This window comes from Streptomyces sp. UG1 (assembly GCF_049974585.1).
Classification (GTDB): Bacteria; Actinomycetota; Actinomycetes; order Streptomycetales; family Streptomycetaceae; genus Streptomyces.
In genome coordinates this window covers 115,343-172,644 of record NZ_JBNGGG010000021.1, presented here as the reverse complement: position 1 = coordinate 172,644, position 57,302 = coordinate 115,343, and the positions used below count along the sequence as shown (strand labels likewise).

Annotated in this window: 49 protein-coding genes and 4 pseudogenes (2 of these 53 running past the window's edge); 26 read left to right on the top strand and 27 right to left on the bottom strand. The window is 69.7% G+C overall.

Annotated features, from left to right (window positions below; translation table 11 throughout):
• Nucleotides 1-74 carry the end of a hypothetical protein gene (locus ACP4J3_RS23935; protein ID WP_426537688.1) on the top strand. 553 nt of this gene lie to the left of the window's left edge, so 74 of the gene's 627 nt are visible here — the last part of the coding sequence; the start codon falls outside the window, past its left edge; its stop codon occupies nt 72-74.
• Nucleotides 75-364: 290 nt separating this feature from the next.
• Here the strand turns inward: ACP4J3_RS23935 and ACP4J3_RS23930 are convergent, their stop codons facing one another.
• The 5 genes from ACP4J3_RS23930 to ACP4J3_RS23910 all read right to left on the bottom strand — a co-directional run bounded on the left by ACP4J3_RS23930 (nt 365) and on the right by ACP4J3_RS23910 (nt 6,168).
• Complete coding sequence (locus ACP4J3_RS23930) at nt 365-1,630, bottom strand: serine/threonine-protein kinase (RefSeq protein ID WP_426537663.1); 1,266 nt, start codon at nt 1,628-1,630, stop codon at nt 365-367.
• A gap of 714 nt (nt 1,631-2,344) precedes the next feature.
• Nucleotides 2,345-3,082 carry a hypothetical protein gene (locus tag ACP4J3_RS23925; protein ID WP_426537661.1) on the bottom strand — a complete coding sequence of 246 codons (738 nt, stop codon included), beginning with the start codon at nt 3,080-3,082 and terminating at the stop codon, nt 2,345-2,347.
• 59 nt (nt 3,083-3,141) lie between these two features.
• A complete protein-coding gene (locus ACP4J3_RS23920; RefSeq protein ID WP_426537659.1) occupies nt 3,142-3,759 on the bottom strand; it encodes an RNA polymerase sigma factor in 618 nt (205 codons plus the stop codon).
• 395 nt (nt 3,760-4,154) lie between these two features.
• Nucleotides 4,155-4,364, bottom strand: a complete 210-nt coding sequence (locus ACP4J3_RS23915; RefSeq protein ID WP_426537657.1) for a hypothetical protein — start codon at nt 4,362-4,364, stop codon at nt 4,155-4,157.
• 784 nt (nt 4,365-5,148) lie between these two features.
• Nucleotides 5,149-6,168, bottom strand: coding sequence for an SCO1860 family LAETG-anchored protein (locus ACP4J3_RS23910; RefSeq protein WP_426537655.1), 1,020 nt, complete (start codon nt 6,166-6,168; stop codon nt 5,149-5,151).
• Nucleotides 6,169-6,911: 743 nt separating this feature from the next.
• Between ACP4J3_RS23910 and ACP4J3_RS23905 the strand changes: the two are divergent.
• Nucleotides 6,912-7,037: pseudogene (locus ACP4J3_RS23905) on the top strand (carbonic anhydrase); the annotation flags it as partial.
• A 7-nt stretch (nt 7,038-7,044) separates the two neighbouring features.
• Here ACP4J3_RS23905 and ACP4J3_RS23900 read toward each other — a convergent pair.
• Complete coding sequence (locus ACP4J3_RS23900; RefSeq protein WP_426537653.1) at nt 7,045-7,266, bottom strand: hypothetical protein; 222 nt, start codon at nt 7,264-7,266, stop codon at nt 7,045-7,047.
• A gap of 808 nt (nt 7,267-8,074) precedes the next feature.
• Here ACP4J3_RS23900 and ACP4J3_RS23895 point away from each other — a divergent pair.
• The gene (locus tag ACP4J3_RS23895) at nt 8,075-8,890 is read left to right on the top strand and encodes an SAM-dependent methyltransferase (protein WP_426537651.1); all 816 of its coding nucleotides are present in this window, start codon (nt 8,075-8,077) and stop codon (nt 8,888-8,890) included.
• Between the two features lie 522 nt (nt 8,891-9,412).
• Nucleotides 9,413-11,191, top strand: a complete 1,779-nt coding sequence (locus ACP4J3_RS23890) for a reverse transcriptase domain-containing protein (RefSeq protein WP_426537649.1) — start codon at nt 9,413-9,415, stop codon at nt 11,189-11,191.
• Nucleotides 11,192-12,082: 891 nt separating this feature from the next.
• Here the strand turns inward: ACP4J3_RS23890 and ACP4J3_RS23885 are convergent.
• Nucleotides 12,083-13,099: a DNA-directed RNA polymerase subunit alpha gene (locus ACP4J3_RS23885; RefSeq protein WP_426537647.1), complete on the bottom strand. Its 1,017-nt coding sequence runs from the start codon at nt 13,097-13,099 to the stop codon at nt 12,083-12,085.
• 280 nt (nt 13,100-13,379) lie between these two features.
• Here ACP4J3_RS23885 and ACP4J3_RS23880 point away from each other — a divergent pair, with 280 nt between their 5' ends.
• The gene (locus tag ACP4J3_RS23880) at nt 13,380-14,498 is read left to right on the top strand and encodes a hypothetical protein (protein ID WP_426537645.1); all 1,119 of its coding nucleotides are present in this window, start codon (nt 13,380-13,382) and stop codon (nt 14,496-14,498) included.
• A gap of 69 nt (nt 14,499-14,567) precedes the next feature.
• Nucleotides 14,568-15,385, top strand: a protein-coding gene (locus tag ACP4J3_RS23875) for an IS5 family transposase (RefSeq protein ID WP_426537643.1) whose coding sequence is annotated in 2 segments (ribosomal slippage) — nt 14,568-14,897 and nt 14,900-15,385 — 816 coding nt in all. Because the reading frame shifts where the segments join, the coding sequence is not laid out codon by codon here.
• A gap of 120 nt (nt 15,386-15,505) precedes the next feature.
• Here the strand turns inward: ACP4J3_RS23875 and ACP4J3_RS23870 are convergent.
• From ACP4J3_RS23870 to ACP4J3_RS23860, 3 genes are all read right to left on the bottom strand, one after another.
• A complete protein-coding gene (locus ACP4J3_RS23870) occupies nt 15,506-15,967 on the bottom strand; it encodes a hypothetical protein (RefSeq protein ID WP_426537641.1) in 462 nt (153 codons plus the stop codon).
• Nucleotides 15,964-16,401, bottom strand: coding sequence for a hypothetical protein (locus tag ACP4J3_RS23865; protein WP_426537639.1), 438 nt, complete (start codon nt 16,399-16,401; stop codon nt 15,964-15,966). Before ACP4J3_RS23865 ends, ACP4J3_RS23870 begins: the two co-directional genes overlap by 4 nt.
• An 853-nt stretch (nt 16,402-17,254) precedes the next feature.
• Nucleotides 17,255-17,803 carry a GIY-YIG nuclease family protein gene (locus ACP4J3_RS23860; RefSeq protein WP_426537637.1) on the bottom strand — a complete coding sequence of 183 codons (549 nt, stop codon included), beginning with the start codon at nt 17,801-17,803 and terminating at the stop codon, nt 17,255-17,257.
• A 611-nt stretch (nt 17,804-18,414) separates the two neighbouring features.
• Between ACP4J3_RS23860 and ACP4J3_RS23855 the strand changes: the two genes are divergently transcribed.
• From ACP4J3_RS23855 to ACP4J3_RS23840, 4 genes are all read left to right on the top strand, one after another.
• Nucleotides 18,415-18,618 (top strand): cold-shock protein, encoded by a 204-nt coding sequence (locus ACP4J3_RS23855; RefSeq protein ID WP_020120296.1) that lies wholly within the window; start codon nt 18,415-18,417, stop codon nt 18,616-18,618.
• Between the two features lie 1,219 nt (nt 18,619-19,837).
• Nucleotides 19,838-20,530, top strand: a complete 693-nt coding sequence (locus ACP4J3_RS23850) for a hypothetical protein (RefSeq protein ID WP_426537634.1) — start codon at nt 19,838-19,840, stop codon at nt 20,528-20,530.
• A gap of 120 nt (nt 20,531-20,650) precedes the next feature.
• Nucleotides 20,651-20,962: a helix-turn-helix domain-containing protein gene (locus ACP4J3_RS23845; protein WP_426537632.1), complete on the top strand. Its 312-nt coding sequence runs from the start codon at nt 20,651-20,653 to the stop codon at nt 20,960-20,962.
• Nucleotides 20,963-21,171: 209 nt separating this feature from the next.
• Nucleotides 21,172-21,996 carry a tyrosine-type recombinase/integrase gene (locus tag ACP4J3_RS23840; RefSeq protein WP_426537630.1) on the top strand — a complete coding sequence of 275 codons (825 nt, stop codon included), beginning with the start codon at nt 21,172-21,174 and terminating at the stop codon, nt 21,994-21,996.
• Between the two features lie 314 nt (nt 21,997-22,310).
• Here the strand turns inward: ACP4J3_RS23840 and ACP4J3_RS23835 are convergent, their stop codons facing one another.
• Entirely contained in the window at nt 22,311-23,471 is a 1,161-nt protein-coding gene (locus ACP4J3_RS23835) for a magnesium and cobalt transport protein CorA (protein WP_426537628.1), read from the bottom strand.
• Between the two features lie 214 nt (nt 23,472-23,685).
• Between ACP4J3_RS23835 and ACP4J3_RS23830 the strand changes: the two genes are divergently transcribed.
• Complete coding sequence (locus ACP4J3_RS23830) at nt 23,686-24,780, top strand: winged helix DNA-binding domain-containing protein (protein ID WP_426537679.1); 1,095 nt, start codon at nt 23,686-23,688, stop codon at nt 24,778-24,780.
• Between the two features lie 17 nt (nt 24,781-24,797).
• Here the strand turns inward: ACP4J3_RS23830 and ACP4J3_RS23825 are convergent, their stop codons facing one another.
• From ACP4J3_RS23825 to ACP4J3_RS23810, 4 genes are all read right to left on the bottom strand, one after another.
• Complete coding sequence (locus ACP4J3_RS23825) at nt 24,798-25,448, bottom strand: LysE family translocator (RefSeq protein ID WP_426537626.1); 651 nt, start codon at nt 25,446-25,448, stop codon at nt 24,798-24,800.
• Between the two features lie 146 nt (nt 25,449-25,594).
• Nucleotides 25,595-26,383, bottom strand: coding sequence for a S1 family peptidase (locus tag ACP4J3_RS23820; RefSeq protein ID WP_426537624.1), 789 nt, complete (start codon nt 26,381-26,383; stop codon nt 25,595-25,597).
• Between the two features lie 220 nt (nt 26,384-26,603).
• Nucleotides 26,604-29,435 (bottom strand): AAA family ATPase, encoded by a 2,832-nt coding sequence (locus ACP4J3_RS23815; protein WP_426537622.1) that lies wholly within the window; start codon nt 29,433-29,435, stop codon nt 26,604-26,606.
• A 562-nt stretch (nt 29,436-29,997) separates the two neighbouring features.
• Nucleotides 29,998-30,828 carry a response regulator transcription factor gene (locus ACP4J3_RS23810; protein ID WP_426537620.1) on the bottom strand — a complete coding sequence of 277 codons (831 nt, stop codon included), beginning with the start codon at nt 30,826-30,828 and terminating at the stop codon, nt 29,998-30,000.
• A gap of 123 nt (nt 30,829-30,951) precedes the next feature.
• Here ACP4J3_RS23810 and ACP4J3_RS23805 point away from each other — a divergent pair, with 123 nt between their 5' ends.
• Entirely contained in the window at nt 30,952-32,625 is a 1,674-nt protein-coding gene (locus ACP4J3_RS23805) for an AMP-binding protein (protein ID WP_426537618.1), read from the top strand.
• Nucleotides 32,626-32,627: 2 nt separating this feature from the next.
• Entirely contained in the window at nt 32,628-34,217 is a 1,590-nt protein-coding gene (locus tag ACP4J3_RS23800) for an AMP-binding protein (RefSeq protein ID WP_426537677.1), read from the top strand.
• Here the strand turns inward: ACP4J3_RS23800 and ACP4J3_RS23795 are convergent.
• A pseudogene (locus tag ACP4J3_RS23795) lies at nt 34,214-34,495 on the bottom strand (GNAT family N-acetyltransferase); the annotation flags it as partial. The gene ACP4J3_RS23800 and the pseudogene ACP4J3_RS23795 sit on opposite strands and share 4 nt — an antisense overlap.
• A 286-nt stretch (nt 34,496-34,781) precedes the next feature.
• Nucleotides 34,782-35,564 (bottom strand): hypothetical protein, encoded by a 783-nt coding sequence (locus tag ACP4J3_RS23790; RefSeq protein WP_426537616.1) that lies wholly within the window; start codon nt 35,562-35,564, stop codon nt 34,782-34,784.
• A gap of 157 nt (nt 35,565-35,721) precedes the next feature.
• On the opposite strand from ACP4J3_RS23790, the gene gcl reads away from it, so the two are divergent.
• Complete coding sequence (gene gcl, locus ACP4J3_RS23785) at nt 35,722-37,506, top strand: glyoxylate carboligase (RefSeq protein WP_426537614.1); 1,785 nt, start codon at nt 35,722-35,724, stop codon at nt 37,504-37,506.
• Between the two features lie 208 nt (nt 37,507-37,714).
• Here gcl and ACP4J3_RS23780 read toward each other — a convergent pair whose 3' ends face one another.
• From ACP4J3_RS23780 to ACP4J3_RS23765, 4 genes are all read right to left on the bottom strand, one after another.
• A complete protein-coding gene (locus tag ACP4J3_RS23780) occupies nt 37,715-37,903 on the bottom strand; it encodes a hypothetical protein (RefSeq protein WP_426537675.1) in 189 nt (62 codons plus the stop codon).
• A gap of 368 nt (nt 37,904-38,271) precedes the next feature.
• A complete protein-coding gene (locus tag ACP4J3_RS23775; RefSeq protein WP_426537612.1) occupies nt 38,272-39,729 on the bottom strand; it encodes a catalase in 1,458 nt (485 codons plus the stop codon).
• 182 nt (nt 39,730-39,911) lie between these two features.
• Nucleotides 39,912-40,802 (bottom strand): 2-hydroxy-3-oxopropionate reductase, encoded by an 891-nt coding sequence (locus ACP4J3_RS23770; protein ID WP_426537610.1) that lies wholly within the window; start codon nt 40,800-40,802, stop codon nt 39,912-39,914.
• 25 nt (nt 40,803-40,827) lie between these two features.
• Nucleotides 40,828-41,667 (bottom strand): TIM barrel protein, encoded by an 840-nt coding sequence (locus tag ACP4J3_RS23765; RefSeq protein ID WP_426537609.1) that lies wholly within the window; start codon nt 41,665-41,667, stop codon nt 40,828-40,830.
• A gap of 191 nt (nt 41,668-41,858) precedes the next feature.
• Here ACP4J3_RS23765 and ACP4J3_RS23760 point away from each other — a divergent pair, with 191 nt between their 5' ends.
• The 10 genes from ACP4J3_RS23760 to ACP4J3_RS23715 all read left to right on the top strand — a co-directional run bounded on the left by ACP4J3_RS23760 (nt 41,859) and on the right by ACP4J3_RS23715 (nt 52,303).
• The gene (locus ACP4J3_RS23760; RefSeq protein ID WP_426537607.1) at nt 41,859-42,665 is read left to right on the top strand and encodes a hypothetical protein; all 807 of its coding nucleotides are present in this window, start codon (nt 41,859-41,861) and stop codon (nt 42,663-42,665) included.
• A complete protein-coding gene (locus ACP4J3_RS23755; protein WP_426537605.1) occupies nt 42,662-44,929 on the top strand; it encodes a hypothetical protein in 2,268 nt (755 codons plus the stop codon). Before ACP4J3_RS23760 ends, ACP4J3_RS23755 begins: the two co-directional genes overlap by 4 nt.
• A complete protein-coding gene (locus ACP4J3_RS23750) occupies nt 44,926-46,563 on the top strand; it encodes a hypothetical protein (protein ID WP_426537603.1) in 1,638 nt (545 codons plus the stop codon). Before ACP4J3_RS23755 ends, ACP4J3_RS23750 begins: the two co-directional genes overlap by 4 nt.
• 47 nt (nt 46,564-46,610) lie before the next feature.
• Nucleotides 46,611-46,862, top strand: coding sequence for a hypothetical protein (locus tag ACP4J3_RS23745; protein WP_426537601.1), 252 nt, complete (start codon nt 46,611-46,613; stop codon nt 46,860-46,862).
• Nucleotides 46,859-47,227, top strand: a complete 369-nt coding sequence (locus ACP4J3_RS23740; protein WP_426537599.1) for a helix-turn-helix domain-containing protein — start codon at nt 46,859-46,861, stop codon at nt 47,225-47,227. The genes ACP4J3_RS23745 and ACP4J3_RS23740 overlap by 4 nt, the downstream gene beginning before the upstream one ends.
• Nucleotides 47,228-47,351: 124 nt before the next feature.
• Nucleotides 47,352-47,864, top strand: a complete 513-nt coding sequence (gene uraD / locus ACP4J3_RS23735) for a 2-oxo-4-hydroxy-4-carboxy-5-ureidoimidazoline decarboxylase (RefSeq protein WP_426537597.1) — start codon at nt 47,352-47,354, stop codon at nt 47,862-47,864.
• A 5-nt stretch (nt 47,865-47,869) separates the two neighbouring features.
• Nucleotides 47,870-48,262, top strand: coding sequence for a hydroxyisourate hydrolase (gene uraH / locus ACP4J3_RS23730; RefSeq protein ID WP_426537595.1), 393 nt, complete (start codon nt 47,870-47,872; stop codon nt 48,260-48,262).
• A gap of 4 nt (nt 48,263-48,266) precedes the next feature.
• The gene (gene pucL / locus ACP4J3_RS23725; protein ID WP_426537593.1) at nt 48,267-49,190 is read left to right on the top strand and encodes a factor-independent urate hydroxylase; all 924 of its coding nucleotides are present in this window, start codon (nt 48,267-48,269) and stop codon (nt 49,188-49,190) included.
• 127 nt (nt 49,191-49,317) lie between these two features.
• Nucleotides 49,318-50,694: an 8-oxoguanine deaminase gene (locus ACP4J3_RS23720; protein ID WP_426537591.1), complete on the top strand. Its 1,377-nt coding sequence runs from the start codon at nt 49,318-49,320 to the stop codon at nt 50,692-50,694.
• A 253-nt stretch (nt 50,695-50,947) separates the two neighbouring features.
• Nucleotides 50,948-52,303, top strand: coding sequence for a nucleobase:cation symporter-2 family protein (locus tag ACP4J3_RS23715; RefSeq protein WP_426537589.1), 1,356 nt, complete (start codon nt 50,948-50,950; stop codon nt 52,301-52,303).
• Here ACP4J3_RS23715 and ACP4J3_RS23710 read toward each other — a convergent pair.
• Both ACP4J3_RS23710 and ACP4J3_RS23705 read right to left on the bottom strand, forming a co-directional pair.
• Entirely contained in the window at nt 52,269-52,871 is a 603-nt protein-coding gene (locus ACP4J3_RS23710) for a 3'-5' exoribonuclease domain-containing protein (protein WP_426537587.1), read from the bottom strand. The two genes, ACP4J3_RS23715 and ACP4J3_RS23710, sit on opposite strands and share 35 nt — an antisense overlap.
• Nucleotides 52,872-52,915: 44 nt before the next feature.
• Nucleotides 52,916-53,194, bottom strand: coding sequence for a helix-turn-helix domain-containing protein (locus ACP4J3_RS23705; protein WP_426537585.1), 279 nt, complete (start codon nt 53,192-53,194; stop codon nt 52,916-52,918).
• 428 nt (nt 53,195-53,622) lie between these two features.
• Here ACP4J3_RS23705 and ACP4J3_RS23700 point away from each other — a divergent pair.
• Nucleotides 53,623-53,769: pseudogene (locus ACP4J3_RS23700) on the top strand (NmrA family NAD(P)-binding protein); the annotation flags it as partial.
• A gap of 119 nt (nt 53,770-53,888) precedes the next feature.
• Here the strand turns inward: ACP4J3_RS23700 and ACP4J3_RS23695 are convergent.
• From ACP4J3_RS23695 to ACP4J3_RS23680, 4 genes and pseudogenes are all read right to left on the bottom strand, one after another.
• Nucleotides 53,889-54,311, bottom strand: a complete 423-nt coding sequence (locus tag ACP4J3_RS23695) for an acyl-CoA thioesterase (RefSeq protein ID WP_426537583.1) — start codon at nt 54,309-54,311, stop codon at nt 53,889-53,891.
• Nucleotides 54,312-54,361: 50 nt separating this feature from the next.
• Nucleotides 54,362-55,009, bottom strand: a complete 648-nt coding sequence (locus tag ACP4J3_RS23690) for a hypothetical protein (protein ID WP_426537581.1) — start codon at nt 55,007-55,009, stop codon at nt 54,362-54,364.
• Nucleotides 55,006-55,712: pseudogene (locus ACP4J3_RS23685) on the bottom strand (histidine phosphatase family protein). Before ACP4J3_RS23685 ends, ACP4J3_RS23690 begins: the two are co-directional and overlap by 4 nt.
• 3 nt (nt 55,713-55,715) lie before the next feature.
• Nucleotides 55,716-56,249: a hypothetical protein gene (locus tag ACP4J3_RS23680; protein WP_426537579.1), complete on the bottom strand. Its 534-nt coding sequence runs from the start codon at nt 56,247-56,249 to the stop codon at nt 55,716-55,718.
• A gap of 110 nt (nt 56,250-56,359) precedes the next feature.
• Here ACP4J3_RS23680 and ACP4J3_RS23675 point away from each other — a divergent pair, with 110 nt between their 5' ends.
• Nucleotides 56,360-57,302 carry the 5' portion of an AAA domain-containing protein gene (locus ACP4J3_RS23675; RefSeq protein ID WP_426537577.1) on the top strand. The gene runs 2,372 nt beyond the window's last position, so the window shows 943 of its 3,315 coding nt (coding positions 1-943); its start codon is at nt 56,360-56,362; its stop codon lies off the right edge, out of view.

Sequence of the window (57,302 nt, the reverse complement as noted above, 5' to 3'; positions counted from 1 at the left end):
CGTTGTTGGCACGGCTCAGCATGATGACTCCGACACCTGGCGCAACAAGAGAGCGACTTGCTTTTCAAGCGTAACCGAGCCGGACCGAGATGATGCAGCCGAATCCATCCATGCCATAGGGTGAAAGCGCCTGTGGGAAAGCCCTGGACGACGCCCGTGCCGCACACGGTCAGGACGGAACCACCCGCCCGGTGCTTGCCGACAACGAGACACGAAGCCTCCGAAGAGGCCGATGCTGAGGTACTTCGGCCCATCACTCGTGCTCCCCGAACCAGGCGGATGATGCAGGCCCGCACCCGCCTCGCAGACAGGCGCTGCCTGTCGGACGCTGCGAGAACGGAACCGTCCCCTCACGCGGTGGGGGTCACCGTTGCGGCTTGTGCTTGCCAGGCTTCTTCTTCGTCGGCGTCGAGGACTGCGAGGGCGTGGTTGTCGCGGTGCTGGTCGGCTGTGCGGTGGGGGTGGCCACGGGCGTGGTGTCGTGCGCGGTCGGGGTTGCGGAAGGTACGAGAAGGGGAGGGGCCGTGGGGGCGGTTTCGGTCTCCTCGGGAGTAGAGGGGGCTGTGGCCGCGGTGGTCGCCGGTGGGGAGGGCGACAGAGTAGGGGAGGGGGTGGTGCGCTCGGACGAGCCCTGGGCCTCGTTGGTCAGCGTCGTGCCGATCAGGACCGAGGAGGCGAACAGAGCGGCCGCTCCCAGGCCGAGGAGGACGGCGGTGCGCCGTCGGCGGGTCGTCGTCCCCGGGGCGTCCGCGGTAGTGGGGAGGCGGTGAGCCGGGCGGTGGGTGCCGGGGTGTCCGGTGGCGCGGGCGACGGTACGGACGGCCGACTGTCCTGGCCAGGCGGTGAACCAGTCGGCGACGCGTTCGGCGGTGGGCCGGTGGCCCGGGTTCTTCGCCAGCAGCCGCAGCAGGTAGTCCTCGACACTGCCGGGCAGCCCGGGCCTCAGCTGCCCGGGCCGGGCGGGGACGGCGTCGACGTGCTGGTGGACGACGGCCGCGGCGGTGTCCCCGCCGAACGGCGGTCGGCCGGTGAGCAGTTCGTACAGGACACAGCCCAGGGAATACACATCCGAGGCGGGTCCGGCCGGGCGCCCCACGGCACGTTCGGGCGCCAGGTAGGTGCTCGTGCCCAGGAGCTGTCCGGTGGCGGTCAGCGCCACCGCCGTCTCGTGAGCGGTCCGGGCCACCCCGAAGTCGGCGATCTTCACGGTGCCGTCCGAGGACAGCAGCAGGTTGGCGGGCTTGATGTCGCGGTGGACGACGCCCTGCCGGTGCGCGGCGGACAGGCCCTCGGCGATCTGCGCCGCGAGGTGGGCGACCCGCTCGGGGGACAGTACGCCATGAGCGGCCAGTTCCCCGGCCAGGCTGCCGCCGTCGACGAACTCCATCACCAGGAAGAGCCGTCCCTCATGGGCGCCGGCGTCGTACAGGGCGACCACGTGGGGATGGCTGAGGCGAGCGGCGATCTCCGCCTCGCGGCGGAAACGCTGCACCGCGGCCTCGTCCGCCTCGGCGGCGAGCAGCTTGACGGCCACGGTCCGGCCCAGCATCTCGTCGGTGGCACGCCAGACCTCGCCCATGCCGCCTCGGCCGACGGGCCCGTCCAGCCGGTATCGCTGCGCGACCAGCACTACGCACCACGTCCCTGAAACGACATATGCCAGCGGTCACACCGGCCCGCGCAGTGACACAACAGCGGGGCAGTGAACCTGAACCCACTCTCCTCAGCGCCCAGGAGCTGCCAAGCGTCACAGCCGCATCTCTCGACGACGGCTGGACCGTGACCTCTGACAGGGGATCAAAACTGACCCGCTGGTGATCTTTGTCTGATTCCGGGTGCCCTTGGAGATCAAGATCAGAAGGAAAGAGGCGACCTGTGTGGAGGGCTGGACGAAGATCCGCAGGCTGCATGACCGAGCGGATGCCGATTTCACCGGGCGGTCGTGGCGGGCACGAACGCCGTGCTCCCGGCCGGGGTGGCCCCTGGGCCGGAAGCAGAATTCATAGTGAGGTCGGCGCGAAGGGACGGGAGGCGGACTCGGCTAGGGGCCTGCCCAGGCGAGGCTGTCGCAAGCCTGAAGAGCGGCCCCTGCCACCCCGCCCGCAGAAAAGGCCCTGGGTGCCGCTGCGCGGTTGGGCACCCAGGGCCGGCCTTCGCCTTCGAGCAGGGGGCAGACCCGTCACGGGGGTAACCGAGCCTGCCCCTGCACGTCGGAGCCCGCTGCCCCCTCCACAGAAGGGCGGACCCCTTGACCCTCATGATCGGGTCGCCTCCTACAGCGCACTACGGATCTGATCTGTCACACCTGACCGTGCACGCGGGCCATACAGCCGCGTCGAGGCGGCTACGACTTCTCGGGCTTGGTCGTTTTGGCGGGCTTGCTCGGCTTGGCCGTCTCCTCAGTCGTCTCTGTCTCCTGGGCCTTCTTGGTCTTCTCAGTCTTGCCCTGCTTGTCTCCTGCCGAGGGCCGCGCCAACTGCTCGGCGCAGTACACGGCGACGTTCTTCTCGCCGCCGGCAGCGTCGACGAGCCGCTGCCAGGCCGTCGCGTCCAGCGCCTTGCCCCGGCCCTTGACCTTCTCGTACGCCCGGCAGTGGGCCTCGGTGTCCTGGGCGGTGGCCGAGTGGCCGGGCGTAACGGAGGCGCCGGGCGTGTGGGTCTGGGCGGGAGACTCGCGCGCGCCGGCCCGGCTGGAGGCGGTGGCCGATGGCTGCGGCGGCCGCCGGTCCCGGTGGCCGTCGTCCGACGAGCGGACGACGCCGATAGCCGCCACCGCGACGCCGCTGAGGGTGAGGCCGGCCAGGGACAGCGCCACGGCGGCCCGCACGGAGTGCCAGACCCGCCGCCGCTCGCGCGGACGCCAGTCGTCCCGGCGCCGGGTTCGCGCCCGGTGTGCCCCGGCGTCCCGGGCGGCCCGGAACGCGGCCACGGCTCGCTGCTCGCCCTCGTAGTCGGCACCGGCGTCGGGCAGCGCGGCGAGCAACGCCTCCAGCGCGGCGCCCTCCGGGCCGGTCGCGGCGGCGTCGCCGGGGTGCACGCGCCGACGGCCGGGGGCTTTGCCGTCGTTGTGCGGCTCACCCATGCCCGCGTTCATCCCGTTCCCGCATCCGTCCCTGTCCGACGATCGGCCGTCGTTGACGTTCATATCGACTCCCCCAGCGTCCGGGGAACCTCGTGCGTCACATCTGCGCCGCCGAGCCGGCGGGCAAGGCGTTTCAGCCCATGGCACCCGGCGGTGCGCACCGCACGGGGACGCTTGCCCATGACGCGGGCGGCGGCGGGCTCGTCCAGGCCGACGACGACGCGCAGCAGCACGGCCTCGGCCTGGTCCTGCGGCAGCCCGTGGACCAGCTGAAGGGCGTACTCGGTGGAGAGGGACTCCAGCGCCTGGTCGTGCGTGCTGTGCGGGCGGGGCAGGTTCTGTGCGTCCTGTTCGCGCGCCGTCGATGGGGGGCGCCCCTTCTGGCGGCGCAGATGGTCCATCGCCCGGCGCCGGGCGATGGTCGCGGTCCAGCCGCGAAAGCCCGCCCCGTCACCCGTGAACCGGCCGAGGTCCCGGGCGATCTCCAGCCAGGCGTCGGACGACACGTCCTCCGCGTCGTCCCCGACCAGTCCGCGCAGATAGCCGAGCAGTCCGGGCTGCACGATCCGGTAGGCGACCGCGAACGCGGCCTCGTCGCCTTCCTGAGCCCGCGTGACGGCCGCGCCCAATTGCCCGTCGTACTCCTGCACGCGACGGGGTTCGTCTCGTATGCCCAACACTGTCCTCGTTCGTGCAGATTGCGTAGCGAGCGTTGACGAACCCGCACCGTGGGGCACGACGGGCTGTCCCCCACGCCCCCATGGTCATCAGCGCCATACCTCACACAAGTGTCACAGCCCCCTCAAACCCCTCCGCCCGCAAGACGCCACAGTTCGTCGGCGCCTCATCGCTCGTGCAGTCCGATGCGGAGTACCTCTCAGGCACCACGGGGCGGCGGGACAGATCACGACAGGTGAACATGCAGGACAAGCTCCTGGCAGAGACGGGTGATCTCGGTCAAGAACCCGTTGCTGCCAGGAGCTTTGGCCGTTCCCTACAGTCTTAATCCGCCAACAGCCCAATTACACCGGCAGGTTGGAAAGGGCTCGCCGACTGGTGTTCAGGCTGCTGATCAGAGGGAGGCGCTGACGCTGGCGTGGTGGTACTGGCCGGCGGCGCCCAGGACCTCGTTCTTGACGCCGTCGATCTGGGCCAGGACATCCGCGCTGCTGACGGCCATCGGGCCGGCGACGAGGCTGGCGTGCGGGTTCAGGCCGCCCGAGACATTGTCGAGCTCGGCGTCGGAGATCTCAACGGTCTCAACCTGGTGAGCGGAGTTCATGATGAAACTTCCCTTCGTATGGATGATCCACAAGGGGGGCGGCCCCGCTGGGGACAGATCGCGGGTCTCGGCCGCAGAGGCGCGTGCGATCTCCGCTTCCGGAGACTCTTGTGCGGGCCCTGCGGCGCTGAGGATCAAAGCACGGGGTACGCCGGGCCTCCAACCAACCGGGGTACACGCCGGAGAAGTTAAACGAACCGGCTACGCATCCGTGCAGGCTCGTACACGACTTGAGGACAGCTTCTCCTCATGTCGCGCGGCACCGGAGCCCGACGGGGTATCGCGACCACGATTCCGAACGGGACACTCCGCACGAACAGAGCGCTATACGGCAGGCGTGTCGTGCGGAACCCTCGCGCATTGCCTTGAGGTTGCGCATGCGATGTGCAGATTCACTGAAACCGGAATACCGCGCCACCTCGGACACAGACCGTTGTCGATCGATGCCATACCGTATGCCCCATCACGATGGCGTACGACGAGTGGAAGGCCCCGGGTCTGACGGAGTCGGGTCGCTGGCGATGGCGGATCCCGATCCAGCCGCCCAGGCGTTCATGGCAGGCCCCGACCCCTGGAGGTCGAACTCGCAGACCTGCTGCGCCAGGCACAGGTCGACGGCGAGCTCGACAGAGAAGACAGTGAATGCAACACGTACGTACAGCCTTCGATTCCTGGCCCAGTCCTCGCCGAAGCCCATCGCCGCTCGAACCTACGGCTGCGATGGGCTTCGACGAGTTCCGGCCCCGGCCCTCGAGCGGGAGCGTCGCCCGCGACCGGTCCCGCGTCAGTTGTCCTGAGTGGTGCGGCGGCGACGGATCAGGTACATGGTCGCGGCGCCGCCCAGCAAGAGCGCGCCGCCCACGCCGGCGATGAAGGGTGTGGCGGAGTTGCCGCCGGTCTCGGCAAGGTTCAAGCCGTCGTCGCGGGTTTGTGTGCTGGCCTGATTGCCCGCGGAGTCGGCGTCCTCGGAACCCATCGAACCGGCGGACGGGCCGTCGGACGAGCCGTCCTCGGCCACGCCACTGCCGGATCCGTCACCATCGGATCCGGCACCGTTCGAACCGTCGCTGCTCGAACCGTCGTGGTCGGCGCCGGAGCCGTCCGGCATCGCGCAGGTGGCCTCGGCGAGAACGATCTCTCCGTGGGCCTTCACCACACCCAACTTGGCCGGGGTCACTGTGTACTTCAGCCGAAGCGCGGTGGCGGACCCCGTGCTGTCCGTCGTGGTCGCGTTCTCCAGGACGAGGTTGACGGTGCCGACGCCGGGCACCTCGACGTGCTGGTCGCCGGGCCCGTTCACGGGGACCGGCTTGCCGAGGACGGTCACGTTGTCCGCCAGCGCGGCCTTGGCGGTCGGCTTCTTGCCTGTCTCGCAGGAGGCGGTGGCCTTCAGCAGGTCGGCGCTCAGCAGCGGGTTGGTGGGCAGGCCGGGTGCGTAGGCCCGTACGCCGACGAGCTTGACGTCGCCCACCGACCGGTGTGCGTCCGCCTTGACGCTGGAATGCGCGACCTTGGCCTCGACCAGGGTTGTGGGCTGCCCCTTGTTCGTACCGTTGATCAAGGCGGTGAGCAGCGTCTGCTGCGCGTCCCCGGGGGCGCGCAGGTCACCGAGCGCCTTTTTCACCGGAACGTCGCCGACGCCCTCCACCGCGACGCCGAGGTCGGCGCGCGCTGCGACGGCGGTCGCCTTGCCGGTGGACCCGGAGCGTTCGTTGGCGGGTCCGGCATAGGCGGGGCCGGCGGCCAGTGCGCCGCCGATCACCAGAGCCGAGACGCTCAGGAGAGCGGCTGGGCGTGCGGGCATGCTGAAGACATTCGTGTGCAACTGAGAAACCCCCACGGAGACTTGGAGCCGTCGGCGCTGCGGTGCTCGGTACAGCGTGCCGCCGACGACCTCGACCCGCAGATCATGGCCGCACGGGTGTCGGTCGTGCGACAATCCGACAGGGGATCACTCCAGCGGGCGGTTTCCTCGCCGACTCCTTGCCTGTCGCGTAACTTTTGGCCAGGTAACTCGTTTCTGTCGCCCGGCTGGGCCCGCCCTCGACCGGACAGCTGCGGCCCCGGCTCAACACCGGGGCGAACACCCAGAGCCGCCGACACAGTGCCGCGCCGTGTCTCAGCTCTAACGCCGCACCCTTCATCACCCGAACACGACCTCGCCCCCAGACGCGGGAGGAACGCCGGGGACGGCGTCCGTGACGGCCTCCTGGCCGGGTTTGCGCGTGACGCGGCGGTCATCAGCGTGATGGACGGCCCAGCTGGTTTCGGCGTCACATGGACTTCACCGGTCCCTGGCAGATCCACTCCCGTGGCGTACGCCCCCATCCCGCGGGACATCGTTGGGCGGAGTGTGACGGCGTCGTGGGAAGAAGATGCTGGCGTATGGCCAGGCGGTGCGGGTGCCGAGCAGCTCCGCAGTGCGCTGAGGAGACGGGTCGAGAGCGACATCGCCCGGCGTCTGGGTGTGCCACCAGCGGAGTGCGCACGGCCGCCGTGCGTGGATCTGGCCGCGCGTTTCCACTGGGTGGGCCGTAGCCTGCGGCCATGACTGAGATACCGACGCCGACTCCCGATGATGCCTTCGAGATGCTGCTGGACGGCAACCAGCGGTTCGTCAGCGGCTTGCCGGAGCATCCCAATCAGGACGCCGCACGTCGCACCGAGACGGCACGGCTTCCTACGGTGAGGGGGCCGACCATACCTCCGGGCCCCCACCGTGCCACTCGATCAGGGGCGAGTCGGCTACGTCGACTTCGTCCAAGCCCTCCAGACCGGCCCGCTCCAGGAACACCGTCAAATCGTGCAGGCTGTACGCCGTACCCAGCGTCTTGCTGTCGACTTGGACACGCCGCCCGCCAGTCTCGGCGGGCGGAGACACGATCACGCGACGTTCGGCCATGCCACCAGCCTCACCCGGCTCGCGTGCGCACGCACACAGGAGAGGGCCGTCAGTGATCGCGTTCTGCCGCCGCGCTGCTTCTGCTGCCAGAAGGACGGGCTCGACTGCACGTTGGCCCGCCTCGCGCCGCTCAACGGCGAGGCGGGCCATGCGCGGCCGACGACGGCCCGGGTGGTGTGTCTCACTCTGGCACGGGCGCCGTGCGCGTCGAGGGATCTACGGTCGCGGCGCGCCCCTTCGGCGATGTCTTTCACCTAGTCGGTTTGCGTCAGGTGGTCAGGCCCGCTGCCAGCCGGACAAGGTGTAGTTGTCGCCGACGTCGGCGGTCAACCGCATGCCCGGCAGGTCGCTGACAGAGACCCCGACCGTGGCAGCGACGCCCGCCGCCGGATGGCGCTCCGGCTCGCCGCGCTCGGCTGGAGGGACGTCGGCGACAATCTCGGCCTGATCCCCGAAATGCAGCAGGACGCGGACGTGACGCGTTCGGGGGCATGGGCGCCATTCTCCTCGGTAGTCAGGGTGGTAGGCATACCGCGGTGCGCGCGGCCGCACGACGGTCTCCGGCCGAGCATCCGGTACGCACCAGCCAGGTCGGGGCAAGTGGTTTCGTCCATGGACGTCTGCGGGCCGCACGGCCGAGCCGAGGAAGGGAACGCCTTGTCCGGCGCTGGCCCGGGCGTCTGGATCCGTCGCTGCAGTGCGCGTGAGCCGTGTTCCTGGCCTTTCGTCAATCGTGCCCTGGCGACGGGCGAATGACTCTACGTTGTGTTCTGGGGTCAACTGCAGTGCAACACAAGGAGGTTGCCAGATGACGGATGACGCGTCCGCGGTCGGCGTGGGGTTTTCACCGAAGATCGACTCATCGGTGCCGCATTCGGCTCGGATCTGGAACTACTGGCTGGGCGGGAAGGACAACTACCCGGTCGACGAGGCTGCGGGCGACGCGTTTCGTGAGCTGTTCCCGGGCATCACGGATCTGGCCCGGGGCTCGCGGGCCTTTCTCGGCCGGGCCGTGCGCCACCTGGCCGGGGAGGCCGGGATCCGGCAGTTCCTGGACATCGGCACGGGCCTGCCCACCGCGGACAACACGCACGAGATCGCCCAGCGGGTCACCTCCGAGGCGCGCATCGTCTACGTGGACAACGACCCGCTGGTGCTGGCCCACGCCCGGGCACTGTTGACCAGCACCCCGCAGGGGGCGACCGACTATCTCGACGCGGACTTGCACGACCCGCAGACCATCCTGCGCGAGGCGGCCAAGACGCTGGACTTCTCCAGGCCGGTGGCGTTGACGCTGATGCAGGTCTCCGGGCACATCGCCGACTACGACGAGGCCCGCTCCATCGTGCGCCAACTGCTGGAGGCCCTGCCGTCGGGCAGCTATCTGGCGTTCAACGACAGCGTGGACACCAACGAGGCCAATGCCGAGGCCACCCGCCGCTACAACGAGAGCGGCGCGGTCCCGTACTTCCTGCGTAGCCCCGAGCAGCTGGAGGGCTTCTTCGACGGCTTGGAGGTGCTGGAGCCGGGCGTGGTGCCGCTCGCCGAGTGGCGTCCCGACCCGGGCGCCGGCGGAGCTCCGGCCGAGGTGATCGCCCTGGGAGGTGTGGGGCGTAAGCCGTAATGCGCCACGAGGCGCCCTGTCGTATTCCCAGAATAACTGGGAGGGATTCGGAGGAGTATCCCTGGGTCTGATGCCTAACCTGGATCCGAAAGGTGAAGGGGACCAGAGCATGGCAGGAAAGCAGTGGTCGAGTCCAGGCGTATGGAGCGAGGCACTGCGGGACCCGCGCAATATGGTGAAAGCTAGACTGCCTGAACCCCAATCTCCAAATGATGCAATGCGCCATCCGCCGGAAAGACGCCTGACACCAGCGCCGCGTCGGAATGCTACGGTTTCCGATGCAACCTCCGGAGCGCGGAACGATATCCAGTGAGGATATTCAAGGGGATGAGTGGGGCACCTACGTTGCGCTATTACGTATGACAGGGAAGAACGTGGGATCACCTAAGGGGCGCGAGCCCTAGGATGACGGAGGCCCCGTAGTAGTCGTGGGAGTAGCGCCCCACCAAGGAGGACGGGAAAGCCGTCAGCAGGGCGAAGGGGGCCAGGTGATCGGATACTTGAAGCCGGAAGGTATGCGCAATGCAGAACGCCGAAACGGTATTGGGTATCCTGCGTGACCGCGGCAGGCGCGGCCTGCCGCTTACCAAGGTCTATCGGCAACTATTCAACCCACATCTGTATCTGCTGGCCCTCGGACGTCTGTACTCCAACCACGGAGCGATGACGCCGGGAGTCGACGGGGAGACCGTGGACGGCACATCGCTGGCCAGAATCGAGCGCATCATCGATGCATTGCGCCACGAACGCTACCGATTCCAACCGGCCCAACGCGTTTATATCCCCAAACGCAACGGAAAGCCGAGGCCGCTGGGCCTGCCGTCCTGGACGGATAAACTCGTCGGCGAAGTAATGGGCCTGCTCCTTGAGGCGTACTACGAGCCGCAATTCTCCGACCAGTCACACGGTTTCCGTCCCCGCCGAGGCTGTCACACCGCCCTCAGGGAGGTGACGAGAACCTGGACGGGAACAACCTGGTTCATCGAAGGTGACATCGCCGACTGCTTCGGGACACTCGATCACGAGATCATGCTCTCGATTCTGTCGGAGAAGATCCACGATAACCGGCTCCTACGGCTTCTGCGTCACATGCTCCAAGCCGTATACCTCGAAGATTGGGAATACAAGCCCACGCTGTCCGGCACGCCACAAGGCGGCATGGTCTCGCCCATCCTGTCCAACATCTACCTGGACCGGATGGACAAGTTCGTCGAGTCAGTTCTCATAACGGAACACACCCGAGGCCAGGTCAGGGCCAAAAACCCTGCCTACAGAAGAGTGGAATCGGCGCTACGACGCGCCCGCCACCACAATGACAACGACGCGGTGCGGGAGCTGCGCAAGCAGCTTCACAGCCTGCCGAGCATGGATCCTCATGATCCCGGCTATCGGCGACTGCGATATGTCCGCTACGCCGATGACACCCTCCTCGGGTTTACCGGACCCAAGGCCGAAGCCGAACAGATCAAAGAACGCCTGACAGCGTTCCTGCGCGACGACCTCAAGCTGGAACTCTCCCAGGACAAGACCCTGATCACGCACGCCCGTACCCAGGCAGCAGCGTTCCTCGGCTACGAAATCACCGTCCTGCACAACGACCGCAAGGTCACCCGGGGCTACCGGAGGGCCAACGGCACGGTCGCGCTCCGCGTGCCCAAGTCGGTGATCAGAGCCAAGAGCACCCCGTACCTTACCCGCGGCAAACCCGCGCACCGGCCCGAGCTCATCGACCGCGACGACCACGCGATCGTCAGCATCTACTCGGCCACCTATCGGGGCATCGTCCAGTACTACCTGCTGGCCGGCGACGTCTGGCGACTGAACCGGCTGGAATGGGTCATGAAGACCTCCATGCTCAAGACGCTGGCTGCCCGGCACCGCTCGACCGTGACGAAGATGGCCACCAAGTACAAGGCCACCATCGCCACCCCGGCCGGGCCACGCCGATGCTTCGAGGTCAGCGTCCCACGAAACGGCAGGAAGCCGCTGGTCGCACGGTTCGGAGGCATTCCGCTGCGAAGCAACAAGGGCGCGGTCATCAACGACCGTCCCACCGCCCCGACCAGACTCCGCCAGACCGAGCTGGTCACCCGACTCCTAACGGGCCGGTGTGAACTCTGCGAGCAGCCCGCCGAGGTGGAAGTCCACCAGGTCCGCACGCTCGCAGACCTCACCACACCGGGGCAGCAGCCCGCATGGGCACGGAACATGGCAGCCAAACGACGCAAGACCCTCTTGGTCTGCGCCCCCTGCCACGACACCATCCACGCACGGCAACCCCGCGCAGCACCCACGCAGTAGTCACCGGAGAGCCCGTTACGGGGAAACTCGTACGGCGGGTTCGGACTGGGGGCCGTCGGAAAAGGGCTCACACTGAGCACCTCGCCGACGGCCTACCAGTACGGGCTCTGCGGGCACCCGAGCAGCCAGCTGCTGCGTCGGCCTGGCCGAGACCGACAACGGCGCGACGAGGCCGACCACTGCAGGCAGTTGCTGCTGATCACCGGATGACCGGCCTTCACACGAGCCAGGCCGACGGGTACGGGGACCGGCCTCGCCCTCGTGCTGACTTGCCCGCCCTGTGGTGCCACCCAGATCAGCAGCTGGGCGACTTCCCGGTCCTCAACGTCTGGATCTGCCGACATCGCTTGCCCGCCTGCCGCCACCATCGGTGTCTTCTCGACTGCTCTGACCGCCTCCGCGTTCGCCGGAATCCCCATCGGTCGCATCCTCGATCGTCGCGGCCCGCGTCTACCACAACTGCCTATGGTTCGGCCCGGCAGTTGGGCGGCAAGGCGCATTGGCGGGCGCGGACGCCAGCCTGTGCCCTCTGGGCTTTCGGGGTCTGCCGGTGTGCTCTGTGGCGCTGAACCCACTTGGACTTGGCGGAGCGCTACAGACGCGGCGATTGCTGATCAAGTCAGTCGGCGGACGCCGTGTAGCCGCATCCGTCCTCACCTGCAGTCTTCGGCGCGCAGGAGCAGGCGGGCCGGCGCCGGCCGAGCCATCAGGTTCCGGCGACGAGCACCACCAGGACGACATCGAGGGCAGGCAGCGAGCCCACCACAGCCCCAGCGCCGACCACGCGCGCCGTGATCAGAACGGGTAGCGCGCAGCACGCCACACAGGCCACTGAGGCCAGGCCCCCGAGTGCCGTCGTGGCGGGGGTCCATGACCGGTGCAGCGCAGCGTTCAGTATTGCTCGGTCTCCACGAAACCCCCGTCCGTGTCGACGTCGGCGCCGGAGACTGCGGTGGTCGGGTCGAATCCGGGCGGGCTGTCCTTGAGGCCCAGGCCCATGCCGGCGAGTTTCGCCTTGACCTCGTCGATGGACTTCGCACCGAAGTTGCGGATGTCCATGAGGTCGGCCTCGGAACGCGCCACGAGCTCGCCCACGGAGTGGACGCCCTCGCGCTTGAGGCAGTTGTAGGACCGGACGGTGAGGTCGAGGTCCTCGATCGGCAGCACCAGGTCGGCGGCGAGGGCGGCGTCCGTGGGGGACGGGCCCATGTCGATGCCCTCGGCGTTGATGTTCAGCTCGCGGGCGAGACCGAACAGCTCGACCAGGGTCTTACCGGCCGACGCCAGGGTGTCACGCGGACGCATCGCCTGCTTGGTCTCGACGTCGACGATCAGCTTGTCGAAGTCGGTGCGCTGCTCGACACGCGTGGCCTCGACCTTGTACGTGACCTTCAGAACCGGCGAGTAGATGGAGTCGACCGGGATACGGCCGATCTCCTGGCCCACCTGCTTGTTCTGCACGGCGGAGACGTAACCGCGGCCACGCTCGACCGTGAGCTCCATCTCCAGCTTCCCCTTGCCGTTGAGCGTGGCGAGGACGAGGTCGGGGTTGTGCACCTCGACACCGGCCGGGGGCGCGATGTCGGCGGCGGTGACCAGACCCGGGCCCTGCTTGCGCAGGTACATCACCACGGGCTCGTCGTGCTCGGACGACACGACCAGCTGCTTGATGTTGAGGATCAGGTCGGTGACGTCCTCCTTTACGCCCGGCACGGTGGTGAACTCGTGCAGGACACCGTCGACGCGGATGCTGGTGACAGCAGCGCCGGGGATCGACGACAGGAGGGTGCGGCGGAGCGAGTTGCCGAGGGTGTAGCCGAAGCCCGGCTCCAGCGGCTCGATCACGAACCGGGAGCGGAACTCGTCGACGACCTCTTCGGTCAACGAGGGACGCTGAGCGATCAGCACGACGTGTTGCCTCCAGTGGTTCGGCGCCCGCTAGGTGACGCCGTAGACACCACGAAGGGTACGGGCGATACGGCCTGTCGGCTCGGAACCCGTCCTGCGGAATGTGCAGCAGCAGCACGTCACCATGGCCGGCGAACCCAGTTCACCTTGTGCGCTGAGGAAGACCCGAGGCGACAGCCTTGAGTGGATCCATCGTGAAATAGGATGTCCTTCACTGTGGCTGTCTGGCCGCACCCGACGCCGATTGCTGCCCGAGGGAGCTTGCCCAGTGCCACGACGAGTGACCGAAGACGAAGCCGTCCAGGCAATGCTTGACCGGGGAACGCGCCCGCTGGAACCCTTCCCCGGCACTCAACTTCCATGGAAAGGCCGCTGCCTGACCTGCGGTGAGGTCAGTTCACCGCGCTACAACGACGTCGTCAACAAGGGGACCGGCGTCTGCGGCAAAACGTGCCGGTCACGCAAGATCGCGGCCAAACTCACCCGTGATGGGGCGACGGCTGCTGCTGTCATGCTCGATTGGGGCTGGGATCCACTGGAGGACTACCCGGGTGCCGGGAAACAGTGGGCCGCCAGGTGCGTGCACTGCGGCGTAATCAAGCCGAAGAAGCTGGCGCACGTCCAACGAGGCCGCGGCGGCTGCACCAGCTGCGCCGGACGCGACATCACCGACGAAGCGGCGCGACAGTTGATGGCCAAAGCGGACCTGCAGCCACTCGTCGACTATCCCGGCTCATTGCAGCCCTGGTTGTGCCGTTGCCTGCGCTGCGGACACATCGGAACCCCCACCTACGCCAAGGTCCGCACCCGCGGCCACCAATGCTGGTCGTGCCGCTCGGAAAAGATCGCAGATGCCCTGCGGCTCGACGAGGAAGAAGCCATCGCCAGCATGCTCGAGAAGGCACTCGACCCCCTCGTGCCCTATCCCGGCAGCACGGAACTCCCCTGGAAATCCCGCTGCATGACCTGCGAAACGGTCCTCGACCCCGGGCCGACGCTGCACAACATCCGTGGCACGCAAGGCGGCTGCCCCACCTGCGCCGAGCGCGGCATCAATCCCGCCAAACCCGGCTACCTCTACCTCGTCGTCCACAACACCCACCAAGCCCTGAAGTGGGGCATCGCCAACACCGAACAACGCCTGTCCCAGCACCTCTCCCAGGGCTGGGAGATGAACGCACGTTGGGACTTCGACCTCACCAGAGACGCATGGGCCTTCGAGCGCCAGGTGAAAGCCTGGGTCCGAGGCCAAGGGATCCCGAGAGCACTGAAAGCCGACGAGGTGAAATACCGAGGCCATACAGAGACCGCCTTCCTCTCCGATGTCAGCCTTCAACTCGTCCAGAAATACATCGAGTCCTTGATAGGCCGCAGCCCAGACGTGCCGCCAAAGGCGTAGCTCACTTAGAGGTCCTAACAGAAGTGGTTGATCATGTGACTGTTGGCTTGTCTGCTCGTTGGTCTGGTTGTGGGGAAGAGACAGTCGCGGCCGTGGCTCGTGTCGGATGAACTGTGGGCGCTGATCGAGCCGTTGCTGCCCAAGCCAGGGCCGAAACTGGTCGAGGGCAGGCCGCGGATACCCGACCGGCAAGCCCTGTGCGGGGTCCTGTTCGTGCTGCACACCGGCATCCAGTGGGAGTACCTGCCCCAGGAGCTGGGCTTCGGTTCGGGCATGACGTGCTGGCGGCGTCTGGCCGCGTGGAACGAGGCCGGTGTGTGGGACGAGCTGCACCTGGTGCTGCTGAAGAAACTGCGGGTCGCGAAGAAGCTGGACTGGTCCCGAGCGGTGATCGACTCCTCCCACGTGCGGGCGGCCCGACGCGGCCCAAAAGCGGACCCAGCCCGGTCGACCGCGCGAGGCCCGGCAGCAAGCACCACGTTCTCACCGACGGGCGGGGCATCCCGCTCGCGGTGTCGCTGACCGGCGGCAACCGCAACGACGTCACCCCGTTGCTGCCCCTGCTGGACAAGGTCCCGGCCGTGTCCGGCGTCGTTGGCCGGCCCAGACGCCGACCCGACGCGATCCTCGCCGACCGCGGCTACGACCACGACAAGTACCGGCGCCTGCTGTGGCAGCGCGGCATCCGCCCGGTCATCGCTGAACGAGGTCAACCCCACGGCTCCGGCCTGGGTGTTTTCCGGTACGTGGTCGAACGCACCATCGCCTGGCTGCACGGCTTCCGCCGACTGCGGATCCGCTGGGAACGGCGCGACGACATCCACGAAGCCTTCCTCGGCCTCGCCACCTGCCTGATCACCCACCGACACGTCCAACGCCTTTGTTAGGACCTCTTAACGGCGCCATCCCGCTGCGCCAGTACGCCATGCCCTGTAAGCGGCCGACCATGCCGCACTCGCCACCGAGCCGCGGCGGGCGCCGGGGCATACGGATGCCCGGCACATGGACTACGTCGCGCCAGGGGTCGGCAGCCTGCCGGTTGCCCAGGGGCAGGTCGCCCATCCCTGATCGAGGACCGGGTTGCGGGCGCCTTCGTGTCCGTTGAGGCATTCGTTGAGAGCCCAGGTGGAGCGCTGGGGGTCGGCCGCCCGTTTCAGGAGCAGAGAGCTGGGTGTGGTGTCGGTGAGGGTCACCAGGCGTTCGACTTCGTGGGCCGCGACGACCGTGGTCGGGATGTCGGCGGTGGGCAGGTCGAGGTGGGGCAGGTTGGCGTTGGCGACGGGGAACGGTTCAAGGGTGACGATCAGTGCCTGGCGTGGACGGTCGGCCGGGATGCCGGCGAATGCCGGATGGCGCTGGTCGATCTGGGCCGAGGTGGCGTTGACCTGGCGGAAGGCGCGGGCGAGTTTGCTGTCGGTCTCAGCGACTCCGAGTTCCAGGCCGAGCCGGGCGTTCTCGGTCGGCATCATGGACTTGACCTCCACGAGCAGCACTTGGTCGTGGAGACGACGATCCAGTCGACGCTTTGCAGTTCGTTGCGCTTGACCCGGTACGTGATCTCCGGGAGGACATAGGCGTCCGGTATCAGGCGGAGCTGGCGGCCGACGTACTCCTCGAAGAGGTAGCCGGTCTCCTGCAGGAAGTCGGGTCCGAAGTGCTCGCGTCCTGTGTGGTAGATGCCGGGCGGCGTCGCTTTGCGCCAGACCAGCTGGGGCGAAGGGCACAGCAGGCCGGGTCCGAAGTCGGTGACCGCGGGCCGGCCGAGCAGCGGGTTGTATGTGAAGCGCCGCAGCTGGGCAGCTTTGCCGCCGGCCACCCTCGCCAGGTTGTGCGTGGTCCGTTTCTCGGCCGCTTTGACGGAGGCCACGTCGGTGGCGAAGTGCCGTTCGACGACATGCAGCACCGTCTCCCGGCCGACGACCGGTTGAACGTCTCCCCTTCCGAGCTGTCGAAGATCGCGGGATCGAAACGCCCGGCGTTGAACAGCGCACATCCCCACAGCAGCTGAGCGGTGCCGACGTAGTCGGGCAGCGGGCAGCCGAAGACTTCGGTGTCCCAGCCGGGGACCATGCAGCGGGGTTGCCGGTGTGCGGGGAACGGTGTGTGCAGGTACAGCGCGCCGGTACGGGCGAGAGTGGCGAACTCCGGGGCCTGGAAGGGCATCTGCTCGCCGCCCAGGCGCATCATGAAGTCCCGCAGGCGGATCGGATCCTCGTCGGTGCCGTGCAGGGTGGGTTCCTTCAGGCTGGAGTACGCGGCCAGGATCTCCAGCAGATCGCGTTCGGTGGCTTCGGAGCGCAGGTGCTCGGTGCCGTAGGCCAGGCTGACGCGGGCCGCGTCGGCCAGCGCCCAGGGCGTGTACTTCAGAGAGGGACTTTCCAGCCAGGGTTGTGGCCGCTCGGGCGTGCTGTACCGTGCCGCCGCTGCGGCGATCAGGGGCAGCAGCGAGCTGGGACGATGACGCCGGATGCGCTGACGGTATTCGTCCTCCGTCACCAGCCGGTCATACAGGTACGCAGCCATCCCGCCATGATCCTCGCCGCAGATAGATTGTTCGAGCGGTTTCTCCTGGTCGGTACTGAACGCGCGTATGTTCCGGGCAGCATCCGACTGGAGCGGATTGCCCGCTCTCGCGACCGGCGCAGGTCAGGCTGCCGTCGGCCCTCAGAGTTGTTTCTCGGACTGGGCGCCAGCGGATGATCCTGGCCGTTCCTCTTGCCAGTCCTTGTCTCTGTGGGCCGCTCAGCGAAGGTCGGCTACTTGTCCGGCCGGGGGCCGGCACTGGCGTGGTAGAAGGCTCGCGCTTGCTTGACGCGGTCCCGGGAGGTGCCATGCTGCGCTCCCTCGACGTTCAGCGGTGGGTGCAGTTGGGAGATGAGTTCCTTCTCCAGCGGGACGGGGTCGGGGTTCTCGGTCCAAGTGAGGGTGAGGTGGTGGTGCATCCAGTGGGTAAGGCGCTGTTCGTCCTTGGGAATCAGGACGACGCGGTCGGTCCAGGTGGTGCGGTAGCTCTCAACGGCCATGAGGAGTCCGGCCAGGGTTCGACGCAGGGTGGACCGTCCGGAGTCCTTCAGGTGGTTGGAGACGACGCGGGACCGCAGCCGGCGGGCCTTGCCCAGGTAGAGCAGCCGCAGTCCGGCATCGCCGGTATTGACCGGTCCGGGGAAGAAGTCAAGGACCTCGGGCGGCGCCCACCAGGCGTACATCCCTGCGCTCCTGGGCAGGGCGACGGCTGCGCGATCGAGGGTCTGGGGGGCGGAGAGTAGTTCGGCTGTGGCCCGTTGGACAGTCGCGTCGTCGAGCATGGGCGCACCCTAGACGCGGCTGAGCGGATCTGTCACCGCCTGCGGCATCACCCCGCGGCTTGATCAGGCAGGCGGCTCAGGGGGCGTGCCTACCTGCGAGTTCATTTCTTCGGCGCGGATAGCGGGCGTGGTGCGCCACAGGATCGTCCGCCGCCAGGGCCTGCACGGCGCGTCCGGAACCGGCGGGGACACGCTGCACAGGCGGGCCATGTGCGCAGTCCGCGGCGGGGAGGCCACGCCTCGCCGCCGCCCTGTGCAGAAGAAGCCTTTCGGGGGCAGCGCCTGCGGTGAACAGGTCCAGCAGGGCCGGCCAGTGACCGTCGGCGGCCCCGGCGCGGGCACCGTGCCGGTGGTGCCGGAAATTGCGTGATCACCATCGGCCGCTTCTCACGGGCGATCCAGCCCTTCGTCCGGGCCAGTTGCTGGCGCGTTATCGCTAGCGGCTTCCGCCATGCCGTTATAGCGTTGTGATCAGCAGTCGTGGTTCCGAAGTTCCGTTCGCCCGTGATCGCCATCACGGGCGTTCTTGCTGTTCAACGCCTCTCCGGACCAGGGCGATCACCTCCCGTGCGTGCAGGGTGCACGCCCGGTTTCCCTCGAAGGAGACAGTCATGGCCAAGGGCACAGTGAAGTGGTTCAACAGCGAGAAGGGCTTCGGCTTCATCGAGCAGGAGGGCGGCGGCCCCGACGTCTTCGCCCACTACTCCAACATCGCCGCCCAGGGTTTCCGTGAGCTGCAGGAGGGCCAGAAGGTCGAGTTCGACGTCACGCAGGGCCAGAAGGGCCCGCAGGCGGAGAACATCCGCCCCGTCTGATCGCGCGCCTCGGTAAGGGCCCGGCATCCCGGCTTCGGGACGCCGGGCCTGACTGTCTGTCGGAGTGGTCAGCGGGCGGGAGCCGATCGGCGTCTCGGGTGGGCCCCATGAGCCACTGTCAGGAACAGCGAGCGGTACCGCTGATGCGCCGGCACCAGACAGGTGCAGGGACGCTGGTAGGGGGTGGCTTCACGGGAGTCTGGCGGATCGGGTCCAACTCGGCAACTGACCGCAAACGTAGAGGAATCGTGTGCGGAGAGTTGGTCTGACGAGACGTCATCCTGTGGTGGGCAGGTGCGATGACGGACGGTTGCATCCTGTGAGGTGCTGGCCAAGCACTCGGGCAAAGGAGTTACGACCCACCAGACCGTTTGTGTTTCCGTGTGCAGTCGATCACATCAGGGCAGGTCGCACTCGTTTCTTGCGGGGTATCGACACCAGGATGCCTGCGGCGCGGAATGGTGGGCGTTTATCGGTGAGTGAAGCCACCGAGTTCCCGGGTATGGGCCTTTGACCTGCGGAAATCCGCCAGCCGAAGAGGTTATCCACAACATGTGGAGCGATGTGCGCCCGAAATGGTGCAACGGTCAAAAGACCGTGTGCGTTTTGGCATGAACGCAAGAAACCCTGATCTGTATTCCCGCAGGTCAGGGTCTTGGTCCGGAGTGCCCCCGGCAGGATTCGAACCTGCGCACACGGCTCCGGAGTCTTTCCTTGGATGGCGGAGGTGTGGCGCTGCATCAGGGTGCGTCCAAGACTTCAGTGGCCAACCGCAGGCAATGCAATCTTACCCGAACTCCCCTCAAGGGGGCACCCCTTTTGGTGTCAGTCGCAATCCGGCATGCCTCCTTCTGGGGGTAGTTCGCCGATGGCAGACCAACTTGAGTCGGAGCGGACTGGAAATATCCGGCAGGAGCATGCCAACCTTGATCATGTCGGCGCGAGAGGCTGTTGGGAGTTTCACAGGATGAGCTGCCCGATGCTTCGCACATGGCTGCCGGTGTAACCGGAGTGCCGGTCCTCCTGTGTCGCTTGCGCTAGTGGCGCTTCGCGACTGGGCCTTGAAGGGTAAGTCGAGCTTCCCTGCGGGCTTATAACACGGAATCCCCGGTTACCGAAACCGGGGATTCTCCGGAGCATTGAGGTGTTCGTCGGCGCCAATGCCGACAACGCCTTGCCGTGCAGCAACCGCGCCCCCTAAGTAGAGGAGTTTCCGCCCGTGTCTGTTGCCGTTGTTGTTGAGAGGTTCCTGTTGTCGGATCAGCAGCGCGATGCCCTGCTGGACTGGATTGGTCAACGCCCACGGGGCGAACGCCCGTTGCGTGCATTCCTGTCGTCCATAGCCTTTGCGGCGCTGAGGCCGCAGGAGGCGCTTGCGCTGCGGCTTCGTGATGCGCATCTGCCCGATGAAGGCCCTGGCGATCTGGTGATTCACCCTCGCCGTCTCGGCGGTAGAGACGGGGAAGCGGAGGACGCAGGTGCCCCGCGGGTCGTTCCTGCGTGCCCGGAGCTCGTAGACATCCTGAGGGCGGAGGCTGCCCACCGCGGTCTTCGCCCCGATGACGCACTGTTCACCCGCGATGACGGTCGCCCCCTGGCCGGCGAGGACTACCGCGGGGCATGGCGCGAGGCGCGGGAGGCGGTCCTGGAGGTACACGAGATCGACTCGCCGCTCGGCAGGAATGTCTCCGACCTCCGAGACGCCTGCATCTCAACCTGGCTGAGCGGTCACCGCACCGCCTTGGACGTCTTCAACGTGGCTGACCGTGTCGGCGTCAGCGCTTCCTCACTTGCCCGGCGCTTCCCGCACTGCTTCCAGGCATCAGGTGCGGATGCCAACGACCTCATTGAAGCCGCCTTCGCCATCTCGGACCTGGACGGCGAGCCGACGCGCGCTGGCCGGCTTCCGTAGCGGTACGTCGATCTGCGGCTTGACCGCGAATCTCATCGCCTCTTCAGCATAGCCCGCGGACGACGCGGGAGCCTCGTGCTCCACCCGCCCGCAGTCCACGCCTCTAACACAGGACCTCCCATGCCTGAGTATCCGCTCCCTGCCTGTTCAACCGCACTGGACCACACCAGTGCCGTCCGTCAAGCGTTCCTGAATGTCAGGGACGCCGCCGAGTACCTCGGTTTGTCGCCTCACACCCTGTACGTCTGGCGGCACCGGCGCCAAGGACCGCCCAGCTTTCGCATGGGGCCGGGCGGCCGTGTCATGTACAGGATGGAAGTGCTCGACGCCTGGATCCGCGAGCAGGAGCAGGCCGACTCGCGCTCCAACGCCGTCCTGAGCCCTCTGGATGCGGCACCGCAGACCCGCTCCGACTACACCGCGAGCGCCTGACGCACCAGCTCGCTACTGCCCCATTTGACCTGCCAGTAAGGGAAGTATTTGGCCGGCTACATCGAAGACCGCTGGATCAAGAAGAAGAAAGACCCCGTCACCGGCAAGCGGCAACGCACCGCCCGCTATGGCAAAGGCTCCCGGTACCGCGTCGCCGGCATCCCTGGCGTCCGGGACAAGTCGTTCGACACGCTCGAAGACGCCAAAGCGTGGCTGCGCTGGAGAACGAGTGCTCGCCGCGTTACGCCCGGCAGATTCTCACCTCGCTCTCGAACATCTTCGAGACCGCCATCGACGATAAGCGCCTGGCGCGCAACCCGATGCGGGCCAAGTCCGTGCGCTGGCCCAAGGTGCCGGAGGACCAGCGGGAAGCCTGGTCGCTGGAGACCGCGCTGCGCGTACGGGACGCGATCAACGCGCGCTACCGCATTGCGGTGGTGGTCGCGCTGGGCTGCGGTCTGCGGCAGGGCGAAGTGTTCGGCCTGTCTCCGGAGGACGTCGACTTCGCGCGCGGGGTTCTGCGTGTCCGCCGCCAGGTACAACTCCTCCACGGGCGCTTGTACTTCACCTTGCCGAAGGGCGGCAAGACTCGCGTCGTCGACATGCCTCCGTCGGTCGCTGCGGCGCTGACCCAGTACTTCATGGAGTACCTCGCAGTCGAGGTCGAGTTGCCGTGGGGCGGCCCGGAGCCCGATCGGGAGACGAAGAAGTTCCCGCTCGTCGTCACCACGACGTACGGCAACGCCCTTCGCGCGAACGTCTTCAACGTCGAGGTGTGGAAGCCGGCCCTGGCCGCCGCCGGTGTCATCCCCATGCGGAAGAAGGGCGAGCGGTGGAAGGCGTCTCGCAAGGACGGCTTCCACGTGCTCAGGCACACGTACGCCTCGGTCATCCTCGAAGCGGGCGAGTCCGTCGTCACCCTTGCCCGTTGGCTCGGCCACTCCAGCCCTACCATCACCCTGGACTACTACGCCCACTTCATGCCAGAGGCCGGCGGCAAGGGGCGCGGGGCCATCGACGCCCTGCTCGGCTAACCTGCCGTCGTCACCACGGCCGTGCAGACGGCAACCTCCACAACCCACGAAACGGATGGGCACAGCACCTCGCTGTGCCCATCCGTTTCGGCGTTTCAGCCCGAAGGACCACTACGTTCCGTGATCGTCGACGCTCCCAGGCGCCGTCACAGCGGCGGGGCTCTCGCACGCCAGCGCCCACGATCGCAGGGAGAGCGTCCCGAACGGAGCGCGGCTCATTCTCCCCAGATTCTCCCCAGCGGCCTAAAACGCGTCGTCCACGCCTGTGATCGGAGCTGTACGCGCCCAGGACAGCAGCCCTCCACGGCGATTACTCAGAGCCAATCCCGCCGCTTGAAGATGACGTACAAACTGGCACAAACAACCCCCATCAGGGCGATTGCAAAGGGGTATCCGAGCACCCAGTGCAACTCCGGCATGTGACGGAAGTTCATCCCGTAGACCGTCCCGACCAGCGTCGGAGCGAACAGAATCGCCGCCCACGACGAGATCTTCTTGATCTCCTCGTTCTGCTCGAACCCCGCCTCCGCCAGCGCCCGCATCTCCGCGTTCTGCTGCTGTGTCACCAGCGTCGCGTTGACCGTGAGGATCTCGGTGAGGGCCTGGCGGAAGCTGTCGACGCGTTCGCTGGTGTGGGTGACGTGGTCGGCCACGTCGCGGAGGTAGCGCTGGAGTTCCTCGTCCGTGCCGTATTTCGAGAAGCCGGCCATCAGGCCGTGCAGCATGCCGACCAGGGGGCGCGTGGCGCGCTGGAACTCGACCATTTCGCGGGAGAGTTCGTAGATACGGCGGGAGACCGCGGGGTCGCCGCGGAAGACCTCGGTCTCGATCTCGTCGATGTCGATCTGGACGCCCGCCACGACTGGTTCGTAGCCGTCGACCACCGCGTCCAGTATCGCGTAGAGCACCGCCTCCGGGCCGAGTTTGAGCAGCTCCGGCGTCTCCTCCATGCGCCGGCGCACCGCCGACAGGTCGGGTGCCGCGCCATGGCGGACCGTGATGACGAAGTCGGGACCGACGAACACATGCAGTTCGCCGAAGTCGACCTCCTCGGGCGCGTCGAGATAGCGGGCCGCGCGCAGGACGACGAAGAGCGTGTCGCCGTAGCGCTCCAGCTTGGGCCGCTGATGTGCCTCCATCGCGTCCTCGACCGAGAGCGGATGCAGGTCGAACTCGGCGGCCAGGGAGAGCAGCTCGGCCTCCGTGGGGCGGGCCAGGCCGATCCATGCCATGCCGGAGGGCTGGTCACGCAGCTCGTGGTAGGTGTCGGCGAGGGTGGCGGGGGTGGACACCCGCACGCCGTCCCGGTACAGCGCCGCCTGGACGACACTCACCACCTCGGACGGATCCGGCTTCGCGGGGGGCGACGCGGGCTCGGGTGGCTGCGGTGCCGGTGGCTGCGACGGAGTGACGGCTCGGCGCCAGACGGACTTCATGGCTTGCTTCGGGGCGGGGCGGGCGCGTCGCTGGGACATCGCGGCTGCCTCCCGGTCGGTACGACGAGGGCGTGATCACGGAGCAGGATATGCAGGATATACGGGGCGAATGACATGTGTGGGGGTGGCCGATCCGGGATTCGGTGAGAGACGCGGACGGTACCTGTCCGCATGTCTCACTAGCGTGCGCAGCATGACTCAGCGGACCACGCCCACGACGGCGACAGCGACGCGGACCAAGGTGGCGAAGGCGATGACCAGTACACAGCCCGTCCTCAGCACCCGCGCCCTCAACCGCGCCACCCTCGACCGGCAGCTCCTGCTGCGCCCCTCCGCGCTCTCCGCCCTCGCGGCCGTGGAGCATCTGGTCGGCCTCCAGGCCCAGGAGGTCAAGCCGCCGTACTACGCGCTCGCCGCCCGCCTGGACGGCTTCACCCCCGAGGCGCTGTCCGCGCCGCTCGCCGACCGCTCGGCCGTGCGTATCGTCACCATGCGCTCGACCATCCATCTGCACACCGCCGACGACAGCCTCACCCTGCGCCCGCTGATGCAGCCCGCCCGCGACCGCGAGATCAACTACTTCCGCAAGGGGCTCGTCGGGGTCGACCTGGAGCGGCTCGCCGGCATCGCCCGCGAGCTGGTCGAGGACGAGCCGCGCACCATGAAGCAGCTCCGCGAGGCCCTGAGCGCCGAGTGGCCGGACGCCGATCCGCAGGCCCTGGCTGTCGCCGCCCGCTGCTCGCTGCCCCTGGTCCAGGTCACCCCGCGCGGGCTGTGGGGCCGCAGTGCCCAGGTCGCCCTGACCACCGCCGAGCACTGGCTGGACCGCCCCGCCGAGCCGGCCGCCTCGCCCGACGCCACGGTGCTGCGCTATCTGGCCGCCTTCGGGCCGGCCTCCGTGAAGGACATGCAGACCTGGTCGGGGCTGACCCGGATGCGTGCCGCCTTCGAACGCCTCCGCCCCGGGCTGCTCACCTTCCGGGACGACAGCGGCGTCGAACTCTTCGACCTCCCCGACGCCCCGCGCCCCGACCCGGACACCCCGGCCCCGCCCCGCCTCCTGCCCGAGTTCGACAATCTCCTGCTCTCCCACGCCGACCGCACCCGCGTGATTCCGCCCGCGAACCGCGGCCGCACCTGGCAGGCGAACACCTTCCACCGCCCGCTCCTCGTCGACGGCTTCCTCGCGGGTGTGTGGCGCATCATCGGCGACGCCCTCGTCATCGAGCCCTTCGGCAAACTCACCAAGGCCCAGCGCGGGGAGGTGACCGAGGAGGCGGTGCGGGTGATTCAGGTCCTGCATCCTGAGGAGTCGTACGACGTCCGGTTCGGGACCGTCGTCCCTTAGCCGTCCGGCGAGGCTGCTCAGTCCGCCCGGCCCGTCACCGCCACCGTCACTCCCAGGCCGATCATGGTGAAGCCGCCCGCCCCGCCGATCAGCGAAAGGCGCCGGTCCGAGCGGGCGAACCAGGCGCGAGTGGCGGACGCGGTCAGGCCCCACAGGGTGTCCGTGATCAGGCCGATCATGATCGGGACCAGGCCCAGCACCAGCATCTGGAAGGGGACGTGGCCCGCCGACTGGTCCACGAACTGGGGGAGTACGGCGGCGAAGAACACGACACCCTTGGGATTCGTGACGCCGACCAGCACGCCGTCGAGGACCGTCCGCAGGTCGCCGCGGGCCGGACGGCGCGCCGAGGGCGGTTCGGTCGCCGACACCCGCAGGTCCGCGCGGTGCCGGAACGCCTGCACGCCCAGGAACACCAGATACGCAGCACCCGCCAGCTTGACCCCGAGGTAGATCGCCGCGGACCGCTCCACCAGGGAGCCGATGCCCACCGCGACCGCGATCACCAGCAGATACGAGCCGAAGACATTGCCGATGGCCGTCGCCACCGCGGTGCGGCGGCCGTGGGCCAGCGCCCGTCCGATGACGAACAGCACGCTAGGTCCGGGGATCAGGACCACCAGCAGCGACATCGCCGCGAAGGCCAGCAGCCGGTCGACGGACACCATGTCCCTCACCTCCGTATGATCCCGGCCATTCAACCCCGGGTCGGGCGGAGATGGATAGGGGGCGCTGCGGGCCGCTCGTGGAGGCCCGCAACGCCCCCTGGTCTTTCACCTGAGGTGTGCTCAGGAGACCTGGACGACGCTCCCGGTCAGGACTCGACCTGCTCGGTCACCTCGTCCGAGAACGTGGTCAGCCGGGTGTAGACGCCCGGGTAACCGGCCTGGGCGCAGCCCTCGCCCCAGGAAGTGATCCCTGCCAGGACGCCCCCGATGATCAGGGGACCGCCGCTGTCGCCCTGGCAGGTGTCGACGCCGCCGGAGGTGTTGCCGGCGCAGATCATGTCGGACGCGAGGAAGTCCGAACCGTAGGAGCCGGCACAGGAGGAGTCGGACACCGTCGGCACGGTCGCGGTGCGCAGCTGGTTGGAGGAGCTGCCGCCCGAGGAGGTGGTGCCCCAGCCGATGATGCGGGCGGTGGTGCCGGTCGCGTAGACGCCGGTGTCCGAGGAGCCGACGTACGACACCGGTGTGTACGGCATCGAGGTCGACAGGGTCAGCACGGCCACGTCGTTGCCCGCGGTGACGTCCTGGTAGTCCGGGTGGATCCAGATGTCGCTGACCCGGCTGACCGTGCCGTTCGTGCCGTTGCGGTAGGTGCGGCCGCCGACGACCCGGATGCTGCCGGTGCTCTCGCCGACCATGCAGTGGGCCGCCGTGACGACCTTGGTGGCCGAGACCAGCGTGCCGCCGCAGAACTGGCTTTCCGAAGCGTCCGTGATCTGCATCATGAACGGGTACGTGGACGTCGTGGTCGTCGTGCCGCCCACGATGCGCGAGTCGGCGGCCTCAGCGGTGGGGGCGCTGAGCAGAGCCGCCGCGGCCGCGGCGACGGTGGCCGCGACGGCGGCCGTCTTTCTGGCACGGGTGAGCCCGAACAAGGAGACTCCTCATGGGGTTTGCCGGTGGGGGGACGCGCGGGTGTGGGGGGTGTGCACGGGGGTCGCGGGACCGACCCCCGTGTGCCCGGGCGAGCGGCACATCCACAAGGTAGGCCCCGGAAGTTCCCCTTCCCAATGAGGGATGCCCCTAAGGGAGTTGGGCAGGGAAAACCCTCGGTCGTGCCGGCTAAACCCCGCAGACCGGCAAAGACGGGTGAACTTACGTCGTCCGGCGACCCGCCGCCAGTCTGACGATGTCGACCCGCGAGCGGATCCCGAGCTTGCGGTACACGCGGGTCAGCGTCGCTTCGACCGTCTTGACGCTGATGAACAGGCGCGCGGCGATCTCCCGGTTGGTCGCGCCCTCCATGACCAGCGCGGCGACCTGACGCTCCATCGAGGCGAGCCCGTCCAGACCGTCGAGTCCGTCCGGCGTGGCGACGGGGGCGGCCGGCTCTGTCGCCACGGTGCCCGCGGCGGCCGCCGCCTCGACCCGTCGCAGCCAGGGCAGCGCCCGGCAGCGGCGGAACAGCCGGGCCGCCTCCTCGTACGACGTCGGCCCTGGGGCCCCGCTCCGCAGCTGGGCCAGCGCGAAGGCCGCCCGGGCCTCCTCCAGGCCGTACCCCAGCTTGCCGAGCCGGTCCTGAGCCGACGTCAACTGGGCGACGGCGGCTTCCTGTTCGCCGCGGGCCGCGCGCAGCAGTGCCTCGGCCCGGTCCAGCACGGCCAGGACGCTGTCGCGGTCCAGGCGCAGCGCGTGTGCGCGCGTGACGTCGATGACGTCCTGCGCCTCGGCGACCGCTCCGGTGCGCACCAGCGCCTCGGCGAGGTCGCCGTGCCAGCGGCCGCGTGCCGGATCGGTGATGCCGAGGCCCTGCTCCACCTCACGCACCCGGCGCAGCGAACGCACCGCCGCCTGAGTGTCCCCGGCCACCAACTGGGCGTGGCCCAGGGCGGCCAGGGCGCGTGAGACGTACATCTGGTCGCCGTCCTCCTCGGCGTGCTCCACCGCCTCCCGGGCCAGCGTCAGCGCCCGCTCCACATCCCCGCCCGCGGCCTCCGCGAGCGAGGTCAGCACGGCCGAGGCGACCTCGCCGATCCCGGTGTCACGGGCCAGCCGCAGGCTCTCGCGGGCCAGGTCGAGGGCGCGGCCGCAGTGGCCGGAGTGCAGCTCGGTCTCGGCGACGCCGCGCAGGAAGTGCACCTCGCTCTCGACCCAGCCGTGCCGGCGCACCTCGCGCAGCAGCGTCGTGACCGCCGCCCGCGCCTCCGGGAGCTGGTCGCTCATGATCAGCCAGCGGAACCGGGAGTAGCCGGCCCCGTTGTGATGGCAGGCCACCCTCGGATCCTGGGGCTCCTGCAGCGCGCGCCGGATGGTCGCGGGGGCGTCCGGGTGCCCCATGAGGGTCTCGATCTGGGCCTGGAAGGCCAGCGCCATCAGCTCGGTGTAGCGGTCGTCGGCCCGCGCGGCCAGCTCCGCGACGTACGCGGCCTCCCCGCGGGCCTCGTCGAAGTCGCCCTCCACGAGCAGGGCGCGCCAGGTGAGTTGGTAGTGGACCAGCGCCAGCAGCTTGGGATCGTCGCCCGCGTCGGCCAGGGCCTGCGGGAAGATCGAGTCGACCTCGGCCATGGCGTGGCCCGCCGTCTCGATCACCGCGATCCAGGCCCGTACCCGCTCCGCCGGCACGGCCGTGCGCGCGAGCACCTCACGGGCGATGTCCCGGGCGAGGTCCAGTTCGCCGGCGGTGATCGCGTCCTCGGCGGCCTCCAGCCGCAGCACGTCCGGGCTCGGCGCGCCGTCCGCCGGGGTGTGCCGGGCGGCGAGCAGGGACAGCTGAGCGGCCATCGACGGCGCGCCCCGGTCCCGGGCCAGCGCGCCGGCCTCGGCGAGGCGCGCCGCGACCTCCGGGTCGGTTCCGGTGGTCGCCAGCGCCAGGTGCCGGGCGCGTTCGATGGGGTCGGAGGCGGCCGTGGACAGCGCGGCGTGCGCGGCCCGGCGCTCGTGGGCGGGTGCCTCCGCGTACAGCGCGGCGGAGATCATCGGGTGCGCGAACCGTACGGCGGGACCCTCGGGCTCGGTCGCCAGCAGCCCGAGTCCGGCGGCCTGCGCCGTCTCTGCCTCGGCGTTGGCACGGCCGGCCGCGTGCAGCAGTGCCAGCGTGGGGCGGGCGCCGGCGCTCGCGACGAGGAGGGTGCGGCGGGCCTCCTCCGACAGCATCTCCAGGCGGTTGAGCACCAGGGCGCGCAGCGAGGTCGGCACCGGCAGGGGCTCGCCGGGGCGGGGCGGGGTGGCGTTCTCGGCGAGGGCGCGGCCCAGTTCGAGGGCGAACAGGGCGTTGCCGCCGCTGGTGCGGTGGATGTCCCGGACGGTGGAGCGGGGCAGGCCGGTGTAGCCGCGGTGGTCGAGCAGCGCGGACATCTGGGCGCGGGAGAGCGGGCCGAGCCGTACGGCGAGGGTGTCGGGCGGGGACATGCGCAGATGACGGTCGTACTCGTCGTACTCCTCACCCTCGGTCCGCACCGCGCACAGCATCCGCACCGGGGTGTCGCCGAGGCGGCGGGCGGCGAAGCCGAGCAGTTCGGCGCTGGCCGGATCCAGCCACTGCAGGTCGTCGGCGACGACGAGGACGGGCCCGGTGTCGGCGAGGGCGCGCAGGGCGGACAGCACTGCCAGGCGCAGGGCCAGTCCGTCGCGCTGGAGGCTGGACTCGCCGCGGCCGGTGAGTGCCGACTCAAGGGCGGTGCGCTGGGCGGTGGGGAGCCGCCCGGACACCTCGTCCAGGACCAGGCCGAGGAGGTCGGCGAGGGCCAGGAAGGGAAGGTGGGATTCGGACTCGGTGGGCGAGCAGCGCAACACGGTGCGTGCGGCGCCGCCGTATTCCCCGGCCAATGCCCGCAGGACCGTCGACTTCCCAATTCCGGCGGGACCGTGAAGCAGCACGCTGCCGCCCCGCCCGAGCTGCTCACGCGCGGCCGTGAACAGCTCCTGTCTGCCGATGACCTGGTCGGGGCGGCATCTGGCAGGCTCCTTGAAGTCCCGTCGCACGGTCACCGCTCCCCTCCATGTGTCGTGTCCGGGCCAATATTAGGCAACAGTTCTTTGAATTTCGGACCGAGTGCGTGGTGAGGCAAATAACAGCCGGGGAGCATGGGGAAATTCAAAGCACGGATGAATGAATGGGGGGTTGTCGAGGTGGGCGGGACCACCACCGCGTGGCGCGCGGGGGCAGCACCAACGCCGCCGTACCCCCACGGTGCCCACGCCGACAGCACCCGCCCGGCCCCGACCCGCACGACCTCCACACCTCCGCCTCCTCACTCCTGCAAGCCCATCGCTCGGCCCGCGCGCGGGGTTACGCCCCCGGCCCCGCAGGACCTGCGCCGTGTCCTGCCCGCCTGGCCTCCGAGCCGCCCCGGAAACCCACTGCTCGGCCCGCGCGAAGCCCCCGATCGCCGCAGGATCACCGCACTACCCTGGGGCCGATCTCGCCGGGATCACCACTCCGCCCGCAGACCTTCACCGGGCCTCGAGCATCCGTCGCCACGCCCTCGCACGCCACCGCTCGGCCCGCGCGAGCCCCGACGCCCCAACCGCCGCAGGGGACTCCGGGGGGCTACGGCAACACCCCCGCCCGCCGTGCCGCCACCACCGCCTCACCGCGCGTGTGGGCGCCCAGCTTTCGCATGGCCGAGCGCAGGTAGCCCTTCACCGTCTCCGCCCGCAGGCCCAGTCGCTCGGCCGTGGCCGCGTTCGTCGCGCCGGCCGCCACGCACGCCAGGACGTCCAGTTCGCGGGGTGCCAGTCGCACGCCGTGCGGCGCGGGCCCTTCCGCCAGGAGGCCGCACGCGTCCAGCAACTGCGCACGCAGGGCGGGGTCCTCGATGCGCGGCGCCAGGGCGCGCAGGGCCGCGTGCGCCTCGCGCACCTGCTCCCACGCCGGGCCCCGGTCGGGCGGCGCCGGCTGCGGCCGGGCCGCCTCCAGCAGCCCTCGCGCCTCGTCGCGCACCACCAGCGCCTGCTCCACGTCCCGCGCCGCCTGCACGGCCACCGTCAGCGTGCGGTCGCCCAGCGGCTGGGCCGTGCGCAGGGCGCCGTACAGGACACCGCGCACCCGGCGCCGTACGACGACCGGGACCGCAAGTACCGAGCACAGCCCCTCCATGGCGACGGCGGCGTCGTACTCATGGGTGATCTGCCGTGAGGTGGAGTAGTCGGTGACCGCGCAGGGGCGGGCGAGGGCGACGGCCTTGCCGCCCAGGCCGTTGCCGGCGGTCACCGAGACCGTGCGCAGGGAGTCGGTGGCCGTGCCGTTCAGTTCGCTGATGCGCATTTTCCGGTGGCCGGAATCCACCAGCCCGCCGAAGGCGACAGGCAGTCCCGTCGCCCGGCGCAGGCGCACCAGCGCGCTCCTCATCTCCACCGTCTCGGCCGCGTCCACTGCCACGTCTCGCCCCTTCACTGCGGCGTTCCTGGAGCGCACACCCCCGTTCGGGGGTAGTGAGACCCACGTCACGGATTACACGATGACAGAGAGCCGCCCGGCAAGGTCCGGTACCGAGGAGGACAGATGACGACGGGGACGGAGTCGTTCCGCAGTGCGCGGGACTTCCTGCTGGAACACCGCGAGGACTACACGACCGCGTACGAGGGGTTCGCCTGGCCCCGGCCCGGCCGGTTCAACTGGGCGCTCGACTGGTTCGACGTCATCGCGGACGGGAACGACCGCACCGCCCTGCACATCGTCGAGGAGGACGGCAGCGAGGTCCGGCTGTCCTTCGCCGAGATGGCCGAGCGCTCCGATCGCGTCGCGGGCTGGCTGCGGGGGCGCGGCGTCCGGGCCGAGGACCGTGTCCTCGTCATGCTCGGCAACCAGGCCGAGCTGTGGGAGACCGCCCTCGCCGCGATGAAGCTGCGGGCCGTCGTCATCCCGGCCACCCCGCTGCTCGGCCCGGCCGACCTGCGCGACCGGGTGGAGCGCGGACGCGTCCGGCATGTGCTGGTGCGGGCCGAGGACACCGGCAAGTTCGACGACGTGCCCGGCCAATACACCCGCATCGCCGTCGGCGGGGCGGCGCCCGAGGGCTGGCAGGCCTACGAGGACGCGTACGGCGCGGCCGCCGACTTCCGCCCCGACGGGCCGACCGCCGCCGACGACCCGCTGATGCTGTACTTCACCTCCGGCACCACCGCCCGCCCCAAGCTGGTCGAGCACACCCACGTCTCGTACCCGGTCGGGCATCTGGCCACCATGTACTGGATCGGCCTCAAGCCCGGCGACGTGCATCTGAACATCTCCTCGCCCGGCTGGGCCAAGCACGCCTGGTCCAATCTCTTCGCGCCGTGGAACGCGGAGGCGACCGTCTTCATCCACAACTACGCGCGCTTCGACGCGGCCCGCCTGATGGCCGAGATGGACCGCGCGGGCGTCACCACCTTCTGCGCCCCGCCCACCGTCTGGCGCATGCTCATCCAGGCCGACCTGAGCGCCCTGCGCACCCCGCCCCGTGAGGTCGTGGCGGCGGGTGAGCCCCTGAACCCGGAGGTCATCGAGCAGGTCCGGCGTGCCTGGGGCGTGACCATCCGGGACGGATTCGGGCAGACCGAGACCGCCGTCCAGGTCTCCAACAGCCCCGGCCAGCCCCTGAAGACCGGCTCCATGGGCCGCCCCAGCCCCGGCTTCCGCGTCGAACTCCTCGACCCGGTCAGCGGGGCGCCGGGGGCCGAGGAGGGCGAGATCGCCCTCGACCTGTCCGCCCGCCCCGTCGGCGTGATGACCGGCTACCACGGCGACGCCGACCGTACGGCGGAGGCGATGGCCGGCGGCTACTACCGGACCGGGGACATCGGCTCCCGGGACGCCGACGGCTACATCACCTACGTCGGCCGCGCGGACGACGTCTTCAAGGCGTCCGACTACAAGATCAGCCCCTTCGAGCTGGAGAGCGCCCTGCTGGAGCACGAGGCGGTGGCCGAGGCGGCCGTCGTGCCCGCGCCGGACGAGCTGCGGCTCGCGGTGCCGAAGGCGTACGTCGTCCTCGCCGACGGCTGGCAGCCGGGCCCCGACACGGCCAAGGTGCTCTTCGAGCACTCGCGGGACGTCCTCGCGCCGTACAAGCGCGTGCGCCGACTGGAGTTCGCGCCGCTGCCCAAGACCGTCTCCGGAAAGATCCGCCGCATCGAGCTGCGCGAGGCCACGGCCGAGGGTTCGGAAGCCGAGTACCGCGAGGAGGACTTCCGGTGACGATGAATTCCTACGCCCACGGCACCGGGGACACGGCGCTGCTCGGCGACACCATCGGCGCCAACCTGGACCAGGCCGTCGAGACCTGGCCGGACCGGGAGGTGCTGGTCGACGTGGCGTCCGGACGGCGCTGGACCTACCGCCGGTTCGCCGCCGACGTGGACGAGCTGGCGTACGCACTGCTCGCGAGCGGGATCGCCAAGGGCGACCGGGTGGGCATCTGGGCGGTCAACTGTCCCGAGTGGGTCCTGGTCCAGTACGCCACCGCCCGCATCGGCGCGATCATGGTGAACATCAACCCGGCCTACCGCACCCATGAGGTCGAGTACGTCCTCAACCAGGCGGGGATCTCCCTGCTGTTCGCCTCGCTGAGCCACAAGACCAGCGACTACCGGGCGATGGTCGAGCAGGTGCGCGGCAAGTGCCCGCAGCTGCGGGAGACGGTGTTCATCGGGGACCCGAGCTGGGAGGCGCTGATCGCGCGGGGGACACCGGTGCCGTTCGAGGAACTGTCCTGCGACGACCCCATCAACATCCAGTACACATCCGGTACGACGGGCTTCCCGAAGGGGGCCACCCTCTCCCACCACAACATCCTCAACAACGGCTATTTCGTGGGGGAGTCGATCGCCTACAGCGAGCAGGACCGGGTATGCGTTCCCGTCCCCTTTTACCACTGCTTCGGGATGGTCATGGGCAATCTGGCCGCCACGACGCACGGCGCCTGCATCGTCATCCCGGCCCCGTCCTTCGACCCGAAGGCCACGCTCGAGGCCGTCCAGCAGGAGCGGTGCACCTCGCTCTACGGCGTCCCGACCATGTTCATCGCGGAGCTGAACCTCCCCGACTTCGCCTCCTACGACCTCTCCTCCCTGCGCACCGGCATCATGGCGGGCTCGCCCTGCCCGGTCGAGGTCATGAAGCGGGTGGTCGCCGAGATGCACATGGCGGAGGTGTCCATCTGCTACGGCATGACCGAGACGTCCCCGGTCTCGCTGCAGACCCGGAGGGACGACGACCTCGAACACCGCACCGGCACGGTCGGCCGCGTCCTGCCGCACATCGAGGTGAAGATCGTCGACCCGGCGACCGGCGTGACCCGGCCGCGCGGCACGGCGGGCGAGCTGTGCACCCGCGGCTACAGCGTGATGCTCGGCTACTGGAACGAGCCCGGGAAGACCGCCGAGGCCATCGACGCCGGGCGCTGGATGCACACCGGTGACCTCGCGACGATGCGCGACGACGGCTATGTGGAGATCGTCGGCCGGATCAAGGACATGATCATCCGGGGCGGGGAGAACATCTACCCGCGCGAGATCGAGGAGTTCCTGTACGGCCATCCCAAGATCGCGGACGTCCAGGTCGTCGGGGTGCCGCACGAGCGCTACGGCGAGGAGGTGCTGGCCTGCGTCATCCCGCGCGACGCGGCCGATCCGCCGACGCTGCAGGACCTGCGGGCCTTCTGCGACGGGCAGCTCGCGCACTACAAGATCCCCAGCCGGTTGCAGACCCTGGACGCCTTCCCGATGACGGTGTCCGGGAAGGTGCGGAAGGTGGAGCTGCGGGAGCGCTACGCGGCCGTCGCCGACTAGTCGCGGTGCATACACACCCGGGCCCACCGGTCGAGGCCGAGTTCCGCCTCATGGGCGCGGATCTTCCGCAGCCCGGGGGTCAGCTCGGCCTCGGGCAGGACGCGGAAGCCCAGGCGTTCGTAGTACGGCGCGTTCCACGGCACCTCGGCGAAGGTGGTCAGGGTGAGACCGGCCAGGCCCTCGTCACGGGCGCGGTCGGCGGCGTACGCGAGGAGGGCGCGGCCGATGCCCCGGTGGGCGGCGTCGGGGTGGACCGAGACCTGCTCGATGTGCAGAGCGCGGTTGCGCTCCGCGGGATGTGCCGGGGTGGGCCGTCGATCGTCTGCGGCGCTGTTGTGGCTGGTCGCGCCCGCGCGGCGGCAGCCGCATGTCGATACAGCCCCGCGCCCCTTCGGGCGCGACCCGGCTTCGCCAAGTCCGTGAACGGTCCCTTCTGAACGCCGGTGCAGTCATCTCAGCCCGTCCGGCGTTTGAGGACAAGGCCCCTTCAGGGCCGGTGCGGGGGTCTGGGGGCGCAGCCGCCAGGGGACGGGAATGGGTAGGGGCGGCAGGGGCGAGAACAGGTCACCGCGCGCCGGCCGTGTCCAGCGCGTCCGCAAGGGCGTTGACCGGCTGAGGTGTGCCCGTGAGGTCGAGGACGAAGAGGGGGACGCCGAGGGAGTCGGCGCGGGCGCGGGCGTCGGGGGCGTAGCCGGAGAGGGAGAAGTAGACGCAGGCCGTCGACTCCGTCATGGCCGTCAGCCACAGGCACTCCACGTCGCGCAGGGTGGCCGGCCCGACCGTCGGGTCGACGTGGGCGAGCAGGCCGTGGGCGGCGATGCCGACGCCGGACGTGGGGCGCTGGTCGGCGCGGCGGATGTCGCGGTAGCCGAGCCAGCGCAGATAGACGGCGGCCGCGGTGACCGCGTCACGGGCGGTGCGGATGGTGATCGGCTGGAAGGGGCGGCGCGCGGCGGCCCTGGGAGGCGTGGACTCGCCTTCAGCGCCTGTCTCGCCTCCGGCGCCCGTCTCGCACCCAGCGTCCGTCTCGCACCCAGCGCCCGTCTGGCCTCCAGCGTCCGTCTCACCCCCGGTGCCCGTCCGCGCCAGCGGAATGCGCAGTACCACCCCGCAGGGGCAGCCCAGCTCGGGGCGGGGCCACTCGCCGTCGTGGCCGCACGCCGTGCAGCGCACGCTGATCCATTCGTCGTCCCAGGCGCGATGGGCGACGGCCGTGGCGGTTCCGGCGGGGTCGAGCCGTGGCGCGACGGGCGCCCCGCACGCGCAGGGATAGGCCGGGGCCGTATAGCCGTGCTCGCGTCGGCAGGCCGGGCAGCGCACGGACACGCTCTCGGACATGACCCTCATCGTCCTCCAAGACGCCCTGGCCTGTCCCTCTCTTGACGGCATTCGCGCACCCTCTTACATTGCTTCCAGATAGCAGAAATAAATTTCCGCAATACGGAAGAGCTCACCGCGGGGCGCGACGGGAGTGCGAATCCGACAGCCGAAGCAGGAGTACTCAATGGCTCGTATGACCGCTGCCCGCGCGGCAGTCGAGATCCTCAAGCGCGAGGGCGTCAGCAACGCGTTCGGCGTGCCGGGCGCGGCGATCAACCCCTTCTACGCGGCGCTCAAGGCCTCCGGCGGCATCAACCACACCCTCGCCCGCCATGTGGAGGGCGCCTCGCACATGGCGGAGGGCTACACCCGCACGCACCCCGGCAACATCGGCGTCTGCATCGGCACCTCCGGCCCGGCCGGCACCGACATGATCACCGGTCTGTACTCCGCGACCGGCGACTCCATCCCGATCCTGTGCATCACGGGCCAGGCGCCGACCGCAGTGATCCACAAGGAGGACTTCCAGGCCGTCGACATCGCCTCGATCGCCAAGCCGGTCGCGAAGATGGCGGTGACCGTCCTGGAGGCGGCCCAGGTCCCCGGCGTCTTCCAGCAGGCCTTCCACCTCATGCGCTCCGGCCGGCCCGGCCCGGTCCTCATCGACCTGCCGATCGATGTCCAGCTGACGGAGATCGAGTTCGACCCGGAGACGTACGAACCCCTCCCGGTCTACCGGCCGGCCGCGACCCGCGCCCAGATCGAGAAGGCGATCGGGATGCTGAACGCGTCCGAGCGGCCGCTGATCGTCGCGGGCGGCGGTGTCATCAACGCCGACGCCGCCGAACTGCTGGTGGAGTTCGCCGAGCTGACGGGCACCCCGGTCGTGCCGACCCTGATGGGCTGGGGCGTGCTGCCCGACGACCACGAGCTGAACGCCGGCATGGTCGGCCTGCAGACCTCGCACCGCTACGGCAACGCGACCTTCCTGGAGTCCGACTTCGTCCTCGGCATCGGCAACCGCTGGGCCAACCGCCACACCGGCAAGCTGGACGTGTACACGGCCGGGCGGACGTTCGTCCACGTCGACATCGAGCCGACGCAGATCGGCAAGATCTTCGCCCCGGACTACGGCATCGCGTCCGACGCGAAGGCGGCGCTGGAGCTGTTCGTCGAGGTGGCGAGGGAGCTGAAGGCGGCGGGCAGGCTCCCCGACCGCGGCGCGTGGGCGGCGTCCGCCCAGGAGAAGAAGGCGACCCTCCAGCGCCGTACCCACTTCGACGACATCCCGATCAAGCCGCAGCGCGTCTACGAGGAGATGAACAAGGCCTTCGGACCGGAGACCCGGTACGTCTCCACGATCGGCCTCTCGCAGATCGCCGGCGCCCAGATGCTGCACGTCTTCAAGCCGCGGCACTGGATCAACTGCGGCCAGGCGGGCCCGCTGGGCTGGACCATCCCGGCGGCGCTGGGTGTGGCGAAGGCCGACCCCGAGGCGCAGGTCGTCGCCCTGTCCGGTGACTACGACTTCCAGTTCATGATCGAGGAGCTGGCGGTCGGGGCGCAGCACAAGATCCCGTACGTCCACGTCCTCGTCAACAACTCCTACCTGGGCCTGATCCGCCAGGCGCAACGGGCGTTCGACATCGACTTCCAGGTCAAGCTGGAGTTCGAGAACATCAACTCGCCCGAGCTGGGCATCTACGGCGTCGACCACGTCAAGGTCGCCGAGGGCCTGGGCTGCAAGGCGATCCGGGTGACCGACCCGAGCGAACTGGGCGCGGCCCTGGAACAGGCCAAGAAGCTCGCGGCCGAGTTCCAGGTGCCGGTCGTCGTGGAGGCGATCCTGGAGCGCGTCACCAACATCTCCATGTCGACGACCAACGACATCAGCAACGTCGTCGAGTTCGAGGAGATCGCGACGGAGCCCGGCCATGCGCCGACGTCGATCAGGACGCTGAAGGTCTGACCCGACAGATCAGTCAGGGGCGGTCCGACCGTGAGGTCGGACCGCCCCTTTCGTGCCCCCGTACGGTGCCCGCCGCCCCCGTGCCGGCGGGCACCTCGTCACAGAGAATGTGCCCGCCGCCGGGGGCGGTTGAAGCCTCTCGACGCGTGTTCAGAGGTTGTTCTGAGGGTTCCGTAGTCGGCCTACGCACGGTTGCGTACGGGGCCGTCTACTGTTCGTGGTGCTCCGACAGCCCCGGCCAGTCGTCGGGGCCGCCGCCCTGCCAGTCGATGAAGTCGCTCTCCGCCACGTCGGTGACGTACAGGTCGGCGAGGCGCAGGATCTGGCTGACGTCGTCCACGTGCATGGCGATGCCCAGGGTCGTGTCGCCCTCGGTGACCCGCCTGGAGCCCTCCAGGACCGGGGCGGAACGCCGAAGAGCGCCGGGTACGGGACCGTCCGTACCCGGCGCTCTTCGGCCGGTGAGGTCTGCTGTTGTGGCCGTCCGACGGTGCGAGGCTGGGCGCGACAGGACGTTCGCGCCGCCGGACGGTGTCTGGGGGGCTTGGGACCGCGGCGGCAGCGACGGCACCGGGGGCTCCTTCCCTCTGGTCGAAGAAGGAGGCCGGGGCCTTCACCACCGCACTGGCTCGCACGCCGCCGCGGTCCTCGCGTCGCCCGCGTCCGTGCCGGGCGACCACCCCTCATCCGGGTCGCTCGGCGTCGTGCGCGGGCGGTGCGTCCGGCTCATGACCTCCCGTCAGGAGACGGACGCAGCCTGGGGGTTCAGTCCTCGCGCAGGGCGCGGACCGCCTCCTCCACGCGCTTGCCGTACTCGGGGTCGGCGGCGTGGAAGTGGGCCAGGTTCTTCTCGATCACGTCGTCGCGGGAGACCTGGGAGAGGCCACCGGCGATGTTCGCGATCAGCCGGGACTTCTCCTCGGCGGACATGAGGCGGTACAGCTCGCCGGCCTGGAAGAAGTCGTCGTCCTTGGTGTGCAGCGGGGCCTCGTGGGTGCCCGTGTGGCCGGTGACCGCAAGAGGCGCCGACAGGGGGCGGCCGGTCTCCACCGGGCCGTCGTAGGAGTTCGGCTCGTAGTTCTTGGCGTACCGGCCCTGGGAGTTGGCTGCCATGAAGCCGTCGCGGCCGTAGTTCTGCGCGGTGGTGGCCTTCGGGGCGTTCACTGCGAGCTGGGTGTGGTTGACGCCCAGGCGGTAGCGGTGCGCGTCCGCGTAGGCGAACAGGCGGCCCTGGAGCATCTTGTCGGGGGAGGGGCCGATGCCCGGCACGAAGTTGTTCGGGGAGAACGCGGCCTGCTCGACCTCGGCGAAGACGTTGTCCGGGTTGCGGTCAAGGACCAGGCGGCCCACCCGCCGCAGCGGGTAGTCCTGGTGCGGCCAGACCTTGGTCAGGTCGAACGGGTTGAAGCGGTAGTCGGCCGCCTCGGCCGCCGGCATGAGCTGGACGTAGAGGGTCCAGGACGGGTGCACGCCCCGCTCGATGGCCTGGAGCAGATCCGTCTGGTGGGAATTGGGGTCCTTGCCCGCGAGCTCGGCGGCCTGCTCGCTGCTCAGGCAGCGGATGCCCTGGTTGGTCTTGAAGTGGTACTTGACGAAGAAGGCCTCGCCGTCGGCGTTCGTCCACTGGTAGGTGTGCGAGCCGTAGCCGTTCATGTGGCGGTACGACGCCGGGATGCCGCGGTCGCCCATCAGCCAGGTCACCTGGTGCGTGGCCTCGGGGGCGTGCGCCCAGAAGTCCCAGACGTTGTCCGGCTCCTGGCGGCCGGTGAACGGGTCGCGCTTCTGCGAGTGGATGAAGTCGGGGAACTTGATCGGGTCCTTGATGAAGAACACCGGGGTGTTGTTGCCGACGAGGTCGTAATTGCCCTCCGCCGTATAGAACTTGAGGGCGAACCCGCGCGGGTCGCGGACCGCGTCCGCGCCGCCGAGGCTGTCGGCGACCGTCGAGAAGCGCAGGAACACCTCGGTCCGCCTGCCCACCTCGCTCAGGAAGTCGGCGTGGGTGAAGCCGGTGACGTCGTCGGTCACCTCGAAGTGGCCGTACGCGCCGGAGCCCCGGGCGTGCACCACGCGCTCCGGAACGCGCTCGCGGTTGAAGCGCGCCAGCTTCTCCAGCAGGTGCTGGTCCTGGAGCAGCAGCGGGCCGCCGAGGCCGGCGGAGGCGGAGTTCTGGTTGTCGGCGACCGGGGCGCCGGACTCGGTGGTGAGCACGCGCTTCGACATCGTGGACCTTCCGTACGAGAGGGCAGCGGAGATCTTTGGAAAACTTCTTCCGCTTTGTGGAGCCTAGAAGTGGGGCGATCTGGGCGTCAACAGTTTGTTGAAGTCGATTCCGGGCGGCGCCGACGCCTGGGCGCGACAGGACAGATGTCAGCGCCGGCGCCGCCCGGAAGTCTCAGGGTGGGTCAGACCTGGGCGCCCGACAGGCGCTCCACGGCCCGCAGCAGGGCCGAGTGGTCCAGGCCGCCGTCGCCCTGCGCCCGCAGGGACGCGACGAGCTGGGCGACCACGGCGCCGACGGGCAGCGCGGCGCCGACGCCTCGGGCGGCGTCCGTGACGATGCCCATGTCCTTGTGGTGCAGGTCGATACGGAAGCCCGGCTTGAAGTCCCGGTTCAGGAAGTTGTCCTTCTTCCGCGTCAGCACGGTCGAGCCGGCCAGGCCGCCGTTGAGGACGTCCAGCGCGGCCGTCAGGTCCACGCCTGACTTCTCCAGGAAGACCACGGCCTCGGCGCACGCCTGGATGTTCACGGCGACGATGAGCTGGTTGGCCGCCTTCACGGTCTGGCCCGAGCCGTGCGGACCGCACAGCACGATGGTCTTGCCGAGGGCGTCGAAGATCGGCTTCGCCTGGTCGAAGTCGGCCTGCTCGCCGCCGACCATGATCGACAGTACGGCCTCGATGGCACCGGCCTCACCGCCGGACACCGGGGCGTCCAGCACGCGGATGCCCTTGTCCCGGGCGGCCTTCGCCAGGTCGACCGAGGTCTGCGGGGTGATCGAGGACATGTCGATCAGCAGGGCGCCGGCCTTGGCGTTCTCCAGGATGCCGTCGGGGCCGTAGGAGATGGCCTCGACCTGCGGGGAGGCCGGGACCATCGTGATGACGACGTCGGCGTCCTTCACGGCCTCGGCGATGGAGGAGGCGGCGGTGCCGCCCGCCGCGGCGAGGCGGTCCAGCTTGTCCTGCTCCAGGGTGAAGCCGGTGACCTGGTAACCCGCCTTGATCAGGTTCTCGGACATGGGGGAGCCCATGATGCCGAGACCTATCCAGGCGATCTTGGGGAGAGTGCTCATATTGAGTGCCTTTCGATAAGGAGAGTCAGCGGGGCAGCCAGTCGAAGGCCTCGGCGCTCGGGCGGTCGCCCGGCTTGTACTCGAGGCCGACCCAGCCGTCGTAACCCGCCTTCCGCAACTGGTCGAGGAGGTCTTCGAGGGGCAGTGAGCCGGTGCCGGGCGCGCCGCGGCCCGGGTTGTCGGCGATCTGGACGTGGCCGGTCTTCGCCGCGTACTCCTCGATCACCGACGGGAGGTCCTCGCCGTTCATGGACAGGTGGTAGAGGTCCATCAGGAACTTCGCGTTGCCGAGGCCGGTCGCTTCGTTGACCTTGTCGACGATCCCGACGGCGGCCGGGGCCGAGACCAGCGGGTACAGCGGCGACTCGGGCCGGTTCAGGGCCTCGATCAGCAGGATCGCGCCGATCCGGTCGGCGGCCCGGGCCGCGAGCGCGAGGTTCTCCAGCGCCAGCGCGTCCTGCGCGGCCGGGTCCACGCCCTCGACGCGGTTGCCGTACAGGGCGTTGAGCGCCCTGCAGCCGAGCGAGGCGGCGAAGTCGGCGGCCACGTCGATGTTGGCGCGGAACCTCTCCGACTCCTCGCCCGGGATCGACAGGGCGCCGCGGTCGGGGCCGGGGAGCTGTCCGGCGTAGAAGTTCAGCCCCGTGAGCTGGACGCCCGCGTCCTCGATCGCCTTCTTCAGGGCGTCGAGCTCGGACCGCTCGGGGGTGGGGGAGTCGACCCAGGGCCACCACAGCTCGACCGCGGTGAAGCCGGCCGCGGCGGCGGCCGCGGGGCGCTCCAGGAGCGGGAGTTCCGTGAAGAGGATCGACAGGTTGACGTTGAAGCGCTGCTCTGCGGCTGTGTCCAACTTAAAACCTGGCATGGGGCCGGCGCTCCCTTCCGTTGGTCTTGATTCCATATTGCGGAAGTTTGTTTCTGCTTAATGGAAGATTGCCGCCGGAGGTCTGGGCTTGTCAAGGGGGACCTGTCGAGGAACCCGGGTGCCACGTGTTTGGGATCGCCTGTCGGGGAAGGCGAACGCGCATGGCGGTCACGGGAGTTGGGGGGCGGACGATGAACAGATCCCGGGCGGTGCCCACGAACGGCCTTTCTCCCGTGTACGACGAGACCGGTGCCGCATCCGCGCGCTTCCTCCTGTGGCTGGCCGCGCAGACCGGCGCCGCCGCCGGAAACCGCGTGGCCAGCGCCGCGTACGCACCCCATGAGCGGTGCAGCCTGGAACTGGTCGAGGCCGTCGTGGAGCGGCTGGCCGGGCTCGGCTGGATCGCCGTGCACAACGACTCCGGTGCCGTGCCGCCGCTGGTCAGCCCGACCGGAACCGGACTCGCGGAGGCGCGCGCCTGGGACGAGGCCTACGCCGACCGCGACGCCCGGCGCCGGTACGCCAAGGCGGCCCTGTTCGCCTGGTGGGACCGGGCCGGGCAGCACCGCAGTGGCGAGCCGAACGCCGAGGACTTCCTGTGGGCGCGGGAGGCCTTCTACTGCGGCAGGCAGCTCGAATTCGAGGATCTGGAGTACGCCAGGGACCATCTGGATCTGCCGACCCCGGTGCACTTCACCGTCGCCGAGCAGGGCGCCGGGGTCTTTCTGTCCTTCGAGCAGCTCGCCCAGCTCGTGCAGGCGTCCCGGCCCGACCTGTCGGAGAGCGACAACGAGGTGCGGCAGGTGCGAGAGCTCGCCGGGGCCCTGACCGAGGCCTCGCGGCGCGGCGCCGAGCCCGATGCCGGCACGGTGGAGCGCTTCCTGCAGCACAGCAGGGACCTGGTGCAGGCCGGCGGCAGGTCGGCGGGCTCGATGAGCAGGGAGATGGGCTCCGGCATCGTGTCGGACATCATCCGCTCGGTGCTGGGGCTGGGATGAGCGATCCCGCGAGCCCCGCGACCGGGGCGGAGGGCCAGATCCCGGAGGTGTACGCGCGCCAGCCCCTGCTGCGGCAACTGGTACCGCGCCTGGTCGGGCTCGAGCGCGACCACCACCGCAGACGACGGCACCACGAGTTCGCCGAGGACCTGCCCGTGGTGCTGCTCAGCGGACGGCACGGCACCGGCAAGAGCGCCATGCTGGGCGACCTCCAGCACGCCTACGCCCCGGACGCGGGCCCCTGGCCGGGGCCGCGCGTGCCGTTCGCGCGGATCAACTGCACGGAACTGCAGGAGCGGGCCAGGGTCGGTCCGGAGATCTCCAACAACTCCTACGCGGTCGAGCTCCTGGTCGAGCTGGTCACCCAGCTCTCCCGTCCCGTCGCGGGCTTCGGGCGGCTTCGCTTCCCCCGGACCACCGCCGGGCTGCTCGCCGTGATCTCCGCCCGCCGCCCCGGCAACGACGACGAGCTGCGGGTGGCCGACCGGCACGCGGCGGCCCTGATGGGGGCCCCGGCCCCGTCGGAGGAGGGCCCGCCCCCGACCTGGGACTCGCTCTTCCGCGCTGCACTGCCCCCGTCCCCCGACGGTGTCTCCCCCGACCCCGCGGGGTTTCCCGAGGCGGCCCTGCGCACGTATCTGGGCAGGCAGTACCGATGGCGGTCGCGCAGGCTCGCCTCCCGCCATCTGATCCGCTGGTACGAGAGCTACCGCAACGAGGCCGACAACCGGCTGCGCGGCATGCCGCCGGGCGCCGCGGGTCATCCGCCGCAGGTGCCGGCCGCGGAGCGCGCACAGGCCGTGGCCCGGCTCTGCCAGGAGTTCCACCAGGGCCGCGGCTTCCGGCGCGGCGTCGAGCGCATGCTGATGGCCGCGTTCCTGACGGACGTGCGCTACGGCCCGTTCCGGCGCGCCAACCGCGCCCCGCGCCCCCTGGTCCTCCTCGACAACGTGCACACCGACCCCGGCCGTGACTTCCTCGAACTGCTCCTGGAGCAGCGGGCGCTGCTGGGCCGCGGCGCCCAGGACCAGCTCGTGGTGATCGCCACCGAGCTGCGGGGTGACGACAGCTCGGCAGCCCCGGGCGAGGAGAACGACCCGTACCCCGAGGCCGCGCACCGCTCGCTGCACGAGATCGGCACGAACTCCTGGTGGACCCGCAGCGGCACCGATCCCTCGGCGGGCGTGCTGGTCCTGCCGCTCCCGCCGCTCGACACCGAGCACCTGGAGAGCATGCTCAAGCGCGACGACCGGGCCTCCTTCGACCCGTACATCGCCACCGCCGTCCACGATCTGACCCGGGGCCATCCCATGGGCGCCCGCCGGCTGTGCGACGCCGTGGTGCACAAGGCGCGCACCGGGGAGTGGGTCGCCGCCGAGGAACTCCTCGATCTGACCCATCCCGGCGGCGCCGGCGAATCCGTCATCTGGCGGCTGCTCAACACCCTGGTCGGCAGCGAGAACCACGACGAGCTGTGCCTGTTCTCGCTGGCCTGGGACCGGGAGGCGGCCGAGGAACTGGCCGAGCGGTGGGTGCCGCGCCGGATCGACGGCCTGGCCGCGGCGGACGGCGGCGCCGCCCTGCTGGAGCGGGAGGGCTGGTCGCGCGGGCCGGGCAGCCGGCCGTTCATCACGGACCGCTTCCTGCGCGCCCTGCTGGTGCACCAGATGCGCAGCGGGCGCGGCGGCAGCGGGGTGGACTGGTTCGGCGCGCACGCCCTGCTCGCCGAGCACCACCGGCGGCGGGCCGAGGGCCGCTCGGGACAGGCGGCGCGCGACGAGCGGTGCCGCTTCCTGTGGCACCGGCTCGCCGGGGGAGAGGCACAGGAGGTCGTCGACGTCCTGCACGCCGACTTCCTCCGGGAGGACGGCGACGCCGTCGACTGGCTGTACACCCTGCGCACCGTGGCCCATGCGCCCCGCCCGCCGGGTGACGTCTGGTTCGAGCAGTGCCAGGAGGTCGGCAAGGGCCGCCGGGACCGGCTTCAGCTCCAGGCGGACCCGGGGGTCGGCCTGGAGAAGCAGGCCGTCAACCGGCTGCTGCACGCCCTGTGGTACGCGGCGGACGAACTGGCCGAGGCGGACCGGACCCTGGCCGACCGGATCGGTCAGGACCTGTCCTTCCTCTCCGCCCAGCATCTGACCGGCCGCGCGGTCCTGGCCCAGGCCGCCATCCGCTGGCCGCGCGCCGTGCGGGACGGCGGCGACTGGCCTGTGGAACGCCGCTGGCAGGGGGACCAGCCGCGAACGGGAGGGAGGCGATGAACCCGATGGACCGCCGGAACTGGGTCTGGCTGCCGGGCCGACTGCGCTTCCGGGTGCTCGGCCTGATCGACGTGGTGGCCCTGTGGATCCTGGTCGCCGCGCTGCTGGGGGCCGGTACCTGGTGGGGCCTCGACACCTACTGGAAGCACCGCGACTACTGCACCGAGGATCTTCAGCTGCGGCGGATGGGGCCGCGCGACGAGTGCATCGGGGTCACGGCCTCGGCGTACGGCTTCGCCGCGGGCCTCGCCGACGTCCTGGGCAGGATCGAGCAGGAGAACCGGGCGGCACTCGACTCGGGCAGGCGGGTGGTGAGCGTCGCCGTCGTCATGCCGTACACCCAGCAGACCGAGGGCGCGGCCATGTCGGAACGGCTGATCCGGCACTCCCTCCAGGGCGCCTATGTCGCCCAGCACGGCTACAACCAGGATTCCGACACGGCCATCCAGCTCCTCTTCGCCAACGTCGGCGAGAACCTGGACCACTGGCGGGCCGTGACCGACGAACTGGCCTCCCGTGTCACCGGCGAGGCCCCCGTGGTCGCCGCCATCGGCTTTCCCAACAGCAACGACAAGACGCTCGCCTCCGTGCGGCAGGGACTCGGGCGGGACGGCATCCCGGCGGTCAGCGCGGTCCTCAGCTCCCGGGAGATGGAGGACCCCCACCTCTTCAAGGTCTCGCCCTCCACCAACCATCTCGTCGACGCGCTCAAGCACTACGTGCGGGAGAACAGCGTGAACGACGAGGACACGTTCATGATCGCCGACGACCAGCAGGCCGACAACTACGTCAACAACCTGCGCAGGGTCTTCTTCGAGGAGTTCGGCGAGGACTACGGCATCAACGACGACGCGGTGGAGTCGCGGATCGCGACCTACCGCGGCAAGCAGGGCTCGGAACGGGGCGAGAAGCGGCAGTTCCGGCAGGCGGTGACCAGGATGTGCGCGGCCCGCGCCAAGACGGTGTTCCTGGCGGGCCGCGATGTGGACCTGCCGCCCTTCCTGAGCGCCATCGCCCAGGACCCCTCCTGCAACCAGGGCACGGCCGACGAGCCGTTGCGCATCCTGCGCGTCAGCACCGGCCGTGACCCGGACACCGAGACCTCCGCGATGCGGGACATCGCCGAGCGCAAGCACATCGAGATCGTGACCGCGGCCGCCGTGGACGCCCCTCGCTGGCGTGCGGGAAGCCCCGGCGACAAACAGGTTCCCCAGTACTTCAGGAGCTTCGCGCGCGCCTACGAGGAGTACTTCGGCGACGAGCGGGGCAACGCCCTCGACGACGGTTACGCCGTGATGTACCACGACGCCCTCGCGGCGGTCGGGAGAGCCGTGGACGAGGCCCAGACCAACGGGGTCACCGCCATGGACCACAGCGACATCTACGACGAACTGCGCCGGCTCAACACCTCCGAAGGCTGCGCCGGGGGATGCGTGCCGGGCGCGAGCGGCGTATTCGCCTTCGCGAATGAAGACATCAGGCTGGACAAGGGTGAGAAGGAAGAGGCCGTGGTCGGGCGATGGCCGGTGTGCAAACCGGTGCCCATAGTGACCTTCCCGGACGATCCCCAGGACGCGACGCCGCTCTACCGCACCTATCTCCGGCAGGGCCGCAACACCTGCCCCGATCTGTGATCCCGGCGAGGCTCCCCCGGCCGCCCCGTGCGCGTTAGGTTGAGCGCGTGCGATTGAGAGTGGAGTTCACGACCGAGCCCTTCGACCTCGACGAGGCGCCCGCGCACGCGCTGGTCGCCCGTGAGGTCATCGAGGCCGCGGAGCTCGACGCGGTGGACGTCGGCCCGTTCGGCAACACGGCGGAGGGCGGCACCGACGCCGTGCTCACCGCCGTGGACGCCCTGCTGCGCAAGACCCTGGAGGCCGGCGCCACCCGGATCTCGCTCCAGGTCAACGTGGTCGGGGAGGGCGATCAGTGACCGGCACCGGGGACGAGACCTTCATCGCGGCCGTGAAGCCGCTGGTCGACGCCATGGGCGGGGAGATCCTTCCGCCGGACGAGGCCGGCCCCGAGGACGTCGTGCTGTCCTGGGAGGGCGCCGACGTCGTCGCCGTACGCCTGCCCCAGCTCGCCGACTCCCTGGACCACATCCTGGCCGCCATGGAGCGCCGGAAGGGCAAGCCGCTCGCCGACCTGGACCGCAAGGCCAAGCAGGAGGTCGTACGGATACTCGAGGCGCGCGGCGCCTTCTCCGTGCGGCACGGCGTGGAGACCGTGGCGAGCGCGCTCGGGGTGAGCCGCTTCACGGTCTACAACTATCTCAACCGTGAGAAAGGCGCCTGAGCCGGGTCCGGCCGGTTTCGTCCCCGCTAATTTTCAACAAAGTGTTGACGTCTCGTCGTCGTAGGGCGTTAGCTATCGGCACGCCCGTTCAGTACGAAGGCCCTTCGCGGCCACGGAGGCTCCCGTGACGTCGAATTCCACGCCCCCGGGCCTGGCCCGGTTCAACGCCCTGGAGGAGCACGCGGCCCACGCCGCTCTCCACGAGGCGTGCGCCTCCACGGTATGGGCGAAGCGACTGCTCGCCGCCCGCCCCTACGCCACCGTCGGCGACCTCTGCGAGGCCAGTGACGCGGCCATGGCCGAGCTGACGACGGAAGACCTCGAAGAGGCGATGGCCGGGCACCCGCCGATCGGCCGCCCCAAGCCGGGCGATCCGACCTCGGCCCGGGAGCAGCGCGGCATGGCCGGCGCCTCCGAGGAGCTGAAGGCGGAGCTGCTCGAACTCAACCTGGCCTACCAGGACCGGTTCGGCCATGTCTTCCTGATCTGCGCCACCGGCCGGACCGGCGAGCAGATGCGCGACGCGCTCGAGGAGCGGATCGGCAACTCGCCGGAGCGGGAGCGGGAGATCGTCCGCACCGAGCTGGGCAAGATCAACCGTATCCGGCTCGCCCGGCTCGTCGAAGAGGAAGCCTGACACCCATGAGCACCAGCACCACCGCTTCCGTGTCCACGCACATCCTGGACACCAGCGTCGGCCGCCCCGCCGAGGGCGTCGCCGTCCTGCTCGCGGCCCGCAGTGGTCGAGGCGCCGAATGGCAGGCGCTCGGCGGCTCCGCGACCGACGCGGACGGGCGGTGCAAGGACCTCCCGGCGCTGCCGGAGGGAACCACCCACGTACGGCTCGACTTCGCGGTGGAGCCGTATTTCGAGAAGAAGCAAGCCGATGCGCAGCAGGACGCCCCCGCGAATCGGGACAGCGGTGCCGTGTTCTTCCCCGAGGTGGCGATCACCTTCGCCGTGACGCCCGGGGAGCACTACCACGTGCCGCTGCTGCTCAACCCGTTCGGCTACTCCGTTTACCGAGGGAGCTAGCTAAATGCCCACCATCCTGGGACAGAACCAGTACGGCAAGGCCGAGAACCGAGTCGTAAAGATCACGCGGGACGGCGCCACCCACCACATCAAGGACCTGAACGTATCCGTGGCGCTGAGCGGCGACATGGACGAGGTCCACTACTCCGGCTCCAACGCCAACGTCCTGCCGACCGACACCACCAAGAACACGGTGTACGCGTTCGCCAAGGAGCACGGCATCGAGTCCGCCGAACAGTTCGGCATCCACCTCGCCCGGCACTTCGTGACCAGCCAGGAGCCGATCAAGACGGCCCGCATCCGCATCGAGGAGTACGCCTGGGAGCGGATCGAGGCCTCCGACGCCAACTCGCAGTTCATCGGCGCGGACGAGGTCAAGCACTCCTTCGTCCGCAAGGGCCAGGAGACCCGGCTGACCCAGATCACCTACGACGGCTCGTCATGGGAGGTCATCTCCGGGCTCAAGGACCTCGTCGTGATGAACTCGACCAACTCCGAGTTCTGGGGCTACGTCAAGGACAAGTACACGACGCTGAAGGAGGCCTACGACCGCATCCTGGCCACCCAGGTCTCCGGACGCTGGCGGTTCAACTGGACCGACGACGAGCAGCGGATGCCCAACTGGGAGAAGTCCTACGAGCAGACCAAGAAGCACATGCTCCACGCCTTCGCCGAGACCTACTCGCTGTCGCTGCAGCAGACCCTGTACCAGATGGGCGCGCGCATCATCAACAACCGCAGCGAGATCGACGAGGTCCGCTTCTCCCTGCCGAACAAGCACCACTTCCTGGTGGACCTGGAGCCGTTCGGACTGAAGAACGACAATGAGGTGTACTTCGCCGCCGACCGCCCCTACGGCCTGATCGAGGCCACCATCCTGCGGGACGGCTGCGAGGCGAAGATCCCCGTGGACCTCACCAACCTCTGATCCATCCCCCTCTTTCGGCACCCGTGGCCGGGGAACCCAGGTTTCGAAGGCTCCCCGGCCCGGCACTCAAAACTTCAGGGTCCTGCCGTGCCCTCCCCCTGAGTCCACTGAGCGAAAAGGACGCATCATGGCAGCAGCCCAGCGCATCGTCATCGAAAACTGTTCGATCGCGACCGTCGACGCCGACGACACCGAGTACCCGACCGGGTACGTCGTCATCGCCGGCAACCGCATCGAGGCGCTCGGCGCGGGCAAGGCCCCCGAGGGCCTGGAGAACGTCGTACGCCGCATCGACGCCACCGGGCATCTGGTGACCCCCGGCCTGATCAACACCCACCACCACTTCTACCAGTGGATCACCCGGGGCCTGGCCACCGACCACAACCTCTTCAACTGGCTCGTCGCCCTCTATCCGACCTGGGCGCGCATCGACGAGCAGATGGTGCGCTCCGCCGCGCAGGGCTCGCTGGCGATGATGGCCCGCGGCGGCGTCACCACCGCCATGGACCACCACTACGTCTACCCGCAGGGCTCCGGCGACCTGTCCGGCGCCATCATCGGCGCCGCCCGCGACATGGGCGTCCGCTTCACCCTGGCCCGCGGCTCCATGGACCGCAGCGAGAAGGACGGCGGACTGCCGCCGGACTTCGCCGTCGAGACCCTGGACGGTGCCCTCGCCGCTACCGAGGAGACCGTCAAGCGGCACCACGACGCCTCCTTCGACGCGATGACCCAGGTCGCCGTCGCCCCCTGCTCCCCGTTCTCCATCTCCACCGAACTGCTCAAGCAGGGTGCCGAGCTGGCCCGCCGCCTCGGCGTGCGCATGCACACCCACGGCTCGGAGACGGTCGAGGAGGAGAAGTTCTGCCACGAGCTGTTCGGCATGGGCCCGACCGACTACTTCGAGTCCACCGGCTGGCTCGGCGAGGACGTGTGGATGGCGCACTGCGTCCACATGAACGACTCCGACATCGCCGCCTTCGCCCGTACGAAGACGGGCGTCGCCCACTGCCCCTCGTCGAATGCCCGGCTGGCCGCCGGTATCGCCCGCGTCCCCGACATGCTCGCGGCCGGCGTCCCGGTCGGCCTCGGCGTCGACGGCACCGCCTCCAACGAGTCCGGCGAACTGCACACCGAACTGCGCAACGCCCTGCTCATCAACCGCCTCGGCGCACACAAGGAAGCGGCGCTGAACGCCCGGCAGGCGCTGCGGCTCGGCACGTACGGCGGTGCCCAGGTCCTGGGCCGAGCCGCCGAGATCGGCTCGCTGGAGCCGGGCAAGCTGGCCGACCTGGTGCTGTGGAAGCTGGACACCCTCGCCCACGCCTCCATCGCCGACCCGGTGACCGCCCTGGTCTTCGGCGCGGCGGCCCCGGTCACGGCGTCCTTCGTGAACGGCCGGCAGATCGTGGAGAACGGCCGGCTGCTCACGGCCGACGAGGACGCGATCGCCCGCTCGACGCGGGACGAGGCGCAGCGCCTGGCGCGGATCGCCGGTCACTGAACCGCATCGCGCCGTACGGCACTTGATCTCCGGTCGGGAGGGACGGCTCCCGACCGGCAGCCGTGGACCCGAGCGGGGTCCATGGCGGCCGTGTCCGGGGCGCGTGTTGGACGCACGCGCCCCGGGACGGTCCCGTCCCCGGTCCCTCCCCCACTCTCGACTTCGCTCGAGCGGGAGGTGCCCCCATGACCGCGCACCACCTCCCTGAAACCCACGTCGGAGCCGACGTGTCAACCGACCGGAGGAGCCGCCCGTGTCCGCCCACCCCGTCGACGAGAAACTCCCCGCCCTGAGAATGGCGACCACGGGCCTGCAGCACGTGGCCGCGATGTACGCGGGAGTCGTCGCCCCGCCCCTGATCGTCGGCGCCGCCATAGGCCTGACCGCCACCGAGCTGACCTTCCTTACCGGCGCCTGCCTGTTCACCGCGGGCATCGCCACCTTCCTCCAGACCCTCGGCATCTGGAAGATCGGCGCCCGGCTGCCCTTCGTCAACGGCGTCACCTTCGCCGGCGTCGCCCCCATGACGGCCATCGTCGCCGCCACCGAGGACAAGTCCGACGCGCTGCCGATCATCTTCGGCGCGGTGATCGTCGCGGGCCTCCTCGGCTTCCTCGCCGCTCCCTTCTTCAGCAGGGCCGTGCGCTTCTTCCCGCCGGTGGTGACCGGTACGGTGATCACGCTCATCGGTATCTCGCTGCTGCCGGTGGCCTTCGGCTGGGCGCAGGGTCCCAACCCGGCCGCGGATGACTACGCTTCGGCGACGAACCTGGGCCTGGCAGGTGCGACCCTGCTGATCGTGCTGCTCCTGCGCCGCTTCACCCGAGGGTTCGTCAAGCAGATCGCCGTCCTGCTCGGCCTGGTGATCGGCACGCTCATCGCGATCCCGTTCGGCGCCACGGACTTCGCCCCGGTGGCGGACGCGGACGTCATCGGCTTCCCCACCCCGTTCCATTTCGGCGCCCCGCAGTTCCAGCTCGCCGCGATCATCTCGCTGTGCGTGGTGATGGTGGTGTCGATGACCGAGTCGACGGCCGACATGCTCGCGCTCGGCGAGATCGTCGAGCGCCCCGCCGACGAGAAGACCATCGCCGCGGGCCTGCGCGCCGACACCCTCGGCTCCGCGATCAGCCCGCTGTTCAACGGCTTCATGTGCAGCGCCTTCGCCCAGAACATCGGCCTGGTGGCGATGACGAAGATCCGCAGCCGGTACGTCGTCGCCGTGGGCGGTGGCTTCCTGGTGCTGATGGGCCTGTGCCCGATGGCCGCGTCGCTCATCGCGGTCGTACCGCGCCCGGTGCTGGGCGGTGCGGGCGTGGTGCTGTTCGGATCGGTGGCCGCGAGCGGCATCCAGACCCTCGTCCGGGCCGGCCTGGAGAAGGACAACAACATCCTGATCGTCGCCGTCTCACTGGCCGTCGGCATCATCCCGATCACCGCGCCGGAGTTCTACCACGCCTTCCCGGAGACGGCGAAGATCGTCCTCGACTCGGGCATCTCGACGGGGTGCGTGGCGGCGGTGGCGCTCAACCTCGTCTTCAACCACCTTGGCCGGAGGCGCGAGGCCGACGAGGTCACGGCCCCGATGGAGCCGGTGACCACGCCATGAGGTTGGCGAACAGCTCGGCCTGCTCGATGGCGTCGTCCAGCGCGTGGTGCGTGTGGCGGCGTCTCGACAGCAGTTCGCGCGGCATCGTGCCCTTGGCCACGGCTCGCAGGGGCAGGTTCGCCTTCGTGGCATACAGCGTCTTCATGTCCAGGCAGCCGGAGTGGCCGAAGGGGCTCGCGCCGGTGAAGCGGATCAGGTACCAGTACAGGAACGTCCAGTCGTACGACGCCGGGTAGCCGCACATCACCGGCTGGGACCCCGCGCTCACCTCACGGACCCAGCCGGTGAACTCGGCGAGCGCGACGGCCGGTTCGGTCCCCTCCCGTCGGAGCCGTTCCCGGTCCAGACCGCTCACGGCCAGCGCCTGAGGCACGAACTCCTCACTGATCGGCCGCAGTTCCCGATAGAACGTACGCAGCTCGGGCTCGGCCGCCGTGAATCCGTCGGCGTCCTGCACTCCGGCGACCGCCGCGCCGAAGCTCAGCATGGAGTACGGGCCGGGGATCGGGCCGTCTGCTTCGATGTCGACGGAGATGTACAGGCTGGGTTTGCCGCGTCGTGCCTTCATGGGGCTGGAGCATCGCAGGTCGGCGACGTGTCCCGCACGCGGATTCAGCGCCGGGCGAAGGGCCGGCAGGGCTGCGCGTCGGGAAGGCGGCCGGTGAAGAAGGAGCGGGGCGGTACGCCCATCAGGGTGCGGAAGTCCGCCGTCATGTGCGACTGGTCGTAGTAGCCGGTCGTGGCGGCGAGTTCGGCCCAGGAGACGGTCGTCGCCTGCTCCAGCACCGTGCGTACGCGGTTGATGCGGGCGAAGTGCTTGGGGGAGACGCCGACGCCGTCGGCGAAGAGGCTGCGCAGTTGGCGCTCGCTGATGGCGAGATCCCGGGCCACGTCACGCACCGGTCCGGGAGCACTTCCGCCAGATGTGGTACGACACGCCGGGGCGCCATGTTCCGCAGTTCACGGCCCGGTTGGCGGGCCGTCGCGCTCGGCAGCTCGTCCAGGGGCACCACCCGGCCGACCGGATCGACCGCGGGGGCCGACGATCGGCGCGCCGTGGCGACCGCTTCCCTCAGCGCGACGACCAGCCTTGTCGTCGCGTTCGGGACGTGCGTGAACGGCTTGCGCGGCTCCCCGTCGAACGACGCCGTGGTGAAATCCGCGATCCAGGGCCGCAGAACCTCGGGCAGCGGGAGGAGACGATCGGCGAGGTCGGTGGTCTCGCTTCCACGGTAAGCGCGGCGGATCCGCGGACGGGCGCCGGAACCATGCCGGAATTTCCTGGAGACCGCGGGCCGGGGCTCGTGATCGTGATCGTGATGATTCTTGTGAACACTGCCACTGGCACCATCGGCAGTGAACTCGTACGACAGCTCGCGGCGCGGGGCGAGAAGGTGCGCGCCCTGACCCGGGTGCCGTCGGGGGTGGAGGTGGTGCGCGGCGACTACCTCGACCGGGGGTCCGTCGGCTGGTGAAGCTCTCTCCCTGGGGAGCAGGCCCTCAGGGAGAGCGGGGCGCGGAACAGGGTCTACATCGCCGAGTCGCGTGCGGCTACGACGCCGAGCACGAGCCGGAGCCGGTCTGACTAGAGTCCGAACAGGCTGGGGTCCGTGGCCAGTTCCTTGAAGTAGTCCTGCGGATTGGCCACCATCCTGCGCTCCTTGAGGTCCAGCAGGCCGCCGACCGCCGTGAGCTCGGCCGCGACCGTGCCGTCCGCCTTGCGCATGATCTGCTGGATGCGGAAGGTCTTGCCGCCCGACCACTCGAAGGCGCATGTCACGTCGACCTCGTCACCAGCGAGGAGTTCCCGCTTGTAGCGGATGGTCGTCTCCAGGGCGACGGGGCCGACCCCCTTGCCGATGAGGCCCGTCTGGCTGATGCCCGCGGCCTGGAGCAACGACCAGCGCGCGTGCTCCGCGTAGTTGACGTACACGCTCTGATTGACGTGCCCCTGCACGTCCGTCTCATAGCCGCGGACGGTGATCCGGACGGAGAACGGCTCGCTCACTGCTTCCCCTCTCGAGTTCGATGCACAGTCCACTGATCCTGGCACGCCCGTCAGACCCGCCGCGGGGAAGCCAGCAGATATCGCGCCTTTGTACGAGGTTCGGTGTGCTCACCGACCTGCCATCCCGCCTCCTCCAGTGTCGCGGCGCAGGCTCGCAGACGCGCACCGTCCGGCTCGAAAACGGCGACCGCCTCCGGCTGCGGGGTCGCCCGCACCCGGTACCCCTGCGCGGAGTCCCGCTCCGCCGGACCGTGCCCGGCGGCCTCCAGGGCCAGCGCCGCGGCCTGCACCAGATGCGTACGCTCCCAGCCGCACGGCCGGTCCACGGCCCCGTCCGCATTGGTCATCCGACGCAGCTCCAGCAGGCCCTGCCAGGCACCGCGCACCTCCCGCAGCCGGGCCGGCCCAGTCCTCGGCGCGTCCTCCTCACCGCCGATCCGCGCGGCGAACACCCCGCCGGCCGCGGAAACCTCGGGCTCCGCAGGAACCGCGGACGCTGCGGGCGCCGCAGGCTCCGCCTCCCGTATCCGATGCCCCGCCGGCGTCAGGAAGTGATCGTGCGGCGGCCGCGGGTGCCGGAAGGCCAGCCCCCGTTTCACCAGCGCCGCAAGCTGCGCCTCCGTGCCTCTGAGCCGCCCGGTGACGGGATCGGCGGCGTCGATGACACGCCGCTGGGCGGCGGTCGGCGGTCGTGTCACGGCGTGCTCCTTCCCGCGGGCTCGGGCCATGCCCCCTCTCCTGCCGAGGCACGGCCCTCATCTGCTGGGAAGGCTACGACCCGGGTCTGACATTCCACCCCGCGATCACCGGCCGCCCGTGCTCCGTACCCAGCCGGCACACCGTCCCCGTCGCCGGCTGGAACAGCGCCCCGTCCGCCGCCGGGAGCCCGAGCCGCCGGGCCGTGAGCACCCTCAGAAAATGCCCCGTGGGCCGTGAGCACCCGCAGAGAATGCCCGTGGGCCACGAGCGCCACACAACCCTCTGCGTTGGCGAGCGCCGCGTCCACCTTCCCCAGCATCCGGTCGGCGCGCTCCCCGACCTGCTGCGGACTCTCCCCGGGAGGCTCGGGCGGACCGGGCGCGACCCCGTCCGAGAACAGGAACCACCCCGGCCGCTCGCGCTGGATCCCGACGGCGGTCACCCCTCGTATCCGCCGTAGTCCCACTCGCGCAGATCGGAGTCGACCCGTACGTCGTGCAGGCCGATCAGCTCGGCGCTCTCCCGCGCCCGCTGCAAGGGGCTGACGAACGCGGCCCCGATCCGATGCGACCGGATCAGCGGTACGACCCGCCGCGCCTCCTCCCACCCGTGCTCGGTGAGCGGCACATCCGTCCAGCCCGTGTGCCGCCCGGACCGCGACCACTCGGTCTCGCCATGCCGGACGAGAAAGAGATCACCCATGTCTCACAGGCCAAGAGCCCACCGCTCCAACGCCACGAAGTCACGCTCACGCAGCCCCTTGCGCGCGTCGACCGGGAGAAGCAGCGCCGCCGCGTCGTGGTGGGCCGCGACATGCCGTACATCGAGATCGGTGATCATGTCGTCGACCCAGACGAACGGCCGCCCAGCCGCCCACGCCACGACATGCCGGGTCTTCCAGTACAGCCCGTCGGGGTCCCGCACGAACATCTCGGGCCACTCGATGACCGGCAGATCGGCCGGCAGCCCGATCACCGGCGCGATCATCTCGTTGGCCTGGTGCTGCCACGTGGTCGCCCACGCCAGCTCGTACGGCAGCGCCAGCAGCCGGGCCCCGTGCCTCGGATGCAACCGCACCCGCAGGCCGCGACGCAGGCGCCGGGAGCCCGGGGCCTGCCGCGCCGACCAGTTCGCGGGGTGCAGTCGGCGCGTGACATAGCCGCGGTGGGCGAGATACAGGGCGCGGAACGGGTTGAGAGGACCGTCCACGTCGAGAAGCAACAGGGGGCGGGTGCTCATGGACGGGTCCTACCCACCGTGGCGCGATCACATCTGCCGCAGGCATGGGCCGATTCGGAGCGTGGTAGGTATGTCTGCTCTGTTGCCATGATCAGGGGGACGAGCGGGGCGTGGGCTGGCGCGAAGAGATCACCACCGCGGTGGAGGCATGGCTCGGTCTGGAAGGGGGAGCGGGGAGGAGCATCTCCTGGGCGTGCGTGGGCCGGGCGGTGCGGACCGGCGAGGCCGGTGTGTTCACGGTCGACGTGCGAGGGAACGACACTGCGGCCGATCAGGTGGAGTCCCTCCGGCTCGCGGGACCCGAAGAGCCGACGGGCGACGACGGCTACGCCGTGCTGGAGGCGGCGCAGAGCGGGTCCGCGCTGACGGTGCGGGTCGCGGAGTTCGCGGAGCCGCCGGACCCACATCTGTGGGTGCTCAAGCAACCGCCGACGTTCCTCATCGAGGCCTTGCGAGACCGGTTCCGCACCCTCCAGGACGCCCCGCTCGCCGCGCTGCTCGCAGAGGGACGTCCGGGCGGGGCACCGGCCTCGGTGACCGTCCCGGCGGGCCTGCTCCCGGCCCAGCAGCAGGTGTACAAGGCCTGTCTGGGTTCGGGTGTGTGGCTGGTATGGGGGCCGCCTGGAACCGGCAAGACCATGGTGCTCACCAAGTCGATCGGCGACCTCATCGCCGCCGGCAAGCAGGTCCTCCTCGTGTCGGCCACGAACATCGCCGTGGACAACGCCCTGATGGGCGTCGTGCGGGAGCGGCGGCACCGCCCGGGGGACGTGGTCCGCGTGGGACCGCCCCACCTGCGGGAGGTCGCCGAGGACCCCGAGGTCTCTCTCCCTCTCATCGTGCGCGCCCGTCTCACCGAGGTGGACGCGAAACTCGCCTCGACGGCACGGCAGTTGGCGGAGTCGAACACCCGGGCCCGTGAACTCGAAGAGCTGGAGTCGCGCCTCGCCGGGTTCGACGCCAGGGCCTACGCCCAGGCACGCGCGAGCCTGGACGAAGCCGGTGGCAGTACCGCCGCCTTCGACGCGCACCTCGACGAGCTACGGCGTAAGG

What these genes read in the sequence shown, in the direction of transcription:
- ACP4J3_RS23765 (WP_426537609.1), bottom strand. Translation starts at nt 41,667, where the DNA reads ATGCCAGGTTTTAAGTTGGACACAGCCGCAGAGCAGCGCTTCAACGTC.
- ACP4J3_RS23890 (WP_426537649.1), top strand. Translation starts at nt 9,413, where the DNA reads ATGCAGAACGCCGAAACGGTATTGGGTATCCTGCGTGACCGCGGCAGG.
- ACP4J3_RS23900 (WP_426537653.1), bottom strand. Translation starts at nt 7,266, where the DNA reads ATGGCCGAACGTCGCGTGATCGTGTCTCCGCCCGCCGAGACTGGCGGG.
- ACP4J3_RS23720 (WP_426537591.1), top strand. Translation starts at nt 49,318, where the DNA reads ATGGCAGCAGCCCAGCGCATCGTCATCGAAAACTGTTCGATCGCGACC.
- ACP4J3_RS23830 (WP_426537679.1), top strand. Translation starts at nt 23,686, where the DNA reads ATGACCAGTACACAGCCCGTCCTCAGCACCCGCGCCCTCAACCGCGCC.
- uraH (WP_426537595.1), top strand. Translation starts at nt 47,870, where the DNA reads ATGAGCACCAGCACCACCGCTTCCGTGTCCACGCACATCCTGGACACC.
- ACP4J3_RS23870 (WP_426537641.1), bottom strand. Translation starts at nt 15,967, where the DNA reads ATGATGCCGACCGAGAACGCCCGGCTCGGCCTGGAACTCGGAGTCGCT.
- ACP4J3_RS23845 (WP_426537632.1), top strand. Translation starts at nt 20,651, where the DNA reads ATGCCTGAGTATCCGCTCCCTGCCTGTTCAACCGCACTGGACCACACC.
- ACP4J3_RS23835 (WP_426537628.1), bottom strand. Translation starts at nt 23,471, where the DNA reads ATGTCCCAGCGACGCGCCCGCCCCGCCCCGAAGCAAGCCATGAAGTCC.
- ACP4J3_RS23770 (WP_426537610.1), bottom strand. Translation starts at nt 40,802, where the DNA reads ATGAGCACTCTCCCCAAGATCGCCTGGATAGGTCTCGGCATCATGGGC.
- ACP4J3_RS23915 (WP_426537657.1), bottom strand. Translation starts at nt 4,364, where the DNA reads ATGAACTCCGCTCACCAGGTTGAGACCGTTGAGATCTCCGACGCCGAG.
- ACP4J3_RS23910 (WP_426537655.1), bottom strand. Translation starts at nt 6,168, where the DNA reads ATGCCCGCACGCCCAGCCGCTCTCCTGAGCGTCTCGGCTCTGGTGATC.
- ACP4J3_RS23775 (WP_426537612.1), bottom strand. Translation starts at nt 39,729, where the DNA reads ATGTCGAAGCGCGTGCTCACCACCGAGTCCGGCGCCCCGGTCGCCGAC.
- ACP4J3_RS23790 (WP_426537616.1), bottom strand. Translation starts at nt 35,564, where the DNA reads ATGAGGGTCATGTCCGAGAGCGTGTCCGTGCGCTGCCCGGCCTGCCGA.
- ACP4J3_RS23895 (WP_426537651.1), top strand. Translation starts at nt 8,075, where the DNA reads ATGACGGATGACGCGTCCGCGGTCGGCGTGGGGTTTTCACCGAAGATC.
- gcl (WP_426537614.1), top strand. Translation starts at nt 35,722, where the DNA reads ATGGCTCGTATGACCGCTGCCCGCGCGGCAGTCGAGATCCTCAAGCGC.
- ACP4J3_RS23805 (WP_426537618.1), top strand. Translation starts at nt 30,952, where the DNA reads ATGACGACGGGGACGGAGTCGTTCCGCAGTGCGCGGGACTTCCTGCTG.
- ACP4J3_RS23860 (WP_426537637.1), bottom strand. Translation starts at nt 17,803, where the DNA reads ATGCTCGACGACGCGACTGTCCAACGGGCCACAGCCGAACTACTCTCC.
- ACP4J3_RS23855 (WP_020120296.1), top strand. Translation starts at nt 18,415, where the DNA reads ATGGCCAAGGGCACAGTGAAGTGGTTCAACAGCGAGAAGGGCTTCGGC.
- ACP4J3_RS23750 (WP_426537603.1), top strand. Translation starts at nt 44,926, where the DNA reads ATGAACCCGATGGACCGCCGGAACTGGGTCTGGCTGCCGGGCCGACTG.
- ACP4J3_RS23760 (WP_426537607.1), top strand. Translation starts at nt 41,859, where the DNA reads ATGAACAGATCCCGGGCGGTGCCCACGAACGGCCTTTCTCCCGTGTAC.
- ACP4J3_RS23925 (WP_426537661.1), bottom strand. Translation starts at nt 3,082, where the DNA reads ATGGGTGAGCCGCACAACGACGGCAAAGCCCCCGGCCGTCGGCGCGTG.
- ACP4J3_RS23800 (WP_426537677.1), top strand. Translation starts at nt 32,628, where the DNA reads ATGAATTCCTACGCCCACGGCACCGGGGACACGGCGCTGCTCGGCGAC.
- ACP4J3_RS23680 (WP_426537579.1), bottom strand. Translation starts at nt 56,249, where the DNA reads ATGAGCACCCGCCCCCTGTTGCTTCTCGACGTGGACGGTCCTCTCAAC.
- ACP4J3_RS23755 (WP_426537605.1), top strand. Translation starts at nt 42,662, where the DNA reads ATGAGCGATCCCGCGAGCCCCGCGACCGGGGCGGAGGGCCAGATCCCG.
- ACP4J3_RS23710 (WP_426537587.1), bottom strand. Translation starts at nt 52,871, where the DNA reads ATGAAGGCACGACGCGGCAAACCCAGCCTGTACATCTCCGTCGACATC.
- ACP4J3_RS23825 (WP_426537626.1), bottom strand. Translation starts at nt 25,448, where the DNA reads ATGGTGTCCGTCGACCGGCTGCTGGCCTTCGCGGCGATGTCGCTGCTG.
- pucL (WP_426537593.1), top strand. Translation starts at nt 48,267, where the DNA reads ATGCCCACCATCCTGGGACAGAACCAGTACGGCAAGGCCGAGAACCGA.